The sequence below is a fragment of the Sphaerisporangium sp. TRM90804 genome, assembly GCF_029846175.1.
Taxonomy (GTDB): Bacteria; Actinomycetota; Actinomycetes; order Streptosporangiales; family Streptosporangiaceae; genus Sphaerisporangium.
Genome location: NZ_JARWAC010000018.1, coordinates 57206 through 114876, shown reverse-complemented (window position 1 = coordinate 114876; position 57671 = coordinate 57206). Strand labels below are relative to the sequence as shown.

The 57671-nt window shown below is 72.8% G+C and carries 47 protein-coding genes (2 of these 47 running past the window's edge); 24 read left to right on the top strand and 23 right to left on the bottom strand.

Going from position 1 to position 57671, the window contains the following annotated elements; translation table 11 throughout:
• Positions 1-1235: the 5' portion of a Xaa-Pro aminopeptidase gene (locus PYR91_RS24045; protein WP_279783032.1), read on the bottom strand. Its footprint begins 166 nt before the window's first position; 1235 of the gene's 1401 nt are visible here — the first part of the coding sequence; the start codon lies at positions 1233-1235; its stop codon lies beyond the left edge, outside the window.
• A 201-nt stretch (positions 1236-1436) separates the two neighbouring features.
• On the opposite strand from PYR91_RS24045, the gene PYR91_RS24040 reads away from it, so the two are divergent.
• Both PYR91_RS24040 and PYR91_RS24035 read left to right on the top strand, forming a co-directional pair.
• Positions 1437-1865: a CBS domain-containing protein gene (locus PYR91_RS24040; protein ID WP_279783031.1), complete on the top strand. Its 429-nt coding sequence runs from the start codon at positions 1437-1439 to the stop codon at positions 1863-1865.
• Complete coding sequence (locus tag PYR91_RS24035) at positions 1862-2083, top strand: hypothetical protein (protein ID WP_279783029.1); 222 nt, start codon at positions 1862-1864, stop codon at positions 2081-2083. Before PYR91_RS24040 ends, PYR91_RS24035 begins: the two co-directional genes overlap by 4 nt.
• A 76-nt stretch (positions 2084-2159) precedes the next feature.
• Here the strand turns inward: PYR91_RS24035 and PYR91_RS24030 are convergent, their stop codons facing one another.
• The gene (locus PYR91_RS24030; RefSeq protein WP_279783026.1) at positions 2160-8444 is read right to left on the bottom strand and encodes an RHS repeat-associated core domain-containing protein; all 6285 of its coding nucleotides are present in this window, start codon (positions 8442-8444) and stop codon (positions 2160-2162) included.
• Between the two features lie 404 nt (positions 8445-8848).
• Positions 8849-9217, bottom strand: a complete 369-nt coding sequence (locus PYR91_RS24025; RefSeq protein ID WP_279783025.1) for a hypothetical protein — start codon at positions 9215-9217, stop codon at positions 8849-8851.
• A gap of 66 nt (positions 9218-9283) precedes the next feature.
• Between PYR91_RS24025 and PYR91_RS24020 the strand changes: the two genes are divergently transcribed.
• Positions 9284-10618, top strand: a complete 1335-nt coding sequence (locus tag PYR91_RS24020) for a hypothetical protein (protein WP_279783024.1) — start codon at positions 9284-9286, stop codon at positions 10616-10618.
• Between the two features lie 461 nt (positions 10619-11079).
• Positions 11080-12534 (top strand): PQQ-binding-like beta-propeller repeat protein, encoded by a 1455-nt coding sequence (locus PYR91_RS24015; RefSeq protein WP_279783023.1) that lies wholly within the window; start codon positions 11080-11082, stop codon positions 12532-12534.
• A 40-nt stretch (positions 12535-12574) separates the two neighbouring features.
• Here the strand turns inward: PYR91_RS24015 and PYR91_RS24010 are convergent, their stop codons facing one another.
• A complete protein-coding gene (locus PYR91_RS24010) occupies positions 12575-13165 on the bottom strand; it encodes a TetR/AcrR family transcriptional regulator (RefSeq protein ID WP_279783022.1) in 591 nt (196 codons plus the stop codon).
• A gap of 156 nt (positions 13166-13321) precedes the next feature.
• Between PYR91_RS24010 and PYR91_RS24005 the strand changes: the two genes are divergently transcribed.
• Positions 13322-14341 carry an aldo/keto reductase gene (locus PYR91_RS24005; RefSeq protein WP_279783020.1) on the top strand — a complete coding sequence of 340 codons (1020 nt, stop codon included), beginning with the start codon at positions 13322-13324 and terminating at the stop codon, positions 14339-14341.
• A gap of 121 nt (positions 14342-14462) precedes the next feature.
• Here the strand turns inward: PYR91_RS24005 and PYR91_RS24000 are convergent, their stop codons facing one another.
• Positions 14463-15218: an SDR family oxidoreductase gene (locus PYR91_RS24000; RefSeq protein WP_279783018.1), complete on the bottom strand. Its 756-nt coding sequence runs from the start codon at positions 15216-15218 to the stop codon at positions 14463-14465.
• A 93-nt stretch (positions 15219-15311) separates the two neighbouring features.
• Between PYR91_RS24000 and PYR91_RS23995 the strand changes: the two genes are divergently transcribed.
• Positions 15312-15782, top strand: coding sequence for an Rrf2 family transcriptional regulator (locus PYR91_RS23995; RefSeq protein ID WP_279783016.1), 471 nt, complete (start codon positions 15312-15314; stop codon positions 15780-15782).
• Positions 15783-15961: 179 nt separating this feature from the next.
• On the opposite strand, the gene PYR91_RS23990 is transcribed toward PYR91_RS23995, so the two are convergent.
• Together PYR91_RS23990 and PYR91_RS23985 are read right to left on the bottom strand one after the other, a co-directional pair.
• Entirely contained in the window at positions 15962-16999 is a 1038-nt protein-coding gene (locus tag PYR91_RS23990) for a hypothetical protein (protein ID WP_279783014.1), read from the bottom strand.
• A gap of 20 nt (positions 17000-17019) precedes the next feature.
• Positions 17020-17643 (bottom strand): RICIN domain-containing protein, encoded by a 624-nt coding sequence (locus PYR91_RS23985; RefSeq protein WP_279783012.1) that lies wholly within the window; start codon positions 17641-17643, stop codon positions 17020-17022.
• A 200-nt stretch (positions 17644-17843) separates the two neighbouring features.
• Between PYR91_RS23985 and PYR91_RS23980 the strand changes: the two genes are divergently transcribed.
• Together PYR91_RS23980 and PYR91_RS23975 are read left to right on the top strand one after the other, a co-directional pair.
• Positions 17844-21980 (top strand): hypothetical protein, encoded by a 4137-nt coding sequence (locus tag PYR91_RS23980; protein ID WP_279783010.1) that lies wholly within the window; start codon positions 17844-17846, stop codon positions 21978-21980.
• A 368-nt stretch (positions 21981-22348) separates the two neighbouring features.
• A complete protein-coding gene (locus tag PYR91_RS23975) occupies positions 22349-22816 on the top strand; it encodes a hypothetical protein (protein ID WP_279783009.1) in 468 nt (155 codons plus the stop codon).
• Here the strand turns inward: PYR91_RS23975 and PYR91_RS23970 are convergent.
• The 3 genes from PYR91_RS23970 to PYR91_RS23960 all read right to left on the bottom strand — a co-directional run bounded on the left by PYR91_RS23970 (position 22762) and on the right by PYR91_RS23960 (position 28215).
• The gene (locus tag PYR91_RS23970) at positions 22762-24021 is read right to left on the bottom strand and encodes a hypothetical protein (protein ID WP_279783007.1); all 1260 of its coding nucleotides are present in this window, start codon (positions 24019-24021) and stop codon (positions 22762-22764) included. The genes PYR91_RS23975 and PYR91_RS23970 overlap by 55 nt on opposite strands.
• Before the next feature lie 306 nt (positions 24022-24327).
• Positions 24328-24729, bottom strand: coding sequence for an NUDIX domain-containing protein (locus PYR91_RS23965; protein WP_279783005.1), 402 nt, complete (start codon positions 24727-24729; stop codon positions 24328-24330).
• A gap of 186 nt (positions 24730-24915) precedes the next feature.
• Positions 24916-28215 carry a S8 family serine peptidase gene (locus PYR91_RS23960; RefSeq protein ID WP_279783003.1) on the bottom strand — a complete coding sequence of 1100 codons (3300 nt, stop codon included), beginning with the start codon at positions 28213-28215 and terminating at the stop codon, positions 24916-24918.
• A 362-nt stretch (positions 28216-28577) separates the two neighbouring features.
• Here PYR91_RS23960 and PYR91_RS23955 point away from each other — a divergent pair, with 362 nt between their 5' ends.
• Together PYR91_RS23955 and PYR91_RS23950 are read left to right on the top strand one after the other, a co-directional pair.
• Positions 28578-28832: a Smr/MutS family protein gene (locus PYR91_RS23955; protein WP_279783001.1), complete on the top strand. Its 255-nt coding sequence runs from the start codon at positions 28578-28580 to the stop codon at positions 28830-28832.
• A gap of 96 nt (positions 28833-28928) precedes the next feature.
• Positions 28929-29561 (top strand): pyridoxamine 5'-phosphate oxidase family protein, encoded by a 633-nt coding sequence (locus PYR91_RS23950; RefSeq protein WP_279783000.1) that lies wholly within the window; start codon positions 28929-28931, stop codon positions 29559-29561.
• A 165-nt stretch (positions 29562-29726) separates the two neighbouring features.
• Here the strand turns inward: PYR91_RS23950 and PYR91_RS23945 are convergent, their stop codons facing one another.
• The 3 genes from PYR91_RS23945 to dhaK are packed head-to-tail and all read right to left on the bottom strand — an operon-like array spanning position 29727 to position 31767.
• Positions 29727-30116 carry a phosphoenolpyruvate--protein phosphotransferase gene (locus PYR91_RS23945; protein WP_279782998.1) on the bottom strand — a complete coding sequence of 130 codons (390 nt, stop codon included), beginning with the start codon at positions 30114-30116 and terminating at the stop codon, positions 29727-29729.
• Entirely contained in the window at positions 30113-30739 is a 627-nt protein-coding gene (dhaL, locus tag PYR91_RS23940) for a dihydroxyacetone kinase subunit DhaL (protein ID WP_279782996.1), read from the bottom strand. The genes PYR91_RS23945 and dhaL overlap by 4 nt, the downstream gene beginning before the upstream one ends.
• A gap of 35 nt (positions 30740-30774) precedes the next feature.
• The gene (dhaK, locus tag PYR91_RS23935; RefSeq protein ID WP_279782995.1) at positions 30775-31767 is read right to left on the bottom strand and encodes a dihydroxyacetone kinase subunit DhaK; all 993 of its coding nucleotides are present in this window, start codon (positions 31765-31767) and stop codon (positions 30775-30777) included.
• A gap of 169 nt (positions 31768-31936) precedes the next feature.
• On the opposite strand from dhaK, the gene PYR91_RS23930 reads away from it, so the two are divergent.
• From PYR91_RS23930 to PYR91_RS23890, 9 genes are all read left to right on the top strand, one after another.
• A complete protein-coding gene (locus tag PYR91_RS23930) occupies positions 31937-32710 on the top strand; it encodes a cyclase family protein (RefSeq protein ID WP_279782993.1) in 774 nt (257 codons plus the stop codon).
• A complete protein-coding gene (locus PYR91_RS23925) occupies positions 32707-34407 on the top strand; it encodes a thiamine pyrophosphate-binding protein (RefSeq protein ID WP_279782991.1) in 1701 nt (566 codons plus the stop codon). The genes PYR91_RS23930 and PYR91_RS23925 overlap by 4 nt, the downstream gene beginning before the upstream one ends.
• A gap of 38 nt (positions 34408-34445) precedes the next feature.
• The gene (locus PYR91_RS23920) at positions 34446-35228 is read left to right on the top strand and encodes a lysophospholipid acyltransferase family protein (protein WP_279782989.1); all 783 of its coding nucleotides are present in this window, start codon (positions 34446-34448) and stop codon (positions 35226-35228) included.
• 220 nt (positions 35229-35448) lie between these two features.
• Entirely contained in the window at positions 35449-35808 is a 360-nt protein-coding gene (locus PYR91_RS23915; RefSeq protein WP_279782988.1) for a hypothetical protein, read from the top strand.
• A gap of 105 nt (positions 35809-35913) precedes the next feature.
• On the top strand, positions 35914-36147 hold the full coding sequence (locus PYR91_RS23910; RefSeq protein ID WP_279782987.1) for a zinc-ribbon domain-containing protein: 234 nt from the start codon (positions 35914-35916) through the stop codon (positions 36145-36147).
• A 159-nt stretch (positions 36148-36306) separates the two neighbouring features.
• A complete protein-coding gene (locus PYR91_RS23905; protein WP_279782986.1) occupies positions 36307-36951 on the top strand; it encodes an ATP-binding cassette domain-containing protein in 645 nt (214 codons plus the stop codon).
• Positions 36941-38167, top strand: coding sequence for a hypothetical protein (locus PYR91_RS23900; protein WP_279782984.1), 1227 nt, complete (start codon positions 36941-36943; stop codon positions 38165-38167). Before PYR91_RS23905 ends, PYR91_RS23900 begins: the two co-directional genes overlap by 11 nt.
• Positions 38168-38363: 196 nt before the next feature.
• Positions 38364-40091 (top strand): ABC transporter permease subunit, encoded by a 1728-nt coding sequence (locus PYR91_RS23895; protein ID WP_279782982.1) that lies wholly within the window; start codon positions 38364-38366, stop codon positions 40089-40091.
• Positions 40088-42343: a hypothetical protein gene (locus PYR91_RS23890; RefSeq protein ID WP_279782981.1), complete on the top strand. Its 2256-nt coding sequence runs from the start codon at positions 40088-40090 to the stop codon at positions 42341-42343. Before PYR91_RS23895 ends, PYR91_RS23890 begins: the two co-directional genes overlap by 4 nt.
• 186 nt (positions 42344-42529) lie before the next feature.
• Here PYR91_RS23890 and pruA read toward each other — a convergent pair whose 3' ends face one another.
• Both pruA and PYR91_RS23880 read right to left on the bottom strand, forming a co-directional pair.
• The gene (pruA, locus tag PYR91_RS23885) at positions 42530-44203 is read right to left on the bottom strand and encodes an L-glutamate gamma-semialdehyde dehydrogenase (RefSeq protein WP_279782979.1); all 1674 of its coding nucleotides are present in this window, start codon (positions 44201-44203) and stop codon (positions 42530-42532) included.
• Positions 44204-44211: 8 nt separating this feature from the next.
• Positions 44212-45129: a proline dehydrogenase family protein gene (locus PYR91_RS23880; protein ID WP_279782977.1), complete on the bottom strand. Its 918-nt coding sequence runs from the start codon at positions 45127-45129 to the stop codon at positions 44212-44214.
• A gap of 95 nt (positions 45130-45224) precedes the next feature.
• On the opposite strand from PYR91_RS23880, the gene PYR91_RS23875 reads away from it, so the two are divergent.
• The gene (locus PYR91_RS23875) at positions 45225-46286 is read left to right on the top strand and encodes a helix-turn-helix domain-containing protein (protein WP_279782975.1); all 1062 of its coding nucleotides are present in this window, start codon (positions 45225-45227) and stop codon (positions 46284-46286) included.
• Here PYR91_RS23875 and PYR91_RS23870 read toward each other — a convergent pair.
• Complete coding sequence (locus tag PYR91_RS23870) at positions 46264-47355, bottom strand: glycoside hydrolase family 16 protein (RefSeq protein WP_279782974.1); 1092 nt, start codon at positions 47353-47355, stop codon at positions 46264-46266. The genes PYR91_RS23875 and PYR91_RS23870 overlap by 23 nt on opposite strands.
• Before the next feature lie 111 nt (positions 47356-47466).
• Here PYR91_RS23870 and sthA point away from each other — a divergent pair, with 111 nt between their 5' ends.
• Complete coding sequence (gene sthA / locus PYR91_RS23865) at positions 47467-48873, top strand: Si-specific NAD(P)(+) transhydrogenase (protein ID WP_279782972.1); 1407 nt, start codon at positions 47467-47469, stop codon at positions 48871-48873.
• Positions 48874-49096: 223 nt separating this feature from the next.
• Here the strand turns inward: sthA and PYR91_RS23860 are convergent, their stop codons facing one another.
• Both PYR91_RS23860 and PYR91_RS23855 read right to left on the bottom strand, forming a co-directional pair.
• A complete protein-coding gene (locus PYR91_RS23860) occupies positions 49097-50284 on the bottom strand; it encodes a glycosyltransferase (RefSeq protein WP_279782970.1) in 1188 nt (395 codons plus the stop codon).
• Between the two features lie 192 nt (positions 50285-50476).
• Entirely contained in the window at positions 50477-52369 is a 1893-nt protein-coding gene (locus tag PYR91_RS23855) for a SpoIIE family protein phosphatase (RefSeq protein WP_279782969.1), read from the bottom strand.
• 141 nt (positions 52370-52510) lie between these two features.
• On the opposite strand from PYR91_RS23855, the gene PYR91_RS23850 reads away from it, so the two are divergent.
• Positions 52511-53233, top strand: a complete 723-nt coding sequence (locus PYR91_RS23850) for a GAF and ANTAR domain-containing protein (protein ID WP_279782968.1) — start codon at positions 52511-52513, stop codon at positions 53231-53233.
• Between the two features lie 45 nt (positions 53234-53278).
• On the opposite strand, the gene PYR91_RS23845 is transcribed toward PYR91_RS23850, so the two are convergent.
• Complete coding sequence (locus PYR91_RS23845) at positions 53279-53647, bottom strand: STAS domain-containing protein (RefSeq protein WP_279782967.1); 369 nt, start codon at positions 53645-53647, stop codon at positions 53279-53281.
• A 226-nt stretch (positions 53648-53873) separates the two neighbouring features.
• On the opposite strand from PYR91_RS23845, the gene PYR91_RS23840 reads away from it, so the two are divergent.
• The gene (locus tag PYR91_RS23840; RefSeq protein ID WP_279782966.1) at positions 53874-54653 is read left to right on the top strand and encodes a SigB/SigF/SigG family RNA polymerase sigma factor; all 780 of its coding nucleotides are present in this window, start codon (positions 53874-53876) and stop codon (positions 54651-54653) included.
• A 278-nt stretch (positions 54654-54931) separates the two neighbouring features.
• The gene (locus PYR91_RS23835) at positions 54932-55264 is read left to right on the top strand and encodes an ATP-binding protein (protein WP_279782964.1); all 333 of its coding nucleotides are present in this window, start codon (positions 54932-54934) and stop codon (positions 55262-55264) included.
• 268 nt (positions 55265-55532) lie between these two features.
• Here the strand turns inward: PYR91_RS23835 and PYR91_RS23830 are convergent, their stop codons facing one another.
• The 4 genes in view from PYR91_RS23830 to PYR91_RS23815 are tightly spaced (at most 32 nt apart) and all read right to left on the bottom strand, a layout consistent with a single transcriptional unit that may run on beyond the window.
• Positions 55533-55955: a CBS domain-containing protein gene (locus PYR91_RS23830; RefSeq protein ID WP_279782962.1), complete on the bottom strand. Its 423-nt coding sequence runs from the start codon at positions 55953-55955 to the stop codon at positions 55533-55535.
• A gap of 32 nt (positions 55956-55987) precedes the next feature.
• The gene (locus PYR91_RS23825; protein ID WP_279782960.1) at positions 55988-56173 is read right to left on the bottom strand and encodes a hypothetical protein; all 186 of its coding nucleotides are present in this window, start codon (positions 56171-56173) and stop codon (positions 55988-55990) included.
• 13 nt (positions 56174-56186) lie between these two features.
• Positions 56187-57155: a hypothetical protein gene (locus tag PYR91_RS23820; protein ID WP_279782958.1), complete on the bottom strand. Its 969-nt coding sequence runs from the start codon at positions 57153-57155 to the stop codon at positions 56187-56189.
• A gap of 4 nt (positions 57156-57159) precedes the next feature.
• Positions 57160-57671: the 3' portion of a hypothetical protein gene (locus tag PYR91_RS23815; RefSeq protein ID WP_279782956.1), read on the bottom strand. The gene runs 178 nt beyond the window's last position; the window shows 512 of its 690 coding nt (coding positions 179-690); the start codon falls outside the window, past its right edge — the gene reads right to left on this strand; its stop codon occupies positions 57160-57162.

The following is a 57671-nucleotide window of genomic DNA, read 5'->3' as shown; positions in this document are numbered from 1 at the left end:
AGGCCGGGCTCGACGGTGAGCACCTGGCCGGCCTCCAGCAGGCCGTCCAGGTAGGCCGACGCGCGGGCCTGGGCGCAGTCGTGCACGTCGAGGCCGAGCATGTGCCCGCTGCTGCACAGCGTGTACCGGCGGTGCAGGTCGCCGTCGGCCGACTCCAGCACGCCCCAGTCCTTGAGCCCTTCGGCGATCACCCGCATGGCGGCCCGGTGGAAGTCGCGGAACCGCGCCCCCGGCCGCAGCGCGGCGATGGCCGCGGTCTGCGCCTCGTACACCAGCTCGTACACCTGCCGCTGGACGGGGCTGAACCGCCCAGAAAGCGGCAGGGTGCGGGTGACGTCGGCGGTGTACAGGCGGTCGGTCTCCACTCCGGCGTCCAGAAGCAGCAGGTCGTCCCGGTTCAGCCCGCCGTCGTTGCGGATCCAGTGCAGGACGCAGGCGTGCGCGCCGGACGCGGCGATGCTGTCGTACCCGACCGCGTTGCCCTCCAGCCGGGCCCGCAGCCCGAAGACGCCCTCGACGTACCGCTCGCCCCGGGGGTGGGCCAGGGCCTGGGGCAGCGCGCGCACGACGTCCTCGAAGCCGCGCGCCGTCGCGTCGACGGCGTTCCGCAGCTCGGCGACCTCCCACTCGTCCTTGACCAGCCGCATCTCCGACAGGAACGACGTCAGCTCGGCGTCGCCGTCGTGCGGCGCCACCCGCGCGTCAACCGAGGCGTCGACGCCGCGCAGCACGCGGGCCGGGCCGGTGAGCGCCTCGGGGAGCCGGTCGACGGGCGCGCACTCGATCTGGTGCAGCGCCTCGGCCTCCTCCAGGGTCGGCCGGGCGCCCACCCAGAACTCGCCGTAGCGGCGGTCGCGGTAGAACTCCTGCCCGGCCGCGCCCTCGGCGGCGCGCGGCGACCGGGGCCGGGTGAACAGCGTGGCCGCGCCCGAGGGGGCGATCACCAGCACGTCGCCGGGATCACCGGCCCCGGTGAGGTAGGCGAAGGCGCTGTGCGTGCGGAACGGGTAGTCCCAGTCGTTGCTGCGCACCTTCAGCGCCCCGGACGGGATGACCAGCCGCTCCCCGGGGAACCGCTGGGCGAGCGCGGCCCGGCGCTTGGCGGTGTAGGCGGTGGACGGCGCGGGCGGCGGGGCCTCGGCTCGGGGGGCGGGCGCCCAGCCGGTGGTCATGAACGCGGCCAGGGCGTCGGATATGGGCAGGTCGTGGCTGCCGGTGTTCAGCTCGTCGGTCACGGAGATCCCCCCGGGAGAGAAAGTGGCGTGTGGCATGGTACTGACACCGGCCGGTGGTACGAATGCGGCCCTTTCCCGGCTGCGGGCCCAATTTCAGGTTTAATCAGGGCGCTTTACCGGCTCGCGCGGTTGGCGAGGCGGTGAGGTGGGGAAGTCAGAGTTACCCTGCCCAGCTCTACAGCGTGTACCGAGGTGGTGCCGATGCTCATCAGCTCGATCCTGCGACGCAAGGGAAGCACGGTGGCGACGGTCCCACCGGAGGCGACGGTCACCGAGCTGCTCGCGGTGCTCGCGGAACACAACATCGGCGCGGTCGTCGTGTCGGAGGACGGCGTGAGCATCGCCGGCATCGTCTCCGAGCGCGACGTCGTGCGGCAGCTCCACGCGAAGGGGCCCGCCGTGCTCGCCGAGCCGGTCTCCGCGATCATGACCACCCAGGTGCGCACCTGCGCGCCCGAGACCGACCTGGACGACCTACGGGCGACGATGACCGACCACCGCATCCGGCACGTCCCGGTGATGCACGACGGCCGGCTGCTCGGCATCGTCAGCATCGGAGACGTGGTCAAGAGCGCCATCGAGGAGCTCGAGGCCGAGAAGGCCCACCTGGTGGGCTACCTGCACGGGTGAAGGCGGCCTACATCGTCCGCATCTCGGTGCCGGCGCGGGAGTTCCGCGCCGCCCTGGCCGGTGTGCCCGGCGCGGCTCTGGTGCGGGAGCTGCCGCGCGACCAGGTCGTCGTGGTGCTCGAACGGGCGGCGGCCCGGGCGCTGGCGTGCCTGCCGGGCGTCGTCGCCGTCCGCGAGGACCGCCCCGAACACCTCCTGGAGCGGCCCGGGGACGCGTAGACCGCGGATCGTGTCCCCGGGGCCGCCGGTCACCGCCCGGTCGTGAGCCGGGCGGCGGAGTCAGGCGTGGCGGTCGCTAGCAGTACCACCCCCACCACGACTTGCATATGGGGTCCTGCCAGCTCGGCGGCACCGGGCTCGGTACCGAGGACAAGCCGTCCTCCTTGCTCCACGAGGCGATGGTGTGGTCGCCGCCCACCTCCAGCCCGGCGCCGGCGGCCACGCCGAAGCCCCCTTGGACGCCGGTCCACTCGCCCTTGTCGTCCACCTTCGGGCCGCCGGTGATACACGGGCCGACGGGGGCGGGCGCGATGACTCCGCAGCCGCCGACGGACCATGGACCGCCCTCTTCGGGCCCCGTCGTCATCCACTGCGCGGAGCCGAGAGGGCCGACGCCGGCGCCGCCGGCGGACATCTGGACGACCCCCTGCTGGTAGCTGAGGGAGACGCAGGGGCCGGAGCAGAAGCCGATCTGAAGCTTCACGTGCTTGTGGATCGTCGAGTCGATCTCTTTAAGGTGCTCCACGCACCGGGCCGGGTCGGGGAAGGAGGAACAGCCGAAGGGCTGGCCGAGGCCGCTCTTGTCCACCGGTCGTTTGGGGTCACAGTTGTCGAACAGCAGCCGGCAGTTGCGCGCGATGCCCTGCTTCGCCTTCTGCGCCGCTCGGCGTGCGCGCTCCCGTGCCTGTTCTGCCTTCCTGCGAGCCTCCTCGGCCTTCCTGCGCATCTCCTCGGCCTTTCTGCGGGCCTCCTCGGCGGCCCTGCGCAGGCGCTCGCGCATCTCCTCGTAGAGACGCCTGGCGCGCGCGACGTGGTCGCGCCAGATGTCGCGCGCCCTCTCCTTGGCCTGCGACCACAGGTGCTTCGCGGCCCAGCAGGCCGGGCAGAACCAGTCGCGCCCATCGGGATCCACCACGCTCACCGGGTTGTTGTTGGCGTAGGCGTACCCCTGGAGCTTCTGCGGCTCGCTGGGGTCGAAGACCGAGTCCACCGACAGGAACCGGCCTTCGGACGGCAGGTACTCCCGGGCGCCCAGGTGGACCATGCCGGTCGAGGGGTCCGCGGTCCCGCCGACGAAGGCCCGTTCCGAGGGCCACGACGCCGGGGCGGTTCCCCGCTGGTTGCCGAACGGGTCCATGCGCCGCCGGGTCACCTCCAGCGACAGGGCGTCCACAGCGAGCTGGCTGGTGTTGTGGTGGTCGGTGACGAGCCAGGTGAGCCGGCCGTTGTCGGACCTGACCGCCACCGGCCTGTCGCCGTGCTCGTAGTAGCGGGTGGCCTGCGGGGCCGTCGCCCCGGTGTTCAGCCGCACCTCCATGGAGCCGAGGTACAGCACCGTCCCCGCGGGATCGCGGCGGATCAGCCGGTTCCCCTCGCTGTCGTACACGAAGGACGTGGTCTTGCCGCCCTCGACCACCTTCTCCAGGTGCCCCTCGGCGTCCCACTCCAGCCGTTGCTCGGTGGACCCCAGCTTGCGGACGATCGTGTTGCCGCTCTCGTCGTAGGCGTAGGTGTCCAGCCGATCGCCGCCGGGCCCCTCGGTGCTCACCTGCTTCAGGGCGTGCGGGCGCGGCTGCCCGGGCTCGGGGTAGGAGTAGGTGCTGACGGTGTCGGCCTGCCCGGCGGTCAGCGCGTGCCGGGTCTCGCTCTTCCGCCCGCCGGTCAGGTCATGGGTGTAGGAGGTCCAGTACGGCGTGGCGCCGCCCACCGTGCCCGTGGCCGGCGCGTCGGCGCACCCGTTCGCCTGGGTCCACGCCTGCGACAGACGCTGCAGGTAGTCGTAGGCGAAGCACTGCGTGTCCGACGCCGCGTTGGCCGCCGGAGGGGTGTCGGCGATCCGCTCGATGTTCCCCGACTCGTCGTAGGCGTAGTTGAGGTCGGCCTGGCGCACCTCGGACTCGGACTGCCGGTCGACGATCGTGCGGATCAGCCGCCGGGTGCCCTCCTCGTAGGTGTTGTCGTGCAGGACGTGGGCGCCCTCCTGCCCCCAGCGCTCCTGCAGCACCTCGCCGTGCTTGGTGTGCCAGGTGTTGTCCACGTACATCTGGAGGGTGCTGCGGGTCTGGCGCGGCGCCGCCATGTCGGTGTAGGTCGTCCGTACCGTCTCGGCGGCGAGGCCGCCGGCCGCCGGGTACGTCACCGAGTCCCGCGTGCCGTCCATGTTGTAACGCGAGCCGAACGTGTACGTCCCGGCGAGCTCGCCCTCCGACTGCGGGATGACGTGGCTGGAGGACGTGGCCCGGTACGCGGCGTCGAAGGCGTCGACCCGCGTCGTGTAGGCCTCGCCGTCGTGGTAGCGCGAGGAGGAGGTGAGCATGCCCTTGGCGGGCGTGCCGTCGGCCAGCGTGTCGTACGTCCACGACGCGAGCTTGGGCCCCGTCGGGGAGTCCTTGTGAACGGCCGTCCGCCGCCCCATGGCGTCGTAGACGAAGGCCAGGGTGCGGCCGCGGGCGTCCGTGGTGGTCTTGGGCCGGTCGAGGTCGTCGAAGGTGTAGGTGGTCGTCCCCTTGTCGGGGTCCTGCACCCTGACGGCCCGCTGGCGCTGGTCGAAGAAGGTGCGCCAGACGTTGCCGGCCGCGTCGGTGACCGACTCCTGCGACCCGTTGGCGTGGAAGCCGTACCGGGTGAGGTCGAAGTCGCCGGTCGGCGCGGAGCCCTTGTACTGGCGCAGTCCCACCGTGCGGCCGCGCGCGTCGATGAGGGCGGTCGTCGGCGTGGTGCCCTCGGGCGGGTCCACGTCCACGCGGTCGGGGAAGGTCGTGGTCGTGGTGCGCCACTTCTCGGTGCCCATCACCTTGAGGATCTCGGCGGTGGCGCGGCCGAGCCCGTCGTACTCGGTGACCGACTGGGCGGGCACCGCGCTATCGGCGACGCCGAGCAGCGTGGCGGACGGCGACTCGGCGTTGGCGTAGGAGTCGTTGGTCTTGGCGACCTGTCCCAGCGTGTTGTAGACGGTGTCGCTGAGGAGCCGGCCGCCCTCGTGGGCGGGCCGCTGCTCCTGCCTCAGCCGCATCAGCCCGTCGTAGATCTGGTAGGAGACGCTGTAGGTGCCGTCGTTGCGCAGCGTCTTGGTCGCCACCGCCGACGGGGTGTTCTTCTGGATCTGGTAGGAGAACTCCTGGTTCGGGCTCTGGCTCGTCGGGCGGCCCGGCAGCCACACCTTCGCCAGCCGGCCCAGCGGGTCGTAGGCGAGTTCCGTGCGCCGGCCGTTGACGTCCACGTCGGCCGCCGCCGAGCCCCACTCGGGCCTGATGACGGTGGTCTCGGTGTGGCCGAGCGGGTTGGTGACGGTCATCTGGGCCGCCGGGGCGTCGGCGGCGGGCAGGTAGGCGGTGGTGGTCTTCGAGCCGGCCCCGTCGTAGCCCTCGATCTTGCGGCCGTAGGCGTCGTACACGCTGCGCGCCGACACCGTGTACTCGGGCCGGCCGTCCGTGTAGTCCTTCAGGTCCTCGTTGAGCGTCACGTCGCCCCTGACCGGCGGGTCGCCGTAGGCCCCGCCGTCGAAGGACATCCTGTGGTCGGTCAGCACGTCGGCCGGCCGCCGCGGGGTCGTGGCGCAGTCGACCGAGACCGTCTCGGTCCTGCTCACCGTATTCATGATCATGGCGGTGGGGTTGCGGTTGTAGGTGTTGCGGACGCACCGGTCGTCGGCGTCGGTGGCGGTGTCGCCCAGGTCGTCGGTCCGCGACAGCGAGCCGTGGGCGTCGTAGGTGTGCCGGCTCTCGGTCCGGCGGATCGCGCCGGTGCTGAGCGTCATCCGGGTGCGCACCGCGCCGATGTCCACGCGGTACGACTGGTCGCCGGGGTCGGTGGCGTTGGGCCCCTGGAGCCAGGGGTCGTTGACCGTTCCGGACGACTCGGTGCCGCCCGGGCCGCTGAGCTGGATCGTCTCGCGTTCGAACCCCTGCAGCCGCCAGTGGTCGTCGATCTTCACGCCCTCGGAGTCGGTGACCTGGACGTCACGGGTGCCCGACGGCTGCTTGTCCCCGTCCATGCCGCGGAAGAAGAGGTGCTCGGTGGCCGAGCGGCTGTCCTGCGCCTCGCCCTTCACGACCCGCACCCGCTCGTAGCCGCGCCACTGCGACCAGGTGCGGCGGTTCGCCGGCGCCAGCTCCGCGTCGTCGTAGGCCCACGCGGGGCTATCCAGGTGCTGGTAGTCGGTGCGGACGGTCGGCGACCCGCCGGTGAGGTCGCTCTCCAGCACCCGCACCGTGAGGTACTTGTGGAACCAGTCGCGGGTGGGGCTGGTCGCCCCTTCCGGCGACCAGTACATCGGGTAGCAGCGCCTGCCGTTGGCGTGCGGCTCCGGGAGCGCGGAGCGGGTGCAGTCCGGCTTGGAGTAGTCGACGGTGAGCCGCCCGCCGCCCTCGTTGTTCACGCTGCGGACGCGCCACTTCATCATCGGGGCGACGCCTTCGAGCCCGTCGACCCGGTTGGGCATCTCCACGCCGTCGAAGTCGACGGCGGGGGTGGTCAGCGAGCCGCCCACCCTGCCGGTGTGCTGGACGCTCTCCAGCCAGAGGGCGGGGCTCATGTCGTCACCCGGCCGGGGGAAGGTCTGGGTCAGGGTCCAGGTGTCGACGGGGGTGTGCGCGCCGTCCTTGAGCACCTCGGTGGTGACGGTGGTGAGCCGCTTGCGGGTGAAGAACGCCGCACCGTGGTTGGCGCAGGTGCCGCTCGCGCCGCACAGCATGTCGGCCGGCACGTCCGGCCAGTGGGCGGCGTTGGCCTTGGTCAGCTTGGCCGGCGCGCAGTCGAAGGTGGAGGTGCGCAGGCATCGTTCGTCCACGCCGAACAGCACCCGCCCGGCGGCGGGCTTGGAGTACACCTGCCCGGCCCGCTGGCCGTACTCGATGCGCTGCAGGTAGCCGCTCGCGGTGTAGGGCGTCACGTCGGCGGGCTTCATGTTGCGCCCGTAGTGGTTGACCTCCTTGAGGTAGAAGTAGCTCATCGTGCCGCCGTGCGGGTCGATCACGTGGTCGAGGTTCCAGCGGTAGGCCTGCTGGCACCAGGACGCGGCGTAGGTGCTCGCGTGGCACGGCTCGCCGGCGTCGTCGCCGTACACCGGGGCCGTCCAGGTGGACGCGGTCTCCTGCTTGCCCGTGCTCCATCCGGGCAGGCGGTTGTAGCCCAGGAGGTACTGGGTGCCGTCGGTCTGGGTGACCTTCCAGTACTCCCCGTCGTCGTCGCCGTTGGCCGCACCGGTCAGCTTCTCCACGCGCGAGCCGTCGTCGTTCTTCGGCTTCCACTGCTTGGTCGCGGTGTCCAGGACCAGCTCGGTCGCCTTGCCGCCGAGCACCATGACGGCGTTGTCCCCGGCCCAGCACCGCTCGCCGTTCTTGGGGGTGACGCCGTCGTCGGCGCACGACTTGTACCGGCGTTCGATGTAGCCGCCCGGGCTGAGGTCGAAGCCCTCGCCCGCCCAGCCCGGCTGGTTGTTGGTCGAGGCGGTCCGCCCGTCGACGCCGCCGGCCGAGTAGGCCAGGGTGAGCTGGGGGGAGGGGTCGCCGATCGACGGCGGCGTCCGTAGCTCCTGTGACCAGGTGAAGTCCCCCGACTGGGCGCCGACCTGCCACTCGGCGCTGGGGGAGAGCGGGGTGGCGGCGTAGTCGCCGGTGCTGCCCGACGGGCCCGCGGCCAGCGCGTAGAGCCCGGTGCCGGCGACCGCCGCCGCGGCGGCGCCGGTGGAGGCCGCAGCGGTGACGTCGGCGGTCAGCACGCCTCGCCCGGCGTCGTTCCCGGCCGGGACGGGCCTGGCCGCCGGGCACTGACCGGTGCCCGGCACCTGGGTCGCGGCGCAGCCGGGGAGCTCCAGGAGGCGCAGCCGGGCCGCCCAGTCGCCGCCGAAGGCGTGCCGGAACGCCGAGTAGTCGATCTCCACGCCCACCTCCCCGGCCCGGGTGGAGCCGTCCGCGCGGGTCACCCTCAGCCGCACCTCGGCGGCTTCTCGTGCGGCGGCCGGGTCCAGCACCTCGACCCGGACCCGCCGCGGGGCGTCCGCGGCCTGGCGGGCCGGCGCGTCCTGGGCGGTTGCGCCGGGCTCGCCCGCGGCGCCCACGCGTACCGGCAGGCCGGGCAGCGCGACCATGGCGGGCCGTCGGTCCGGCGCCCTCGCGCCGTCCGCGGCCGGGGCGGCGGGGGCCGGCACGTCGGCCGTCGCGCTTCCCGGCCGGGGCCATCTGACCGCGGCGGGCCCCGCCAGCGCCGCTTCCTGGGCGGGATCGGCAGGCCTGCCCTCGACGGGGACGGCCGTGCCCTCGACCAGGTGGTCCTGCTGCGGGGTGGGCGGATCCCAGCGGTCGGCCGTGGCCGTCGCCGGCGGCACGAACAGGCCCTCGGCGAGGATGAACGTGGTCAGCAACGACAGGGCCCATCGCAGCCGGCGGCGTCGTGACCGTGGAGTCGGGGGAGAACCGATGATGACCTCCGGTGCCCGGCGGTGGCGCGTCGCGCTCCGCTTTCAGACAGGGCGGGATCACCTGCTCACCCGGCCGAGGCAGCGTGAGCGGGTGTCTCGTGGACGTCGACCCCGACCCCGGACAGCGTCCGACGCTGTCGCGAGGAACGTAGAGGGGCCTGGTATCACCGGGGTTTCACGTCCGCGGGGTGGGCGACCAGGGCCGCCACGCGGCTTCCCGCCCGCGGGAGCCCGTTCGCGTCCAGGGCCTGAGACGCCTCGCGATGAATCCCCTCGGTTGTCGTTCATGAACCTGTAGGGTTCGGGGCGTTCTGTAACTCGTGGGGCAACGTGGGGCAAGAGTGACGTCAGAACAGTTCCATCAACCCGGCCCGTCTCATCCTCAGCACCAGCCGGCGTGGCCGGACGCCGACGACGGGCGGCGGAACCCGCAGGGGTGGCGGGCGGCTCAGGGGGAGCCTTCGCACCCGCGGTTCTCCCCGCCGGGACAGCCGTTCCCGCAGGGGCACCCGCCGTCCGGCCCGGGGCAGCCGCCCCCGCCGGGACAGCAGGGCTTCCCGCCGGGTGGGCAGGGCCTCGCGCCGGAGCAGCGGGGGTTCCCGCCGGGGCAGCAGGGCTTCCCGCCGGGGCAGGCGCTCCCGCCGGGGCAGCGGGGGTTCCCGCCGGGGCAGGCGCTCCCGCCGGGTGGGCAGGGTTTCGCGCCGGGGCCTCAGCACCCGCAGTGGGGGCAGCCGGCGCCGGTAGCGCCGCGACGCCGCGGCACCGCGATCCTGATCACGTTCATGGCCGTCGCGTCGGTGGTGACGATGATCGGCGGGGCCGTGGCCGGGGTCACGATCCGGGGGAACAAGGCCTCGTACGACCCGTACGAGGCGGGGCCCGCCGCCGGCGCCGTCGTCGTCACCACCAAGGACCTGGACGCGCTGCTCGCCCGCCACACCAAGGCGCTGAACGACGGCGACGCCAAGGCCTACACCTCGATCTTCGACCAGAAGAACGCCGCCCTCGTCCAGCGGCAGGCCACGACCTTCGCCAACCTGCGCAAGCTGCCGCTGACCGAGATGTCCTACCAGACCATGCAGCAGCGGGGGCCCACGCAGGACAGCTTCGGGCGGGCCGTGACGTTCACGCTGGACGTGGCCTTCGTCCACCGGTTCGAGGGCATCGACCTCGGCCCCGTCTCGGAGTGGTACCGCTGGACCGTCACCAAGAGCGGGGCCAAGGCCCCGCTCACGGTCACCAAGGTGGGCGGGGCTCCCGCGCCGATCGGCGAGTCCGAGACCGTCTACTACCCCGGCCCCTGGGACATCTGGCCCGACATCGCCTTCACCAAGACCGAACACGCGATCGTGATGGCCCATCCCAGCCTCGCCGCCCAGGCCAGAAGGCTGGCGCCGGTCGCCGAGCGGACCGCCGTCGACAACCTGGCCTACCTCGGCGAGCACGGGCCGCCGGCGACGGCGGTGCCCAAGGGCTTCGTCGTCGCGCTGGTCAAGGGCGCGACCCAGCTCGGCAACCTGTTCCGCAAGGCCAAGGCCACCGAGTCCGGCGTCTCCATCCCCATGCCGGTCTGGAAGAAGGACGGCAACGGGGGCAAGGACGAGCTGGCGATCGGCGGCAGCAGGGTCGTGCTGGACCTCACCGCGCCCTTCTTCACGACCACCGCGGGTTCGCAGGAGATCTTCCGGCACGAGTTCGCCCACTCGATGGTCGCCAGCCTGGAGAAGGGCAGGATGGTGTCGTTCCTGGGGCTGGACAACTGGATCGTCGAGGGCTTCGCCGAGTACGTGGCCAACCGGGGCAGGCCGATCAGCGCCAACGTCCGCTACGACTCGGGCCGCGCCTACCTCGCCGGGCGGCTGCCGTTCCAGTTCCGGGACGACATCCCGAGCAACTTCGACTGGGAAGCCGAAGGCATGGGCAGCGTCAACTACCTGATGGGCCATCTCGCCATCCGGATGATCGCCGAGAAGTACGGCGAACGGAAGATGCTCGCGTTCGTCGTCGCGCACTACCAGGGCGAGTCCAGCGCCGACGCGCTGCGTAAGGAGGTCGGCGTCGACATGGCGGATTTCCGCCCGAAGTGGGCCGACTACGTCCGCCGGCAGCTCGGCTGATCGGGAAGAGGACAGCGATGACCGACCCAAGCGACGCCCCGCCGCCCGGCTACCCCGGCTCCTGGCAGCACGGCCCTCTGCAGGGCGCCCGCCACCGGCCGCCGCAGGACCCGCCCGCTCCCGGAGCACCGCAAGGGCCCCCTGCGCAGGCCTACCCGCCGCCCGGGGCGCCGCAGGGTCACCCTGATCCCGGAGCGCCGCAGGGCCCCCCTGCGCGGGGTTACCCGCCGCCCGGGACGCCGCAGGGCTACCCGGTTCCCGGGGCGCCGCAGGGGCCTCCGGCGCGGGGTTACCCACCGCCCGGGGGGGAGCCGCGAGGTTACCCGCAGCCCGGGGGGCCGCAGGGGCCGCCCCCGGGGATGCCGCCACAGGGCATCCCGCCACAGGGCATGCCGCGGGACCGGCCCCCGGGAGGGCCGCCGCAGGGCCCGTTTGGGGCTGCTCAGGGCCCGCCCTCCGGCATGCCGCCGCAGGGTCCGCCGTGGCAGGTCCCGCCGCCCGGGGCGTCCGCGCACCCGCCCTATCCCGGCCACCAGCAGGGGACGCCGCCCGGGGCGCCGCCGGATCCTCCCAGCGCGCAGGCCGACCCGCGGCACGCCGCTACGGCGAAGAAGGCGGGCCCGCTGAAGATCGTCCTGGTCGCCGCGCTCTGCGTCACCTGGCTGCTGAGCCTGGGCACCGGCACGGCGTACGTCGTGGCGGGCGGCTTCGGCGACGACTCCGGTACGGGCGGCGCGGGCCTGTGGCAGGTGCCGTTCACCGTCCCCGGCTTCGAGCTCGCGGACCGGAACGACTCGATCGCGTTCGGCGCCTGGATGAGCGGCACCGCCGTCATCCGGGCGCAGGAGGACGGGATGCACGCCTACGACCTGGCGACCGGCAAGCGGGTCTGGGGCACGCCCTCGCCGGGCGGGCAGCTGTGCTCGGCGACCCCCGACCTCGCCGGCACCCGGGGCGCGATCGCCTACGGCACCGCCGAGCGCTGCGACCGGGTGGCCGGCGTCGACGCCGCGACCGGCAAGATCCTCTGGCGGGTCAGGGTCCCGGAGTCGAAGGAGAGGCCGGGCCTCGCGCGCAGGGGGGACGAGAACCTGTACGCCCCGGGCCTGTGGATCGCCGGTGACGTGCTGCTCGTGCGCACCTGGGGGCAGGTCTCCGGCCACCGGCTGTCCGACGGCGGGAAGGTGTGGACCAGGGCGATCGGGGAGTCGTGCAAGGCCGTGAACATGGTGGTCGCCGCCTCCGGGCGGGCGGCGGTCAGCGTGCAGTGCACCCAGGGCGGTGACAGCGTCCTGCTGCTCGACGGGAAGACGGGCGCGGTCGCCGGCGAGCACCGCTTCAAGCTGCTCGGCGGCCCCGACCGCCTGATCTCCGCCGATCCCGCCGTGGTCGCGTGGGACGACCCGAGGGACACCTCCTTCCTCGTCATGGACGGCGCGGGCAAGGCCGTCAGGCAGTTCGGCGCCGGGGCGCGGATCGAGTTCGCCTGGGCGAACAGGCTGACCTATCTCAAGGGCGGCTACGAGGAGCTGCGCGCCCAGGTGCGCGGCGACACCCTGTACGTCGCCTCCTCCCCGGCGGTGCGCGGCGACGTCCTGATGGCCTACGATCTCACCACCGGCAAGCGGCTGTGGCAGTCCGCGAAGCCGAGCCCCACCCGGCTCACCTTCGTCCGTGCCGAGGACAAGGGCCTGCTCGTGATGGAGGAGGGCGGCGCGTACAGATCCGTCCCGCGCCTGCTCAGGGTGGACGCCGCGACCGGCGGAACGGCCGTGGTCGCCGAGCTGCCCCAGCGGGCAGGCGGCGAGAGCGCCGCCGCCCGTGTCTACTACCGTGACGGCGCCCTGGCCATCATGCCCTTCCGCAAGGCCGACGCCAGGCACGCCCTGACCGTCGTACGCGTCGAGGCCGGCTAGCGCGGCGGACGCGCACCGCGCCACCGGGCGACCACAGGAGTCAGCCCGGCCGGTGCAGCCCCGCGACGAGGTATCCGACCAGCCGGCGTGCGTCGTAGCGGGGATCGTCGGGCGCGCCTATGCAGAGGTTCCCGACGCCGCGCATGAGCTCGTAGGCGTCCACGCCGGGCCGGATCTCCCCGGAGGCGACCGCGGCGTCGAGGAGCCGGGCGCACACGGGCACGAGCCGGTCGAGGAAGTGGGCGTGCAGCGTCTCGAAGCCGGCGTTGTCGGACTGCAGGACGGCGGCGAGGCCGTGCTTGGTGACCAGGAAGTCGACGAAGAGGTCGATCCAGCGCCCCAGCGCGGCGTGCGGGGTCGCGCTGGTCTCCAGCAGGGCCGGGCCCGCCTCGGCGCAGGCCTCGATCTGGTGACGGTAGACGGCGATGATGAGATCCGCCCGGGTCGGGAAGTGGCGGTAGATCGTGCCCATCCCGACGCCGGCCTTGGCCGCGATGTCGCGCACCGGCGCCTCCACGCCTGAGGTGACGAAGACGGCGGCGGCCGCGTCGAGCAGGGTCTCCTCGTTGCGCCGCGCGTCGGCCCGCTTGGACCGGGCCGCGCGCCCCGCGCACTCGTCGCTGCCCTTCACCGTGCCCGCTCCCTCCGATGACCGTTTGCCAAGCGGAACAGCGCTCCGTATATTGTTACCGGAGCGAGGTTCCGCTTTTCATGATGCCAGAACGGGACCCTGCCGCCAAACCACGCAGCGCCACCACGCTTCACCCCGCAATGGAGGACGACGTTCATGCAGTACCGCACCTTGGGCCGCACCGGTGTGCAGGTCAGCTCCCTCGCGCTCGGCGCGATGAACTTCGGCAGGATCGGGAACACGGCACAGGACGAGGCCACCGCCATCGTCGACGCCGCTCTCGAGGCCGGGATCAACCTCATCGACACCGCCGACATGTACAGCACCGGCCAGTCGGAGGAGATGGTCGGCAAGGCCATCGCCGGCCGCCGCGACGACATCGTGCTGGCCACGAAGGCGAGCATGCCCATGGGCGACGAGCGCAACCATCAGGGCGCTTCGCGCCGCTGGCTGGTCACCGAGCTGGACAACAGTCTGCGCCGTCTCGGTGTGGACCACGTCGATCTCTACCAGATCCACCGGTGGGACCCGAACACCGACGACGAGGAGACGCTGTCGGCGTTGACCGACCTGCAGCGCGCGGGCAAGATCCGGTACTTCGGATCCTCGACCTTCCCCGCGTACCGCATCGTGCAGGCCCAGTGGGCCGCCCGCGAGCATCACCTCAGCCGGTACGTCACCGAACAGCCCGGTTACTCGATCATGCAGCGCGGGATCGAGGCCCACGTGCTGCCCGTGACCGAGCAGTACGGCATGGGGGTGCTGGTGTGGAGCCCGCTGGATTCGGGCTGGCTGTCGGGCGCGATCCGCGAGGGCCGGGAGATCACCACCAGCCGCTCGACGTTCATGCCGCAACGCTTCGACCCCGCCATCCCCGCCAACCGGGCCAAGCTCGACGCCGTCGAGCGGCTGGCCGAGGTCGCCGCCGAGGCCGACCTGACCATGATCCAGCTCGCGCTCGGCTTCGTGACCGCGCATCCGGGCGTGACCAGCGCGATCATCGGCCCCCGGACGCTGGACCACCTGCGCTCGAACCTCGCCGCCGCCGACACCGTGCTCTCCGCCGATGTGCTCGACGCCATCGACACGATCGTCGCTCCCGGGGTCGACCTGTCCCCGGAGCTGAAGTACGACACCCCGCCCGCGCTGCTCGACCCGGCACTGCGGCGCCGCTGATCATCCCTGGGCGGCCACTCCCGCGGCTCCCGAGTCCGGGGGAACGCGGGGTGCCCGAGTCGGGGGAACGCGGGGTGCCCGAGTCGGGGGAACGCGGGGTGCCCGGCGAGAAGCCGTTCCGCTAGCCGCGGGGCTTGGCTCCGGCGAGCCAGTCGGCGAACCGGGTCGGGCCGACGCGGGGCGCGTCACCGGGGGTGAGGGAGTGGTCGTCGACCTTCGTGCCGAAGTAGCCGGCCTCGGCGTCGGTGACGACCTCGCGCGCGTCGTGGCCGGCGTCCAGGACCCTGCGGGCCAGCTCGTCCATGGGCAGCGCGTCGGGGCCGGCCAGCTCGACGGTGGCGTTCACCGGCGCGCCGGTGGCGACCTCGGCCAGCGTGGCGGCGACGTCGTCGGCCGCCACCGGGCGCATCAGGACGGGCGGCAGCCGGACGGTGCCGTCCTGGGTGCCGGCGTCGGCGATGGCGCCGACGAACTCGTAGAACTGGGTGGCGCGGACGATCGTGAAGGGCACCGCGGCGGCCTTGATCAGCTCCTCCTGCGCGATCTTCGCGCGGAAGTAGCCGACGCCGGTCGTGCGGTCGGCGCCGACCACCGACAGGGCGACGTGGTGGGTCACGCCGGCCTCCGCCTCCGCGGCCTGGATGTTGCGGCCCGCGGTCTGGAAGAACTCCAGCGCCGCCGCGGCCTCGAAGGACGGCGAGTTCGCCACGTCGACGACCACCTGGGCGCCCGCCATCGCTTCGCCCAGTCCCTCTCCGGTGAGGATGTCGACGCCCGTGGACGGCGACGCCGCCACGGCCTCATGGCCCTGCTCGCGGAGCCTGTCGACGACCCTCGTCCCGATGAGCCCGGTACCTCCAATGACCACGATCTTCATAGCTCAGCCTCTCGTTCGCCGTCCACAACTCGGATGTTCGTTGTCCGAGATGATACTCGGACAACTTCTGTCCGAGTCAACTAGGATGGGCCGATGAGGATGTCCGGCGGCGTCGAGTGGGCGCTGCACTGCTGTGTGGTGCTGACCGCCGCCGACCGTCCGGTGCCGGCCGCGCGCCTGGCCGAGCTGCACGACGTCTCAGCCAGCTACCTGGCCAAACAGCTGCAGAGCCTGTCGCGCGCCGGCCTGGTGCGATCGGTCCAGGGGCAGGCGGGCGGTTACGTCCTCACCCGCGCCCCGGAGCTGGTCACGGTGCTGCAGGTGGTCGAGGCCGTCGACGGCCCGGAGCCCGCTTTCGCGTGTACCGAGATCCGGCAGCGGGGCCCCCTGGCGACCCCGCCGGAGGCCTGCCTCGTGCCGTGCGCGGTCTCCCGGGCCATGGCCGCCGCCGACGAAGCCTGGCGCGCCGCCCTGCGCGCCGTCACCATCGCCGACCTGGCCCGCGACGTGACCGGCGACTACGGCCCCGGCGCCCTCGCCGGAATCCGCGCCTGGCTCCGGTAGTCGGCGTCCGGCGAGGCTTGCGTCCGACGCGGCCGGTGTCCGACGAGGCGTTTCTCCAGCGCCGTGCCGCCGGAGATCACCGCTCCGGATCGGCGCGGACGAGTCGGGCGCGGGCGCATCTCGCGCCCGCGCCCGGTGGGTCAGCCCGGTGGGTCACCCCGGTGGGTCAGCCCGGTAGGTCACTCGGCGGCGATGGTGCGTTTCGCGTTGGCGAGCCAGGTGTCGAAGATCTTCCCGGACTCGATCAGCGGCTGCCGCAGCCGCTCGACCGTCGCCTTCTGGTAGGCGACCACCAGGGCCTCGTAGGTGCCCTGCAGGTTGACCCGCTGCCGGCAGGTCGCGTCGGCCGCGGCCACCTTCCTCTCCTCGGCCCCCGCCGCAGTCGACGCCTCACGCCGGTTCCACCGGGAGTCGTTGCCGGCGTCGAAGGGGGTCCCGTACCGCAGGCCGCTCTCGGCCATGCACGCGCTCCACTTCCCGAACGCCTGCTTCATGCGGCTGTCGCGCAACGCGGAGAACTTCGCGTCGGTCGCCAGCAGGCGGGAGTCGGCCGGCAGCTCGACGACGTCTCCGGCGGCGGCGAGGCTCCGCACCTTCTTGTCGCCTTCGCTGAGACAGCCGCCCTTGGGGACGGCCTTGCCGTTCTCCAGGCGCGCGCCCGTGCCCAGCAGGGCTGCGGTGGTGTCGGCGGACCGCTTCCCGGCCGCCGCCTGCCCCCGGGGAGCCGGCCGGGCCTTCATTCCCTGGTAGCCGGCGGCGGCCTCGGAGGGTTCCACGTACTCCAGGGGATCGGCTTCCTTGAACGAGGAGGTCGAGGTGGCGAGGCTGCCGTTCGTCCAGCCGGTGAACCCGAGGGAGCGCATGCACCCCACGGTCGCCAGATCGCGGCCCTTCGCCAGGAGTTCCAGCTCGCTCGCCGGCGGGGTGTACGGGTCGAGCGGCCGGGGCGTGCGTTGCCGGGCCCGTACCTGGGAGACGGTTCCGAGCGGCGGCTCCACGACGGGGGTGACGGCTGGTGTGGACGGGGCGGGAGCCTGGCTCGCGTTCATGGACGGGCCTCCGGCGCTGACCGTGGGTGCGGGCTCCGTCCCCGCAGGACCGTTGGAGGCCGCCGCGACCGCCACTACGACGCCGCTCAGGAGAAGGACGGAGGTTCCGGTGGTGAAAGCGAGGGCGGCGATCCTTCCGGGGCCCCGTCCTCCGCTGCGTTCTGTCATGCGAGCACCTTCCGTGAATCTCAGCCCTGGACGAATACGTCCCAGTTGCAGTAGTCGGCGATCGTCTGGAGGCCCGGCTTAAGAAGGCATCCCTTTTCGTACGCGGGAACGCCCGAATGATAAAGGTAGACCTGGAAGGCTCCGGGACTGTCGTGGCTCTGGGAGACCACGTCGTGGTAGATGTCGCCGTCACATCCCGTGCGGCTGATGAGCTGCCACCGGCCCTCGACGAAGATGGTGCGGAAGTCGCTGTTGTTGTACGCCGTGTCCGTCTGGTAAAGGCCCCTGTAGCACTGCTGGGCGGCGTATAGCTTCCGTCCGCTGTTCATATTCGTGTAGTGGTTGTAGGAGGAGTTCGACGACGACTCCCACCACTGCTGGTTCGGGCCTCCGTTCCAGGCCCACGTCCCGACGGTGGCGCCCTCGCCGGTCTGGGAGAACCACACCTCCAGAAACCTCTCGGTGGCCCGGTTCTTCCAGAAGGTGACCTCGTCCGCCGAGGCCGCGGTCGCGGGAAGGACTCCGAATACGGCGCTGGTTATGAGGAGAGCCAACGCGGCTTTTCCGCCGGTGCTCCTCATCCGCCGTGCGGTGAATCTCAATGCTTCCCTTTCTTCCTGCCGGTGATGCGCTTCGAATTTCATGGACGGCGGGTGCGTGGAATGTCCCGCCTGACAGGATCTTGTGACGCGAGTGTCGCCCGGCGCAAGGGACGGCGGAAGAGATCGCAGGTGAAATCGAGATGATGGCGAGAAGTCGCCACAATGCTTGTTGGGCGTCCGGGGCGTGTGCTACCTCTTGCGAAGATCGGGTGTCTGCCGGTCTTTCCCAACTTGGAGTGCGCATGCCGTTTCGAAGCGCTCGTAAGGTAGTGACGGCGGGCCTGGTGGTGGTCGTCTCCCTGGCCACCGTGATCGCGGGTGAGATCGGCGCGGCGGCGTCCGTGACGGAGCCCGCCCGGCCGCAGACGCGGGTCGTCTCCCCTTCCCCCGGCTCGGCGGCGCCGTTGGGCGACCCCGCCGGACGGTCGTCCGTCGAGGCGGCCCAGCGCGACAGGCTGCTCTCCAAGGAGTGGCGGGCGTCCAAGGACACCGCCGTCGCGGCGGCCGGTGACGCCACGGGCTTCCACGTGCTCGCCGCCGAGGAGAGCACGGGCTACCAGTGGCGCACGGTCGCGACGCTCAGCGAGCCGGGCATGGACACCGACCAGTGGGTCGGCAACGCGTGCCTGACCGGCTCCGGGCGGAGCATCGTGGCGGTGTACGCGCCCCGCCACTTCACCAACCGGCCCTGGCTGTTCAGCCGCGGCGGCTTCGCCGCCGTCATCGACGTCGCGTCCGGCGCGGTGACCAAGCTCCGGGAACAGGTGACGCTCGCGTACTTCAACCCCGGGTGCGGCGCGGGTGACACCGCCGCGCTGACCCAGGGCACCATCGACGGGCAGGAGTCGAGCGGGCTGCTGCTCGTCGACACGGCGGCGAAGCGGGTCGCCTGGAAGGCCAGGGTGACCGGGCAGGTCACCTCCGCGGTACCGGTCGCGGACGGCATGGCGGCGGCCGCGGGCAACCGGCTGGTCGCGGTGTCGCCCGCGGGGAAGCTCACCTCGCTGGCCGAGACCGGCTCCGTCCCGTTCGACCTGCGCGCGACCGCCGGCGGCGGTGTGGCCTTCGCCGAGGCGGCCGGTGAGCAGGTACGGGTCAGATACCACGACAAGGGGGCGACCCGGGAGCTGGCGACCGGGCGCCTGGGGGAGCTGTCGGTCCGCTCCGGAGCGGGTGGCCGCGTGTTCCTCACCGGCAGCACCCGCAGCAGGGAGGCGCTGCCGGCGGGGGTCACCGTGAAGGCCGCCCCGCCCGGCGCCGAGGTCTCCTCGCACGGCGGCCTGCTCGTGAAGTCCGCGGCACGCTGGGGCCTGCGCGAGGGACGGCGGGCAGACCCGAAGGACACCGCGATCTCCGGCTCCACCGGCGGCGGCCCCGACACCGAGCCCATCGAGGTGGTCACGGAGATCGCGGCGAGCCGGACGCCGGTCGCCTTCCAGGTCGAGCCCGACGCCCTGGTGGCGCCCAAGGCGGCGACCGGCCACTCGGCCAACCCCCGGCTGGCCGGGCTCACGACGACCACGGCCGCGCCGGCCACCGGCGTCGGCACCGTGGACGAGGGGTACACCTGCTCGATCCCGCGCAACGACCCGCTGACCCAGGTCTACCAGCCGCACTGGCGGCAGGTGGAGTGGGCCGTGGACCAGCTCGTCTTCAAGAACCGGCTGGCGGTCACCCGGGCTGCCACCTGGAAGGGCGTGAACATCCCGGCGTGGAACCCCCAGACGCTGTTCCCCGTGCCCGATCTGGTGGGCGGCGGGCGGATCCCGACGTCCGTCGTCCTGGGCATCCTGGCGCAGGAGTCGAACCTCTGGCAGGCCCAGCGCAACGTGGCCGAGGGGGAGACCGGCAACCCGCTCGTGGGCAACTACTACGGGCTCAAGATCTACGACACCAACCCCGCGAACGACTGGGAGGTCGACTTCACCGACGCCGACTGTGGTTACGGCGTCTCCCAGCAGACCGACGGCATGCGGAAGCAGGGTTTCCCGAGGGCCGGGGAGACCCTGTACGACCCCGCGGTGCAGCGCGCCATCGCCCTGGACTACGTGACCAACATCGCGGTCGGGATCCAGACCCTGGGCAAGAAGTGGAACGAGATCCTCACCGACACCGGCGGCCAGATGAAGGCCAACAACGGTGACCCGGCGCGCATCGAGAACTGGTACTTCGCGACGTGGGCCTACAACTCCGGCTGGCACGCCAAGGCGGACGCCGGCGGCACCTACCAGGGCACCCCGAACAACGGGGCCTGGGGCGTCGGCTGGGCCAACAACCCCTCCAACCCGCAGTACCGGTTCGACCGGCACCCGTTCCTGGACGGGAACGCCTACGCCGACGCCGCCCGCCCGCAGGACTGGCCGTACCAGGAGAAGGTGCTGGGCTGGGCGGCGTGGCCCATCAGCAAGCTCTACTTCGACCCCGCCCAGCAGAAGTGGGTGGGTCAGGCCGGCTACAACGCCGCCTGGTGGAACACCTCGGCCTACCGTTCCGCGATCGTGCCGTCGTTCACGACGGCGGGGTCGAGGGTCGTGGTGGACGTGAACGCCTTCTGCGCGCCGGCGTCGACCGGCGGGACCGCCCACAACAACTGCTCGCCCGGCTCCGCCTCACCCGGAGGGCTCCCTCCGCTGGGCAGGTGCCAGGAGCCGAACTCCAAATGCTGGTGGCACACGTCCAAGTCGTGGAAGTCGTGCCAGGCCGACTGCGGGACCGAGGGCACGATCCGCTACTCGGAGGCCAAGTACGCCTCCACCGAGCGCGAGGAGCCGACGGACTCCTGGACGACCTGCCTGACGCCGGGCCTGCCGGCCAAGACCGGGGGGACCACCGACGTGCTGATCGTCGACGACGTCCCGTCCTCGGCTCCGCCGATCCGCGGGGGGTGCGACAACAGGGGGTGGACCAACTCCGGCACGCTGAGCTTCCAGTTCGGCAAGGACGCCGCCGGGAAGGTGCCGGCCAGGGCCGACTTCCAGCAGCTCGGCAACGGGTTCGGCGGGCACGAGTGGTTCGCCTACCCGCGAAGGTCGTCGAGCAACGGCACCGTCATGCAGGTGACCGGCACCTGGGCACTGAACACGAGTAATCCGATCAACGGATGGGCGCGGGTGCTGGTCCACGTCCCCAAACGGCGCGCCGAGACGCAGCAGGCGCCCTACACCGTCCACCTGGGCAACGGGCGCACCGCGATCCGCTACCTGTCCCAGCGCCGTGAGGAGAACTCCTGGCAGAGCCTCGGCACGTTCGAGTTCGCCGGCAATCCCAAGGTCAGCCTGACCACGCTGAACAACGAGGGTGACGGCACCGTCCCGATGGCCTGGGACGCGGTCGCCTTCCAGGTCCTGCAGAAGAAGCCCAAGCACTTCGTGGTCGCGATGGGCGACTCCTACACCTCCGGCGAGGGTGCGCCGGAGTACCTCAAGGAGACCGACTTCGACTACGACACCTTGAAGTGGAACGCCTGCCGGCGAAGCCGCAACGCCTGGATCAGGAAGACCGTCCTGCCCGGTGAGACGCAGACGGTCGGCGAGCTGGCCGACGCCTTCTCCCCGCAGCTGGACTTCGCCTTCGTGGCGTGCTCGGGCGCGACGACGACCTCCATGACGGACCCGTCGCCCGCCTTCTGGGCCAAACCCTTCTCCGACGAGTACTCCGGCGAGGCCGAGGGGAGGTTCCGGGAGGCCGCCCAGTTGTCCTCCGGATACGTCGACCAGAACACGACGCTGGTCGCCGTCTCGATCGGGGGCAACGACGCGGGCTTCGCCTCCGGTGTGCAGAAGTGCGCCCAGTCACTCTGCGAGGACGCCGCCTTCGAGAACAACCGCAAGGCGTGGATCGACGCCGTCGTGGACCCGCCGGTCGGGACGAGCGGCAGCGTGAAGGGCGTCCTGAACAACATCAACTTCTATGCGGGCAACGCCGGCAGGACGAAGAAGGCGCGCATCGTGCTCATGGGCTACCCGGAGCTGATGGCGCCCGGCGAGGCCTGCGAGCACGCCGTGTGGCAGTTCACCGCCAACGAGGTGGCGGTGCTCAGCAGGCTGGCCCACTATGCGGCGAACGCCGAGAAGAACGTCGTCGCGGGCCTGGCCGCGGGCGGGACGCCGGTGTCGTTCGCGGACGCGATACCGGCCTTCGCCGGCAAGGGGGTGTGCAGCGGGTCGGGCAGGCTGCCGGACGCGGACGCCGACTCGATCCACGGAGTGCTGGGCGCCTCGACCGGCGGTGGGGACTTCCCCTCGGGGATCGACTGCGTCGTCGACAGCCTGAGGTGCGCGAGCAGGTCGAGCATGCATCCCAACGGCCGTGGGACGAGCGTGTACGCCGCCCTGTTCCAGCAGCACCTTCAGGCGATCGGCTACACGGGCATTCCGTGACCGAACGGCGCGCCCGGGCCTCGCGGGGGCCCCGGGCGCCTGGCCGTACGGCCCCGGCGTCCGGGGCCGGTCGGCGCGGGCGCGATCCCAGGCGTGCCCGCGCCGGCCGGGCCGCTCGTGGCGCCCGCGGGCGATCGATCACCACGTACCACCGCCGCCCCGCCGCATGCCGTCTCACCTGCCACGACGGTGTTCGGAACAAAGCCGAACACCTCGCCCCCTTGCCCCGGCGCCGTCCCGCGGACAGATCATGACCCGTGCGACCGGCCGATTTCGGCCAGGCCGCGGCGCACCGGATGACCGGAACGGAGACCGCCGAACGGGCTGCCGTCTCCGTCACGAAGCCGGAGACGGTCATGGGGGAAGAGATGAGCAGAGAAGACAGCGGATCGGGCATCACCGAACACACACGCTCGGCCGGGCTCCGGATACGGAACCCGGACGCCGGCGACCCATGGCGCCTGCCGGCGTACCTGCTGCCGGTTCTGGAGGAGCTGGCCATGGGCACGCCGGACGCCACCGCGTGCCGCAACCTGCACATGTCGGCACGCACGTTCAGCCGCCGCGTGGCCGCCCTTCTGGACGCGCTAGGCGCCAAGACCCGGTTCCAGGGCGGCATGGCCGTCGTCCACCGGGGAATCCTGCCCGCGGACCCGCGGCTGGTCACCCGTCGCGGCGAGCTGATCTGGGACGCGGGCGGCCCGCGGGACCCCGCGCGCCCGCCCCCGTCAGGCGCTCTCTGGGCGGCGGGCGCCCTTGCGGCCGACCTGAACCCGGCCTCTCACCTGCGGGCGAGATCCGGGTCCGCCCACCGTGGTTCGAGCAGGATCACCTGATCGAGCGCGGCGGGGTCGCAGGGCGACTGCCAGACGGGGTCGCCCACCTTGCGCGAGCCTCCGGGTACGCCGAAGCAGAGCTTGTTGTGCGCCGGGCGGATCCGGAACCCGCGCACCGGGGCGGTGACGGCCTCGACGCGGAAACGCTCGCCGCCCGAGTTGGTGCTCTCGCAGAAGTCGTCGTAGACGAAGGGGCCGGGCGCCTTGTTCGCGTACCGGATGCCCATGCAGCCCGGCCCCTCGCTGGGATGGACGGTGGTGACGCGGTAGGTGCCGTCCGCCTCCGCGCGAAGCGTCATCGGCGGGTAGGCCTGATCGCACGGCATCTGCAGGATCCTGCCCTTGGAGTCCTCCCGCTCGGACAGGCAGTGACGCGAATGGGCGAGCCGCAGGCGGTACGCCCCGGGCAGGACGGCGGGCTTCGACGCGGCGGGCACCTGGCTTCCGGTCGCGGGGGAGGTCGTCGTCCCGGGAACGGCCGAGCCGGGTGAGCGCTCGAAGGGCCACCGGTCGGTGAGGGCGGCGATCACCATCCCGCCCGAGAGGAGCAGAGTGGTCACTCCTACGAACCTGGCGGACCGCGTCCGCCCCCACCCCGGACGCGGCTTGAGCGGTTCCGGCCGGGAACCCGCTCCTGGCACGCCATCCCCCGGCTCCTGCTCCGCCCGGACCGGCGCGGTCACACCGTTCACCGAGTCACCGGCCTCTGGCCCGATGGGCACCGCCTCACCGGGCCCCGGCCCACCGGACACGGCCTCATGGGGCTTCGACCCACCGGGCACGGCTTCATCGGGCCTCGGCCCACCGGGCACGGCTTCATCGGGCTTGAGCTCACCGGGCGCCGTCTGGAGCGGCGCCGTCTCACCGGTCAGCGGCTCACCGGGTACCGGGGCCGGGTCGGCCTCGGAGAGCGCCCGCATCGCGAGGGTCTGGCGGACGCCGACCCACGCGGCGGCGGTCTTCGTGTCGCAGCCGCAGGCCAGGACGAAGGCGCGGAGCAGCTCCTCCCGGGGCAACTGGTTGCGGGAGAGCGCGCCGGCGAGAGTGCTGTACGACAGGTGCTCGCCGTGCCGGCTCGCGTTCCGCTCCAGCTGACGGTACGAGCGGCCCGACCACGCTTTCAGCTCGCGCATGCGGTCGACGAACTGGACGATCGTCTTCGCGTCGCCGGGGTCTGGAGGCGGCGCGCCGAAACCCGTCTGCAAGTACGACTCCCTGAGCTCGATGGGAAACGACCGCCGGACACCCGCCTAGCCGGACGGTCCCTGGCATGAGTCCGTGGCGCTCCGGTACGTGGCGAAAGATCGTCACTTTACTATCGTATTTCCCCCCGAACCCCCGCATATCGCTATCAGTCAACCTCCACCTGCGCGGCGCGGGGAGAGCCGATGCCTACGCACTGCTCCCGCCGGCCCGTCACTCAGTGGAGCCGATGCCCGCCCGCCGCCCCGGCGTCCGGTGTCAGCGGAGCCGATGCCTGGGCGTCGGCCCCGGTATCCCGGTATCCGGCGTCAGCGGAGCTGCCCGGCCTGGTGCAGGTCGTCGAAGATGATCTGGTCCACCGGGGACACCCGATCGCGGTCGGTGTACGACAGCCAGACGACCTCCTCGATCTCACTGCTGGGCGCCGGTGTCCCGTCGAAGTCGGCGGTGTAGCAGGCCATCCGCACGATGATCCCGTCAGCGTGCCCGTGCGCCTGAGCCTGGTAGGTGCCGACGTGCCGGGCCGTGCCCGCGATGATCGTGACGGCCAGCTCTTCGTCGATCTCCCGGGCCAGCGTCTCCAGGTCACTCTCCCCGGCCTCCCGCTTCCCGCCGGGAATGTAGTAGACCTCCTTGCCCCGCGACCGGGTACTGAGAATCCGCCCCTCCGCCAGCTGAATCCAGGCGACCTTGTCGATGGTCTTGGTCATCACCGCTCCTGTCGACGCGCACAGACGGCCGGATCACCGTCCCGCCCGAGCAGTATTCCGCCTCCCAAGCCGCCCTCCGCGTCGGGCTCCATGGTTCCCCGAGCCGCAGACGACAGAGGGGCCCGGTGATTGCTCACCGGGCCCCTTCTTCGTCTCAGATGGTTGCCGTCTCGGGGACGGGTCGGGTTACTGGACGGTGATCTTGTCTACCTCGATGGTGATGCCCTTCACCTCGGGGGTCGAGGTGGCCGTGGTGACCGAGCCGACTCCGGAGGTGACGCCCTTGATCTTCATGGTGTAGGTCAGCTTGCCGCCCGGGGCGCCGGGGGTGCTGGTGACGCGGTAGTCCTCGGTCGGCGGGCCGGAGATCTGCTCGCCGGCCGTGCCCTCGGCGTTCTCGGCGCCCACGGTCAGGCCGTAGGTCGCGCCGGGGTCGCCGGGGAGGTTGTCCGGGTCGTAGGTGTAGGTGATGTCCTCGGCCCCGTTGAGGCCGATCCACTGCTGGAACACCTTCACCGAGGACGTGCCGTACAGGCGCAGGCGCCATTCGACGACCAGCCAGTCGGAGACGCCGTCGGTGAGGCTTCCGACGTAGACGCCGGGCGAGCCCGTGCCGTCCAGGTCGGTCCAGTACGGCGCCAGGACGTTGTTCGGCGGGGTCGGGTCCGGCAGGGTCTGCGGCGCGAACTCGATGTCGGCGGACCCGGAGGTGCCGCCGGCCACGGTGTACCCGTTGGAGGTGATGCCGATCCGGGTGTAGGTCTTACCGGCGTAGACGTAGCCGGGGACGGTGAAGTTGAGCGCCTCCTCGTCGCCGATCGGCGTCGGCGCGATGCCGAAGGCGTCCAGCGGCAGGTAGCCGGCGGGGCTGGTCCCCGGGGCGATGCTCGGCCGGTCGGGCTCGCGCCCGGGCAGGTCGGCCTTGGCGGTCGCGATCTGGGAGCCGATCTTGGTGGCGCCGGTCACGCTGTTGAGCCGGAGCTTGGAGTCCAGCGTGCTGAGCGCGGTGATCTCGGTGTCGGTCAGGGTGGTGTTCTCGACCGTCACCGTGCAGGTGGACTCGCCGGTGTTCTTCGCGATGGTGCTCGGGGCGCAGGTCTGGTCGACCGGCACCACGCCCTCCTGACGGAAGAACGCGACCGGCAGGTGCAGGTTGCGGCTGCCGCCGATCTGCTTGAGGTTCACCTGGCCGAAGTACTGCCCGTCGGCCAGCTCGGGAGCCGTGATGACGACGGTCAGCTTGACGCTCTTGCCGGGCTTCACCGAGAACAGCGGCGGCAGCACCGTGATGTTGGCGCCGCTGGGCGCGGAGCCGGTCGCGGTGTAGTTCAGCGTCTGGTTGGTGACGTTGGTGACCGTGCGCTTGGCGGTGATGATGCCCGGCATGGTCGGCGCGTTCACCGACGGCAGGTTCAGGTCGATCCGGCCCAGCGGGTCGGTGGCCGAGGCGGCGTAGTTCGCGGCCGTCTCGTCCAGGGTCAGGCCGGGGTCGCCGGCCTTGGTGAGGTCGATCCGCCCGCCGCCGAAGTCGAACGGGTCGGCCGGGGTGGTGCGGTCCTGCTTGGTGACCGTGGTCTTGGCCGTGGTCTCCAGCGCGGACTTCACCTGGCCGGGAGTCCAGGTCGGGTGCAGCGCGAACAGCAGGGCCGCGGCGCCGGCGACGTGCGGCGCCGACATCGAGGTGCCCGCGATGGCCTGGTACAGGTTGCCGGGCGGGCCTTCGAGCGGCGACTCCGGCGTCGGCGTGGTGCCGGCGAGGATGTGCAGGCCCGGCGCGGTGACGTCCGGCTTGAGGAAGTCGCCACCCGGTCCCCGCGAGGAGAAGTAGGTGATCGCGTCGCCCTGCCAGGTGGTCTTGGCGCCCGGCGGGAACTTGGCGGTCGCGCCGGGGTTGGCGGCCAGGAAGTTCAGCAGGGTGGTGGAGTCCGGCTGGTCGATGTGGACCGTCGGGATCCAGTGGTTGTCGGTCATGACGTCGAGCGGCGTCGAGTTGTACAGGATCATCCCGACCGCGCCGCCGGCCCGGACGTTGTAGCCCTTCAGGACGCGGTTCGGCCCGCGCTCACAGGCGACGATCTTGCCGGTGAACAGGCCGGCCGGCGCCGGGGTGGTGCACAGCGCGTTGGAGTACGGCGGTGCCGCGGCCGACACGATCGGAACCGGCGAGGTGACGCCGCCGGTGATCGAGGCGCCCGAGACCGTGGCCGTGGCGCCGCCGGCGCCGGTGAGCGTCACGGTGGACCGGAAGGTGCGGGTCTGCGTGGACGCGGCGACGGTGGTCACCCACGGGCTGCGGTGGTCCGTGGTGCTCGCGCCCGGGCCGGAGTTGCCGGCGGAGGCCGACACGAAGACGCCGGCGGCGTAGGCGTCCAGGAACGCCAGCTCCACCGGGTCGCTGTAGGGGTCGCTGCCGCCGGAGATCGAGAAGTTGATCACCCGGACGCCGTCGAGGATGGCGCGCGCGACCGCGGCGGCCGAGTCGGACGGGAAGCATCCCTCGGCGCCGCAGACCTTGTAGACCGACACGGCGGCGGCGGGCGCGATGCCGTTGATCGGGCCACGGCTGATGCCGAGCGGGTTGGCGTCGGCCACGCGGGCGCCGGCGCTGGTGGTGGCGGTGTGCGTGCCGTGGCCGTTGGAGTCACGGGCGCTGTCGGGGTACACCTCGCCGCCGAAGACGGCGTTGTAGGTGTCCAGGAACGGCGCGCCGCCGATCAGCTTGTTGTTGCAGACGAACACGTCGGCTGCCGGGGTCAGCGGGTTGTCGCCGAAGTCGCAGACGCGGGGCGTGCCGTCGGTGGTGGGCGGCGGCGCGGGCAGCCCGCCGGGGTCCTTGAACGACGGGTGCTCGGGCCAGGCGCCGGAGTCCAGGCTGCCGAAGATGACACCCTTGCCCGAGGACGCGCTGCCCCCGAGCTTGCTGTAGATGGTCGGCGCGCCGATGAAGGCGGGGCTGGAGTCGGTGAGCGGCTTCTGGAGCCTGTCCTCCTGGACCGCCGCCACGCCGGGCAGGCGCAGCAGCTCGGCGGCCTTGTTGGCCGGCAGGGTCACCGCGACGCCGCCGTAGACGGTGCGCAGCTTCTGGCCCGCCCGGGCGCCGGGGACGCGCTTGCCGAGCTCGCCGAGGAAGGTGTTCTCGACGCCCTCGATGTGCTTGGTGTACTCCTTGGCCGCCGAGCTCTTGACGTCCAGTTTCTTGCCGGTGACCTGCGGGCTGGTGCCCGGAAGTCCCTTCAGTCCGCCCTTGTAGGCCGCGAGCGAGTCGTAGTCCAGCTTGACGACCACGCTGACCGGTGCGGCCGAGGTGGCCTTGAACAGCGCGGTGTCACTCTTGGCCAGCTTTCCGCTGGGGGACTTGGCGCCCTGGACACGGTCGGCCGGGGTGAGCGCCGTCGCGGTCCATTTGGCGGTGGAACCCGCCGATGGGGTCGGTTCCGCGAACGCGGGAACGGCCGGGCTCATCACGCCGGCGACCGCGAGACTCACGCCCACGGCCGTGACACGGCGTGCTCGACGTAAGAAAGAGGGCAGGGGCTTGCTTGGCACGACACCTCCTGGTGAGCCGCTAGGACTCGCCGCCCTCGGGCATGGAGGAGCCACGTCGCCCGCCGCAGGGCACGACAAACGAGGACCCCACCCTCCCCGTTGGGCGACAAGAGCTTGACCGCCCCTTGAAGCCGGGGCGACCAAACACAGACGGAGTCTAGATGCCGGAAAAGTCAGCGCCTAGATCGCTCCACAAACGGACTTGCAGCAATATCTGCCTAAATCCGTAGGCATTCCGGTTGATAGCTGTGATAGACGCAGTTGGAAGAACGTTCCAAAGCGCACACCGTAGAATCGCGGGCGTGAAGCTGAAGCTGGATCTCCACGACATCTACAACCGGGGCGGCGAGATCGACCGCGCCCTGCGCGGCATCATCGACGAGGCCCTGCGGAAGAAGGCCACCGAGGTCGAGATCATCCCGGGCAAGGGGTCGGGGCAGCTCAAGAAGAAGGTGCTGCGCTTCCTCGACCAGAAGGAGATCAAGGCCCTCTACCACCGCATCGACAAGGACTCCAAGAACCACGGGCGCCTGTTCGTCTACTTCAAGCACAAGTAGCATGATCTCGGGCGTGTCGCGGCCGCGCGCCCGCCGCCCCCGGGTCGTCCGCGCCCGTGCCGGGCGGTTCCGGCCGCCTGACCGTGAGGAGACGCGGTGCCGGGGGATTCGGGGTACGTCGAGGTCACGTCACGGGCCGAGCTTCGCGAGCTGGTCGGCGAGCCGATGCCGAGGGCACTGGCCAAGGAGCGCGCGGTCCTGCACGAGATGGACAGGAGATGGCTCGCGACATCGCCGTTCTGCCTGGTGGCGACCGCCGGCCCCGACGGCTGCGACGTCTCGCCCAAGGGCGATCCGCCCGGGTTCACCCACGTCCTGGACGACAGCACGATCGCCATCCCCGACCGCCCCGGCAACCGCCGCGTGGACGGGTTCGCCAACGTCCTGGACAACCCGCACGTCGGCCTGCTGTACATGATCCCCGGCCGCGGCGAGACCCTGCGCGTCAACGGCAGGGGCCGGCTGGTGCGTGAGGCGCCGTTCTTCGACGCGATGGTCGTCAAGGGGCACCGGCCCAGGCTGGCCCTGCTCGTCGAGATCGACCAGATCTTCTTCCACTGCGCCAAGGCGTTCATGCGCTCGTCCCTGTGGAGCCCGGAGACCTGGAACCCCGGCGCGCTCCCGTCGCACGCCACCATCGTCAAGGCCGTCCAGGCCACCCAGGAGTCCCTGGAGGAGCTGGAGCGTTACTACGGCGCCCAGTACGCCGCCAAGCTGTACGCCGGATGACACGGCCCGCGGGACGCTGAAGACCCCCGCCCGCACAGAGCGAGGAAGCGGTCGGCCATGCGCAGAGCCGGGCCCGGACACCGTGAGGTGGACGGCGCGGCCGAAGGCGTACAGGCGTACGATCGCTTCCTCGCACCCAGGATACCCGGGCGACGGTCGGCGGCCTCAGAGCTTGCGGTACACGCGGGCGTCCTCGGCGGCGTCGAGCACGGCTCGCAGGGACGCCCCGGTGCCGGCCGCGACGGCCGCCCCGATGGCGCCCTCCACGAAGGGGACGTCCGCGATGACCACCGAACCGGGCTCCTCCAGCAGGCGGGCGGTCAGCACCGAGCTGCCGAGGTCGGGGATGAGCACCACCCCGGCTCCCTGGTCGACCCGCACGATTGCCGCGGCCACCTTGTCGACGCTCGTGCCGAGCAGGCCGTCGTCGGTGCCGCCGGCCGGGGCCACCGCGACACCGTCCCCGGCGATCCCCACGACCAGCGCCACCGCCTCCCTCGCCAGCGCGTCGCTGTGCGAGATCAGGACGATGCCCACCCGGGGGCCGGCGCTCATCGCGTGGCCGTCGTGTGCAGGGCGGTGAGGATGAGGACGGTGGAGGCGGCGCCGGGATCCTCGTGGCCGGCACTGCGCTCGCCGAGGTAGCTGGCGCGCCCCTTCCTGGCCTGGAGCGGCACCGCCGTCCGGGCGCCCTCCTCGGCCGCGGCGCGGGCGGCGGCGAGGGCCTCCCCGTCCTTCAGCCCGCCGGCCACGGCCGCGGTGAGCGCGCGGGCGGCGGGGGCGAGGGCGTCGACCATCGTCTTGTCGCCCTCCTCGGCGCCGCCGAGCTTGCGCACGCCCGCGACCCCCGCCTCCAGGGCGGCCGCCAGCTCGCCGGCCGTCACCTCCGGAGCCGAGCCCAGGGCGGCGCCCATCTGGCGCAACGCCGTGCCGTACAGGGGGCCGGAGGCGCCGCCGACCTTGCGGATCAGCGTCGTGCCGGCGAGCGTCAGCACGGCCCCCGGCGTCGCCGGGGGCTTGGCGGCCAGCGCCTCGCGGACGGCCGTGAAGCCGCGGTCGAGGTTGGCGCCGTGGTCGGCGTCCCCGATCGCGGCGTCCAGGCGCGTCAGGCGCTCGCGCCCGGCGGTGACGGCCCGGGCGATCTCGTCGATCCAGGCGGTGAAGAACGCGGCGTCCATGCTGCTCGGGGCTCCTCCGGAAGGGCGGGCGGGGTTCAGCGGCCCCAGCGTAGGGCGGGGGTCTCCACGGGGGCGTCCCACAGGCGGGTGAGCTCGTCGGTCAGCCGGCACACGGTGACCGAGAAGCCCTGCATGTCGAGGCTGGTGATGTAGTTGCCGACCAGGCTGCGCGCCGGCGTCGCGCCCTTCTCACGCAGCCGGGCGGCGACCTCCGCGTAGACGACGTACAGCTCGATCAGCGGGGTGCCGCCCATGCCGTTCACCATCACCAGCGTGTCGCCCGACAGCGGCATGTCGTCGTGCAGGGCGTCGACGGCGGCCCGCGCGAGGTCGCGGGCCGGGGCGGCGGGCGCCCGGGTGCGGCCCGGCTCGCCGTGGATGCCGATGCCCAGCTCGATCTCCGACTCCTCCAGCTCGAACGTCGGCTTGCCCGCCGCCGGGACCGTGCACGAGGTGAGGGCCACGCCGAACGACCTGCTGCGCGCGTTGACCTCCTCGCCCACCTTGGCCACCTCGGCGAGCGACGCCCCGGCCTCGGCCAGCGCGCCGGCTATCTTCTCCACGAAGACGGTGGCGCCGGTGCCGCGCCGCCCGGCGGTGTAGAGGGAGTCCTTGACGGCCACGTCGTCGTTCACCAGGACGGTGGCCACCTCCAGCCTCTCCTCGGCGCACAGCTCCGCGGCCATCTCGAAGTTCAGCACGTCCCCGGTGTAGTTCTTGACTATGTGCAGCACCCCGGCGCCGCCGTCGACGCCCTTGGTCGCCTCGATCACCTGGTCGGGCACCGGCGAGGTGAAGACCTCCCCGGGGCAGGCCGCGTCGAGCATGCCGTACCCGACGAAGCCGCCGTGCAGCGGTTCGTGGCCCGAGCCGCCGCCCGAGACCAGCCCGACCTTGCCGCGCTCCGGCGCGGAACGGCGGTACACGACGCGGTTCCCGGCGTCGACCCGGAGGCCGGGATGGGCCGCGGCCATCCCGGCGAGCGCGTCGGTCACCATCGATTCGGCGGTGTTGATGAGCTTCTTCATGAGCTGGTCCCCAACTGGTCTCGGCGCTCCCCGGCCAATCTCTGCCCGTTCCCGCCGCCTGGCAAGCGTTCGCCCCCGCCGGGGCCAGGACATCCTGAAACCCGGTGGTGACGCGGAGCGGCCCGGCAGGGCAGGATCTGTGCCGACGGCCACGAGCAGGGAGCGTTAGATGTCGGTGCTGAGCAGTCTCGTCGAGGGCATCAGGAACGGCGCGATCGAGGTGATCGACCTGACCGCGCCGCTCAGCTCCGAGACGCCGATCCTGCGGCTGCCCGAGCCGTTCGGCAACACGGTCCCGTTCCTGCTCACCGAGATCAGCCGGTACGACGACCGCGGCCCGGCCTGGTACTGGAACGACATCACCACCGGCGAGCACACCGGCACCCACTTCGACGCGCCCGTCCACTGGGTGACCGGCCGCGACGGCGAGGACGTCTCCCAGGTGCCCCCCGCGCGCCTGATCGGCCCGGCCGTGGTGCTCGACTTCGCCGCCCAGGCGGCCGAGGACCCCGACTTCCTGCTGCAGATCGAGCACGTCAGGCAGTGGGAGAAGGTCAACGGCCCGCTGCCCGAGGGCGGCTGGCTGCTCTACCGCACCGGCTGGGACGCCCTCGCCAACGACCAGGAGGACTTCCTGAACGCCGACGACACCGGGCCGCACACCCCCGGGATCTCCGCCGAGTGCGCCCGGTGGCTGGCCGAGGAGACGCCGATCGCCGGGCTCGGCGTGGAGACCGTCGGCACCGACGCCGGGGCCGCGCACTCCTTCGACCCCGCCTTCCCCTGCCACTCCTTCCTGCTCGGGGCCGGCAAGTACGGCCTGACCCAGCTCCGCAACCTCGACCGGCTTCCGGTCACCGGGGCGGTCGTCGTCGCGCCCCCGCTGCCCATCGTGGGCGGCTCCGGCAGCCCGGTCCGCGTGCTGGCGCTCGTCGAACGATGATCGTCGCCCAGGCGGTGGGGGAGGCCCTGGCCCAGCTCGGCCCACGGGTCGTGTTCGGCGTGGTCGGCAGCGGCAACTTCCACGTCACCACGACCCTGGTCGAGCACGGCGCGCGGTTCGTCGCCGCCCGCCACGAGGGCGGCGCGGCCACCATGGCCGACGCCTACGCCCGCATGAGCGGCACGGTCGGCGTGCTCAGCGTCCACCAGGGGCCCGGCCTGACCCACGCGATGACCGGCGTCACCGAGGCGGCCAAGAGCCGCACCCCGCTCCTGGTGCTGGCGGCCGAGGCGGTGGAGCCCCGGTCGAACTTCCACGTCGACCAGAGCGCCCTGGCCCGGGCGGTCGGCGCGGTGCCCGCGCGCGTGGAGTCGGCGGCCACCGCGGTCGACGACACCGTGCGCGCCTACCGCCTGGCCGAGCGCGAGCGCCGCACCGTCCTGCTCAACCTGCCGCTGGGCGTGCAGCGCGAGCTGTTCGAGGGCCCGGTGCGGGTGCCGGGGGAGGGCGGTTACGGCGCCCTGACCGGCATGCGCGATCGCACGTCGGGGGCCGCGGGAACGCCCTTCGAGGCGGACGGCGAGTGCCCGCCGTCGCCGGAGGCGGTGGCCGAGCTGGCCGAGGTGCTGAGCTCCGCGCGGCGTCCGGTGTTCGTCGCCGGGCGCGGGGCCAGGCACGCGCGGCGCGAGCTGGAGGCGCTCGCCGACCGCGCCGGCGCCCTGCTCGCCACCTCCGCCGTCGCCCGGGGCCTGTTCAACGGCTCGCCGTGGAACCTGGACGTCAGCGGCGGCTTCGCCTCGCCGGCCGCGGCCGAGCTCATCTCCGGCGCCGACGTGATCGTCGGGTGGGGCTGCGCCCTCAACATGTGGACCACGCGGCACGGCGCGCTGGTCGGCCCGTCCGCCACCGTCGTCCAGGTGGACGCCGACCCCGAAGCGCTGGGCGCGCACCGCCACGTCGACCTCGGCGTGTTCGGCGGCGCCGCCGCCACCGCCCGCGCGGTGGCCGAACTGCTCGGCGACGGCGACCCGGCGCTGCCCGGCCGGCGCACCGCGGAGCTGGCGGAGCGCGTCGCCCGCGAGGTGCCCTGGCGCGGCGTCCCGTACACCGACGCCTCCGGCGGCGGCCGCATCGACCCGCGCACGCTCTCGATCGCCCTGGACGACCTGCTGCCCGCCGAGCGGATCGTCAGCGTCGACTCCGGCAACTTCATGGGCTACCCGTCCATGTTCCTGTCGGTGCCCGACGAGAACGGCTTCTGCTTCACGCAGGCGTTCCAGTCGGTGGGCCTGGGGCTGGCGACCGCGATCGGCGCCGCGCTAGCCAGGCCCGGCAGGCTGCCGGTCGCGGCCCTGGGCGACGGCGGGGCGCTCATGGGCGTCGCCGAGCTGGAGACCGTGGTGCGGCTGGGCCTGCCCATGGTGCTCGTCGTCTACGACGACGAGGCGTACGGCGCCGAGGTGCACCACTTCGGGCCCGGCGGCCACCCGCTCGACCTGGTGAGGTTCCCGCCCGTCGACTTCGCGGCCATCGCGCGCGGCTTCGGCTGCGCGGCGGTGACCGTCCGCGAGCGCGCCGACCTCGGCGCGGTGTCCGCGTGGCTGGACGGCCCCCGCGACCGGCCGCTCCTCATCCACGCGAAGGTCACCGCCGGCCATCCGTCGTGGTGGCTGGAGGAGGCGTTCCGCGGTCACTGACCCCCGCATGTTACTCATCCGTAGGTTACGGTGCAGGCATGCCTGAGATCGTCTATCCCCTCGTGATCGGCACGGCTCGCGGCCTCTACAAGGCGCTTGGCCTCAAGATCGACGTACGCGGCGCGGAACGGGTGCCGAAGACCGGCGGCGCCGTGCTCGTCAGCAACCACGTGAGCTACCTCGACTTCCTGTTCGTCGGCTACGGCGCGGTGCCCGCCAGGCGCATGGTGCGCTTCATGGCCAAGAGCGAGGTGTTCGCCCACCCCGTCTCCGGGCCGCTGATGCGCGGGATGCGCCACATCCCCGTCGACCGCTCGGCCGGCGCCGGGGCCTACGACCGCGCCGTGGCCGACCTGCGCAAGGGCGAGCTGGTGGGAGTGTTCGCCGAGGCGACGATCAGCCGGTCGTTCACCGTCAAGGACATCAAGAACGGCGCCGTGCGCATGGCGTCCCAGGCCGAGGTGCCGCTGATCCCGGTCGCCGTCTGGGGGACGCAGCGCATGTGGACCAAGGGCGGGCCCAGGCGGCTCGTCCAGCGGGGCCTGCCGATCACCGTCGCCCTCGGCGAGCCGATGTACCCCAAGCCCGGCGACGACGTCGCGAAGGTGACGGCCGACCTTCGGGCCCGGATGGCCGAGCAGCTGGACCACGTGCAGCGGGACTATCCCGGCACCCCGCCCGGCGTGTGGTGGCAGCCCGCCCACCTCGGCGGCACGGCCCCCACCCCCGAGCAGGCCGCCGCCCTGGACGCCGCCGAGCTGGAGGCCCGCCGCCGCGCCCGCCCGGGGTCCGGCGACGGCGACCCCGCGGCGGGGATCTGAGGGGACGGAGCACCCCGTCTGGGGGGACGACCACGGGCGACCGCGCCGGCTTCGGGCTCCGCTTCGGGCATGACGAATTGCCTCATCTGTGGACGAACACCCGGCACCCATCCGGGGGAGGAACACCCACGGAGCGCGCCGTGGTGCTGGACGCCGACACGACGAACCTCCAGGAGGTTCATCACTTCCGCTCGCGCCGGCCGCGCGTGAGGCTTGCTCCATGCGCGAGGCCTTCGTTCAGGAAGCGATTCTGGTCGTGGACGCCGGTGCCGACGAGCGCGCCCCGGGGGCGGCCGTGACCGTGGCGCTGTGCGGCCACTGGGACCACCCGCCGCCGTGCCCGCTGGCGCCGCACCACACCCGTGCCGAGCGCGTCGGCGCCGAGCTCCGCCTTCGTGTCCTGTTCGCCACCGATCCCCGAGACGAGCCCGAGGTGCGGCGGCGCATCGAGCAGGCCCTGCGCGGCGGCTCGTCGACAGGCCCGGACGGTGTGGAGACGCGGTGGCGGCTGCGTACGACCCGCCCCGGCCGCGTCACCCCGTCCGAGGCGCGCCACGCCGCCCGCCTGATCCAGACCTGACCTCCGGCAGCCGCCCCGGCCCCGAAGGTCGTCAGAACGCCGGGACGTGTGCCCCTCGGCCGGGCGTGGAGGTGACGGGCGGCCCGGAGCGGGTAGGTGGGGGCGATGTTCCTTCTCTTCGGATTCCGTACGGTCATCCACCAGCTCGGCCACATGATGCGCGCCTGCCCCGCCTGCGGGAACACGGCGGCCCAGGTGATCGCCAAGCGGGTCACGAAGTTCACCCTGTTCTTCATCCCGCTGTTTCCGGTACGCACCAGGTACGGGACGCAGTGCACCTACTGCGGCGCCTCCTACGCGGTATCGAGGAACGAGGCCACCAGCCTGGCCGCCCGCTGAGCACGGCGCACGGGCCGGCGGCCACGCCGGCCCGTGGCACGCCCGATCGACGCGGCGGGCGTCCGCCCCCGCCATAACGATCTCGGGCAAGGGGTTCTCGGCCGCGATCGCGACCCGATATAAACGAGGAACCCCCCACTCGCCGGAGCTGATGAATCCGTGTCGGGACTGCGACTCCAGCTCGACCGCCTCTCCTGGGAGCACGGCGGGGAACTGCGGGCGCTGAAGCCCGACGAGCTGGTCGCCGAGGCGGGAGAGCCCGCGGTGGTGCTCGCGGGCGACGCCGCCGACGCCGACGCCTTCACCGACGTCCTCCTGGGGCGGGCCTGGCCGCTCAAGGGCAAGATACGCATCGCCGGGCGCGAGGTCACCTCCCTGCCCAGCGGCGACCGCGGCATCGCCCTGGTCCCCGCGGGAGGCGGCCTGTTCCCGCATCTTACGGTCGAGCAGAACATCGGCTTCGGGATGCGCGGTCACCGCGGGGCCGCGTTCCGCCGCGGGCACGTGAACTACGTGGCCGGACGGCTGAACCTGCACGGGCTGCTCGCCTGGCGCCCCTACGAGCTGTCGCCCGACGAGAGGCTGCGGGTGGCGCTCGCCCGGGCGATGTGCCGCTGGCAGGCCGCCCGGGCCGTGGTGGTGGAGGACCGCGGCGGATACCCGCCGTGCCACGCGGCGGTGAGCGAGACCCTCAACGCCTACCCCGACCTTCCGATCCTGGTGGTGGGCGACGACGGCCGCCGCGTCGCCACACTGCGCACCCCCGCCGGCTCGTGGGAGGTCGTGGACGTCGATGGACCGTAGAAGCGCCCTGGGCCTGCTGTCGGGCCTCGCCGTGGCCGGGGTCGCCGGGTGCGGCGGGGAGCCGCCCCTGCGGATCGCGGTGGTGTGGAGCGGCTGGGAGCTGAGCCGCTTCCACGAGGTCCTCGACCAGCGCGGCGCCGTCGTGTACTCGGCCGGGGACAACATCGCCGCCCTGCTCGTCAACCCGGTGGCGCCGGCGGCGACCCCCGACATGGCGATCGTGCCCCGGCCGGGCCTGGTGACCGACGACGAGATCTCCTCCAGGCTGCTGACCGTCCAGTCCAAGGACCCGCCCGCCTGGCGCGACCTGCTGCGCGCGCGGTCCGACGGGCTGGTCAAGGGCGTCTGGTTCAAGGTCGCCCACAAGTCCCTGGTCTGGTACCGGCCCGGTGCCGTGCCCGGGCCGCCCGCCGACTGGGAGGCGTGGGTGGGCATGTGCGAGGGACGGCTGTGCCGCCCCCTGAGGCTCTCCGTCGCGGCGGCCGACGGCTGGGTGCTCACCGACTGGTTCGAGAACGTCCTGGTCGGGCTCGACCGGGAGACCTACCGCACCCTGCACGCGGACCCCGCCAACTGGTCACGCCCCGCGGTCAGGGAGGCGCTCACGCTGCTGGCCCGGCTGTGGTCCATCGAGGGCCTTATGCCAGGCGGCGGGCGGCGCGCGCTGATCACCCAGTTCCACGACGCGATCCTGGACGTCTTCCTGTACGGCCGGGCGGACATGGTGGCCGCGCCCGACTTCGCCTGGCCGATCATCGCCCGCTACGCCCCCGGCCGGGCGGCGGCGTGGTTCACCTTCCCCGGGCCGCGCGGCCGTGCGGCGCCGCCCGTCGTGGCGGGCGGGGACGCGGTCGTCGCGCTCACGCCCGGCGGCCACGAGGGCATGAAGCGCCTCATGGCGGAGGGCGGCGGCGACGAGGGCGTCCGGCGTCTGGAGAGGTGGGCGGGCCGGGGCGGCTTCCTGTCGCTCGACCAGCGGGTAGAGGGCTACCCGCCCGCGCTCCGGGGCCTGGCCCTCCGGATGCGCGGCGACTTCGAGTTCGACCTCTCCGACCGGCTCACCGGCCGCCTGGCCGGCGGCGCCGGGCGTGGCCTGTGGCGCGTCCTGACCGACCTGTTCGCCGCTGCGGCCCTCGACGGGCAGCGTCCCGACGACGCCGCGGGCAGGGCGGTGGCCGCGCTGGTGGCGCTCGCCGAGGAGACGGCGACCTCATGACGGGCGGAGGCGTGCCGCAGACGGGGGACTCGACGGGCGGGGGCGTGCTGGAGACGGGGGACCCGACGGGCGGCGACACGCGCGGGAGGGGGCCTCGCGGCCGGCGGCGAGGCGTCCGGGGCGGTGACCTCGTGGCGGGCCGTCACGCGGGCGTGGCGGGACCGCCGGATGCACGGCGCGCGGGAACGGGGACGTCGTGAACGGCGGGGACTCGTTCCTGTTCGACGTCGCGCCGCGCCACGACACGCGGGCGCCGGCGCGCTGGCACGGTCACGGCCGGTACGGCGCCTGGGGCTACCTGCTGCCCGCGGTGCTGCTGGTGTCGCTCGTCCTGCTCGCGCCCCTGGGCGCGACCGTCGTGGCAAGCGTGACCGGCCCCGACGGCGTAAGCGCCTACGGGGAGGTGCTGACCGACCGGGACGTCTGGCTCGCCCTGCGCCACAACGCCGTCTGGCTCGCGCTCGCGCTCGTCGTCTGCGGCCTCGGCTTCGGGCTGGCCTGGCTCGCCCGCGACGCCGGGCCGCGCACGCGCGCGCTCCTGCTCGCCGTGCCGGCGCTGCCCGCCGTGACCTCGCCGCTGACGGCCGGGATGGCGTTCCGCCTGATCTTCGACGCCAACCCCAGCCGCGGGGTCGTGAGCGCCCTGGTGCCGGGTGACGTGCTGTTCCTCGGACCGGGCTGGATCTGGCTGGTGCTCGGCCTCGCGTTCGCCTGGCAGTGGACCGGCCTGGCCTGCCTCGTCTTCCACGTGGCCCTTGCCGGCATGCCCGCCGACCTGATGCGCGTGGCCCGGGTGTTCGGCGCCGGGAGGCTGCGCCGGCTGCGGGTGGTCGTGTTCCCCGCCCTGTTCCCCACCGCGGCGCTGGTGCTGCTGCTCGTGCTCACCGCCGCGGTCCGCGTGTTCGACCTCGTGCTGATCGGCGCGCCGGGATCGATGCACGCGCAGGTCGACGTGGCCGGCCTCTTCTGGTGGCGCCACCGCGACGACCTGGGCGAGGGCCGGGCGTCGGCCCTGGCGATCCTGCTGTCCACGATGGCCGTCGCCGTCGCGACGCTGGTGCTGGGGCGGCTTCGCCGCGACTGGCCAGAAGCCGGAGGCCCGCCGCGCGACCGGCCCGCGCCCGCGCCCGGGCTCGCGCGGCGGGCCCGCACGGCCGCGGCCGCGGTCGTGGCCGTCGTGTGGACCTTCCCCTTCGCCACCCTGCTGCTCACCTCGTTCCGGTCCCCGGACGCCGCCGCGACCTCCGGGTGGTGGACCGGGGGCTACGGCCTCGGCTCCTACGGCGAGGCGTTCGAGGACGGCGCCTTCGCCGGCGCGCTCGGCGCCACGGCGCAACGGGCGCTGCTCGTCGCCGTCCTGGTCGTGCTGCTGGCCGTCCCCGCCGCCTACGCCCTCACCCCCGGGCAGCTCCCGCTGCGCACGCGGCGCGTCGTCGCCGGTGTGGCGGTGGTGCTCGCCGTCCTGCCTCCCCAGGTGCTCGCCCGGCCGCTGGGGGAGGCCCTCGGCACGCTGCTGGGCGGCACCGTGATCCTCAGCTTCGTGCACACCGCCCTGGTGTTGCCGCTCGGCGTGCTGTTGCTGCGCAACGCGTTCCGTTCGGTCCCCCGCCCGGTGGTCCTGCGCCCGCTGGCCGAAGGGCGCTCGGCGATGATCCGCATGACGCTCGAGAGCGGGCCCGCCGTGCTGGCCGTGGCGGTGCTGGCCTTCGTGCTCGCGTGGAACGATCTCGTGGTCGGCCTGCTGCTGAACTGGCCGGCGGCCGACCAGGCGCCGCTGGTCGTGCTGCAGCAGGCACGCCATTTCTCGACGTCGGCCGGGGCGCTCGCGGTCCAGGCGGTCGTGCTGACCGCGGTGCCCGTGCTGCTGACCCTGGCGACCGGCCGGTGGCTGCGCCGCGGCCTGACGCAGGGGGTGCGCGGATGAGCCCCGGCGAGCGCAGGGGAGGGGCACGCCTCGCCCGGCTGCGCACGCTGCTGCCGAGGGACCGCGGGGAACTGCTGGCCCTGGCCGCCACCTTCGGCCCGTCGCTGGGCGCGGCGATCATCCTGGAGGTGGCGTTCGCCCGCATCCTGCCGCTGATCCCCGCCGGGCTCGTCATCGGCTGTGCCCTGTTCCTGCTCTCCACCCGCTGGTTGCGCACCCGCAGGAAGCCGCCCCCGCCGCCCCGCGCGGCGCCCCTGCACCTCCCCCTGCGGGTCGACCCGCTGATCGGCAGGGACGCCGAGGTGCGCGAGGTGATCGGCCGCGCACGTGAGAGGGGGCTGGTCGTCGTCCGCGGGCCGGCGGGCATCGGCACCTCGGCGGTGGCCGTCGCCGCCGGATGGGCCCTGACGCCGGACACCGCCGCGCAGTGCTACGCCGACCTGCGCGGCCAGGACCGCGAGGAGCCCGAGGACACCGGCAGCGTCGTGGACCGGGTACTGCGGACCCTCGGCCGGCCGCTCGGGTCCGCGGGCGGCCCGGAGGGCGCGGCGGGTGAGGTCGTCGCCGCGCTCGGCGACACCGGCCGCGTCCTGCTGCTCGACAACGTCGACCGATGGAGCCAGGTGGCGTGGCTGCCCCGTCACGTCCCCGGAAGCTGGATCGTCGTCGCCGGCGACCCGCGCGGGCCGGTGCCGGGGGACGTCGCGGTCGTCCAGGTAGGTCCACTGCGCGCTCAGGACGGCGTGGAGCTGCTGCGCTCCCAGATCCCCGCCGAGCGCGTCGAGGCCGACCCCGGCGCCACCGCCAGGCTGGCGGACCTGTTCCTGCGCAGGCCCGCCATCGCGGTCGGCATCGCCCGCTGGCTGGCCGAGAACCCCCGGGTCCCCATCGCGGCCCTGGTCAAGGATCTCGAACAGGGGTCGCACGACCACACCCTGCAGGTACTGCTCGCCATGCAGCTCCGCCGGGTACGACCGGCGGCCCGGCGCCTGCTGGCGCTGCTCGCCCGCTCGCCGCTGGCCGAGCTCGGCACCGACACGGCCGCCGCCCTGGCCGGCGGGGCCGGCCGCGACGTCGAGCGGATGATGGAGGAGTTGGGCCGGCACGGCCTGGTCGAGAGGGTCCGCGAGTCCCGGGTCCGCGTCGTCGAGGCCGCCCGTGCCCTCGTCACGCCGCCGGACGACTGGGAGGCGGCCTGGCAGCGCCTGCTGGAGCGCTTCGCCGACCGGGCCGACTTCTTCGCCGAGCGGCTCCCCGCGGAGGAGGCGCGGGCCTGGTTCGGCGTCGAGGACACGGCGCTGCTGCAGATCCTCAAGGCGCGCGGGCCCGCCGCGAGAGCGGCCGGCCCCCTCTGGCGGATCGCCGACGCCCTGGAGGTCTGGTTCCTGCTGGAGCAGCGGCACAAGGAACGGGGCGAGGCCGCCCGCGCGCTGGGGCACGCCGCCAAGGCGCTGGGCGAACCGGACGTCCAGGCGACCGCCGAGCTGCGGCTGTGCCTGGTCGCCCACGCCCTCGGCCAGCCGCGCATGGCCCAGGAGCACCTCGACGGCGCCGCGGGCTCGCGCGACGGGGCCGAGTCCTGGCCCGCGCAGATCCACCTCGCGCGGGCCACGACGCTGCTCGCGACCGGCGACGAGTTCACCGCCGTGGAGGCGTCGCTGGTGCGGTACGGGCAGGCCCTGCCCGGCGGCGACGCCACGGGGCAGGCCACCCGCTGGATCAACATGGCCGTCCTGCAGATACGCCGTGGCCAGGTGCGCGGCTTCGAGGGCACGACCGACGGGGCCCACCGCCTGTACGCCGACGCGCTGGGCACGCTGGTGCAGGCGCTCGGCATCGCCCGTCAGGCCGGCGACGCGCACGCCGAGGCGCACGCCCGGGAGCTGATGGCGGTCGTCTACTGGTATCTGGGCCGCGCGCGCGACGCCCTCGCCGGCTGGGAGACGGCCGTCCTGCTGTACACGCGCGCCGGGGACACCATCGGCCTGGCCCGCTGCCAGGTGCACCAGGCCGGGGCCCTGCCCGCCGACCGCCGCCGGGAGGCCGCCAGGCTGCTGCGGTCGGCCCTGACCCGCCTGCCGCCGACCGGCGTGAGCACGGCGCTGGCCCGGTTGCGCCTTGCCTCGGCCGAGCCGCGCAACGCCCGCGCACACCGCGAGAAGGGCCTGGCCGCCCTCGCCCCCTGGGACGGCATCGCCGAGCCCGCCCAGGTGACCGAGATCCGCCGCCGCCTGACCGACCCGCTCGCCTGACCCGGGACGGCGGCTCGCCTTGCCCTGGCCGGCGGGCGGCCGGCGCGGTGATCCCTCAGCCGCGGGCGGGTGGCACTCCTGCTCACCGACGACGCCGAGTCCGCCGGCTCCGCAGGCCACCGCGCGGAGATCCACCGCTACGGGCCGAAGGTTCGGTCATCAGCATCATCCGCGAGCGGAGGGGCGTCAGAAGCCGAGGGAGTTCAGGCCGGGCTGGTGCCAGCCGGTCTGGGGGACGTCGCCGCGGTACGGGCCGGTGATGACCGGCGGGGTGAAGGTCTCCTTGATGACGCGGGGGTTGACCCAGCGGATCAGGTTGTAGAGCGAGCCCGCCTTGTCGTTGGTGCCCGAGGCGCGGGCGCCGCCGAAGGGCTGCTGGCCGACGACCGCGCCGGTGGGCTTGTCGTTGATGTACAGGTTGCCCGCGGCGAAGCGGAGGCGCTCGGTGGCGGCGGCGATGGCGTACCGGTCCTGGGCGATGATCGAACCGGTCAGGGCGTAGGGGGACACGCCCTCCATCTGGTCCAGGACGGCGTCGTACCGGCTGTCGTCGTACACGTGCACGGCCAGCACGGGGCCGAAGTACTCCTTGACGAAGATCTCGTCGGCCGGGTCGGGGCCCTCCAGGATGGTGGGCCGGACGAAGTAACCGGTCGAGTCGTCGTAGGAACCGGTCAGCACGTCGATCGAGTCGGAGGCGCGCGCCCGGTCGATGGCCGCCTTGTTCTTGGCGAACGCCCGCTCGTCGATGACGGCGCCCATGAACGCCGACAGGTCGGCGGACACGTCGCCCACGCTCAGCGACTCGGCCGTGGCCACCAGCTCGTCGCGGACGGTGTTCCAGACCGAGCGCGGCACGTAGGCGCGGGACGCCGCCGAGCACTTCTGGCCCTGGTACTCGAAGGCGCCGCGGATCAGCGCCGTCGTCAGCGCGGCCGGGTCGGCGGAGGGGTGGGCCAGCACGAAGTCCTTGCCGCCGGTCTCGCCCACCAGGCGCGGGTAGGAGCGGTAGCCGGCGATGTTGGCCCCGACGGTGCCCCACAGGTGCTGGAAGGTGGCGGTCGAGCCGGTGAAGTGGATGCCGGCCAGGTCGGGGTGGCGCAGCGCCACCTCCGAGACCGCGGCGCCGTTGCCGGTCACCATGTTGATCACACCCGGCGGGAGCCCGGCCTCCTCCAGCAGGCGCATGGTGAAGTGCGCCGCGAACTGCTGTGTCGGGGACGGCTTCCAGACCACGACGTTCCCCATCAGCGCGGCCGAGGCCGGCAGGTTCCCGGCGATGGCGGTGAAGTTGAACGGCGTGATCGCCAGCACGAAGCCCTCAAGCGGCCGGTACTCCATGCGGTTCCACACCCCGGCCGAGGAGACCGGCTGCTCGGTGAGCAGGTGCCGGGCGAAGGCCACGTTGAAGCGCAGGAAGTCGATCAGCTCGCAGGCCGCGTCGATCTCGGCCTGGTGGGCCGACTTCGACTGGCCGAGGATCGTGGCGGCGTTCAGCGTCGCCCGGTACGGGCCGGCCAGCAGGTCGGCCGCCTTCAGGAAGACCGCCGCGCGCTCGTCGAACGGCAGCGCCCGCCACGCCGGAGCGGCCTTCAGCGCCGCGTCGACGGCCGTACGCACGTCGGCGGCCGAGGCGTCGCCGGTGTGGCCGAGCACGTGGGCGTGGTTGTGCGGCTGCACGACCGCGATCGGGTCGCCGGAGGCCATGCGGCGCTCGCCGCCGATCGTCATCGTCAGGTCGATCGCGCTGCTGGAGAGCTCCTTGACGCGGCTCTCCAGGGCGGACCGCTCGGCGGTGCCGGGGGCGTAGCCGCGCACCGGCTCGTTGGCCGGGGCCGGGACGTTGGTGACGGCATCCATGGAAGACCTCACTGGGAGCGGAGTGAACGCAGGAAGAAGGCGACGTTGGCCGGGCGCTCGGCGAGGCGGCGCATGAAGTAGCCGTACCAGTCGTCGCCGTAGGGCACGTAGACGCGGACCGTCGAACCGGCGCCGGCGAGCGCCTCCTGCTTGGCGGTCCTGATGCCGTAGAGCATCTGGTACTCGAAGCTGTCGCGCCCGCGCCCGGTCTGGTCGGCCAGCAGCTCGGTGATGGAGATGAGCCGGTCGTCGTGGGTGGCCACCATGGGGTACCCCTGCCCCTCCATCAGGATGCGCAGGCATCGCACGTAGGCCTTGTCGACCTCGTGCCTGCGCTGGAAGGCCACGCTCGCCGGTTCGGCGTAGGCGCCCTTGACCAGGCGCACGCGCGAGCCCTCGTGCGACAGGCCGCGCAGGTCGTCCTCGCTGCGCCGCAGGTAGGCCTGGATCGCGACGCCGGTCGCGGGGAAGTCGGCGCGAAGCGCGCGCAGCACGGCCAGCGTGGAGTCGACCGTGGTGTGGTCCTCCATGTCGAGGGTCACGGTCGTGCCGGCGTCGCGCGCGGCGGCGCAGATCTCCCGGGCGTGATCCAGGGCCAGGGCCTCGTCCAGCCGCTGGCCGACGGCCGACAGCTTGACCGAGACCTCCGCGCGCCCGCCCAGGCCGAGGGGGCGCAGCGCGTCGAGCATGGTGACGTAGGCCTTGACGGTCTCGGCCGCGGCCTTGACGTCGGTGGTCTCCTCGCCGAGGTGGTCGAGGGTGACCGTGAGACGGGCGTCGGTGAGGCGCTGGACGGCCGACAGCGCGTCGCCGGCGTCCTCTCCGGCGACGAACCGGTCGACGACGTGCCGGGTCACCGGGAAGGCCGAGACGGCGCGGCGGGCCAACGGGCTGCGCGACACCGCGAGAAGTACCGAACCGAGCATGTCCACCACCCTAAATCCGCAGTTCACGTGGCTTCCATGGACATCCGCCACGGGCGACGACTACCCCGCTCATACAGATGTATGACAATGGGCGGGTGGACCTGCAGGAAGTCGTGGACGAGACCGCCCGCGTGCTGGACGCCTCCGCCACGCTGGAGGACCGCGCCTTCCAGCTCCTGGCCTACGCCGCGCAGAGCGGCGACCTCGACACCGTGCGGCGCGAGTCGATCCTGCGCCGCCGCGCCTCCGACGAGGTGCGCGCCTACTTCGAGGGCTTCGGCATCGCCTCCGCGCGCGGCCCGGTGCGCATCCCCGCCGACGAGGGCCTCGGCGTGCTGGCCCGGGTCTGCGTCCCGCTGCGTCACCGCGAGGTCACCTACGGGTACCTGTGGCTGCTGGACTCCGGGGCGCTGGACGACCGGCGGCTGGCCGAGGCGGCGCCGCTGGTGGAGCGGGCCGCGACCGCGCTCGCCCGCGAGGCGCGCGCCCGGCAGGACCTCGGCTCCGGGCTGCGCGACCTGCTGTCGGCCGACCCGGAGGTCCGCGCCTCGGCCGAGCTCGACGTCGAGGGCCCGGTCGCCGCGATCGCCGTGTGGTCCGCCGGCGGCCGGGTGGTGCCGCTGTGGACGCTGCCGCGCGGCGTGCTCGCCGACGCCGGCGACCCGCTCACCGCCGTGCTGGCCCCCGCCGCGCAGGCGGGGGACGCCGCGGCCAGGGTGCAGGCCATGTACGGCACGCCGACGGGCGTCGGCGCCCCCCGCGACGACCCCGGGGAGGCCTGGCGGAGCTGGCGCGAGGCGACGCTCGCCCTGCGCGTGGCAGAGCGCGTGCCGAGGTTCGCCCCGGTCGCCGTCTGGGCGGCCCTCGGCGTGCACCGCCTGCTGGCACGCCTGCCGGCGGCCGAGCTGGCCGGCCTGGCGGCCGAGGCCGCGCCGCTCGAAGGCGAGCTGGCCCACACCGTCGCCGTCTACCTCGACCGGGGCGGGCGGGCCCGCGAGACCGCCCAGGAGCTGGGCGTGCACCGCCAGACGCTGTACTACCGGCTGGCCAAGGCCGAGCGCCTCACCGGGCTCGACCTCGCCGACGGCGAGAGCCGCCTGACGCTGCACCTCGGCCTGAAGGCGGCCGAGCTGCTCAGGGGGCCCGGAAGATCCTGACCCAGTCGACGTACATCGACACCGTGGCCGGCGTCGTGGAGTCGCGGCACGGCGACCACTGGTTGCAGACGACGTCGTTCTGCAGGGTCAGGTGCATCGGCCCCTCGGGCACCAGCGGCCCGGTGTAGGACCACGTCTGCCTGCCGTCGAGCCAGAACGTCAGCCGCCCGGGCAGCCAGTCGACCGCGACGGTGTGCCACTTGGTGAAGTCGGCCCGCACCTGGCTCTGCGCCTGCGGCGCCTCGCCGCGGTGGACGTAGATGCCGCCGGTGCGCCGGGTGGGGTCGATGACCTCGGAGAAGTCGATCTCGGCGTACTCGCCGCCGCTCGACCACAGCAGCGTCACCAGCGAGTACCCCCGCCCAACCTCGCCGCGGAAACGGACCTCCCAGCGGCCGTGCGTCTGGCTCAGCGTGCTGGCGACGCCGCCGGAGAGATCCTTGCCGCCGTAGAAGCCGCCCTTCATGTGCAGCATGCCGTCGTGCACGGTCGTGGCCTGCCCGGTGCGCGGGTTCACCCGCGCCTCGGGGGAGTGGTAGACCTCCCACCTGCGCCGGTCGAGCGGCCCGGCGAACGACTCCACGAACACCGGCTTGCCCCAGCGCGGATCGGCCCGCTCCAGCCCCCCGGCGGAGGGGACCGGAACCGGCGAGGCGGCGGGCGGCGCCGACCGCGACGGCCGCGCCGTGGCCCCCGCGGGCGGCCCCGGCCGCGACGGCGTCGCGCGGGGCTCGCCCGTCGGGGCGCCGCCGGGCGGCCCGGGCCGCCGGAACACCGGGGGAGGGGGAGTGCCGGGGGTCAGAAGGCGGTCCTCGCGCGAGGGAAGGCGCCACCATCCGTACCGCCGGTCGTACACCGGGGGCGCGTGCGGCGGGTACCGGGGGTCGCCGGCCCCGGCGAGGCTCGCGGCGGAGGCGCCCGCCCGCGCGGCGGGGAACGCGCCCGGGGCGCCGGCGTGGACGGCGGAGGCGTCGCCGGCGGGCCGCGCGCCCGGGCCGGAGTCCCCGGGGGCGGGGCAGAGGGTCAACGTCGTCGCCGCCGCGATCAGGTAAGCGCTACGAATCGACATGCGCCCATGAAACCAAGCGTCATCGTCTGATCACAGGGGTATGGCGATACCGCGTGCGGCCGCGGAACGCACTGCTTCACGTTTCCCACGGTTAGCCGCACACTTGGCGATGTGTACGACTTCGATGTTCTCGTTCTCGGCTCCGGGCCCGGCGGGCAGAAGGCGGCCATCGCGGCGGCGAAGCTGGAGCGCCGGGTGGCCGTCATCGAGCGGCGCAACATGATCGGCGGGGTGTGCATCAACACCGGCACGATCCCCTCCAAGACCATGCGCGAGGCCGTCCTCTATCTCACCGGCCTCAACCAGCGGGAGATGTACGGCCAGAGCTACCGGCTGAAGGAGGACGTCGAGGTCGCCGACCTCACCATGCGCACCTCCCACGTGGTGGGGCGCGAGGTCGACGTGATCAGGAGCCAGCTCGTCCGCAACCGGGTCACCACGCTGATCGGCACCGGGCGGTTCCTCGACCCGCACACGATCGGCGTGGTCGACGATCGCGGCAAGGAGACCAAGGTCACCGCCGACAAGGTCGTCATCGCGACCGGGACGCGACCGGCCCGCCCCGACAGCGTGCAGTTCGACGACCGCACGGTCATCGACTCCGACGGCATGCTCCAGCTCGAGAAGGTGCCCGGGTCGATGGTGATCGTGGGCGCCGGGGTGATCGGCATCGAGTACGCCTCGATGTTCGCCGCCCTCGGCACCAAGGTGACGGTGGTCGAGCAGCGCGAGCGGATGCTGGACTTCTGCGACCTGGAGGTCGTCGAGGCGCTCAAGTACCACCTGCGCGACCTGGCGGTCACCTTCCGGTTCGGCGAGACGGTCGCCTCCGTCGAGCGCCGGGCACGCGGCTCGGTCACCGTCCTGGCCAGCGGAAAGAAGATCCCGGCCGACACCGTCATGTACTCCGCCGGGCGGCACGGCGTGACCGACGGGCTGGAGCTGGAGGCGGCGGGGCTCACCGCCGACGCCCGGGGCCGCATCCAGGTGGACGAGCACTACCGGACGACGGTGTCGCACATCTACGCGGTGGGCGACGTCATCGGCTTCCCCTCGCTCGCCGCGACCTCGATGGAGCAGGGGCGGATCGCCGCGCACCACGCCTGCGACGAGCCGCTGAAGGCGATGTCGGCCGACCTGCAGCCGATCGGGATCTACACCATCCCCGAGATCAGCTTCATCGGGAAGACCGAGGACGAGCTGACCAAGTCGCACATCCCCTTCGAGGTCGGGGTGTCGCGCTACCGCGAGCTGGCCCGCGGGCAGATCATCGGCGACACCTACGGGATGCTGAAGCTGCTGGTGTCGCCGGACGACCACGCGCTGCTCGGCGTGCACGTCTTCGGCACCGGCGCCACCGAGCTGCTGCACATCGGCCAGGCGGTGATGGGCTGCGGCGGCACCGTCGACTACCTGATGAACGCGGTGTTCAACTACCCGACGCTCTCTGAGTCCTACAAGGTCGCGGCCCTGGACGCGATGAACAAGATCAGGAGGATGGCCCGCTACGCCGAATGAGCGGCCCGCGCGGAACGCTCACCGGCCCGTGCGGCCCCCGACCGCCTCGACCCGGTTGAAGCGAGACCGCGCGGCGCGGCCGTCACCCGCGCCGTCCCCGTCCGGACGGCCGGCACCGGCACCGGCACCGCGATCCACCCGGACGCGCGAGAGCCCGTGCCACGGGGGGCGGCACGGGCTCTCGGGGGGTGGCGGGGCGCCGGGGCGCGTCCCGCCGGGGTCGTCAGGCGGCCTCGGCCTCGGCCTCTTCCAGGCCGTCGGCCGACGTGATCTGGGCGCGGCCGGTGACCTGGTCGTACACGCGGCCCAGCTCGCGGGCGATGCGCTCCAGCGCGTACCGGGACCGGGCGCGGTCGGCGCCGGCGAAGCCGAGCGCGGTGCGGCGGGTCAGGTCGCCGAGGAGCTGGCGGGTGCGGCGGGCCAGCCCGTGGGAGTCGCCCGGACGGACCAGCATGCCGGTCACACCCTCCACCACCGAGTCGAGGTGGGCCCCGGTGGCCGTCGCGACGACCGGGACGCCGCAGGCCATGGCCTCCAGCACCACCTTGCCGTTGGGCGCCGAGTTCGGCAGGGACAGCACGACGTCGGCGCTGCGCATCAGCTTCGGCATGGCCGAGTGCGGGACGTGGCCCAGCACGGTGACGCGGTCCTCGACGCCCATCTCCTTGGCCAGCAGGCGCAGGCGCTCCAGGTCGTGCTCGGCGCCCGGGGCGTCCGCGACCGGGCCGCCGGCGATCAGCAGCTCGGCGCCGGGGATCTGGTCGAGGGCGTGGATCGCGACGTCCGCGCCGCCGCCGGGCTGGATGTGGCCGACGTGCAGCAGGCGGGGACGGTCGCCGCGCGCCGTGGCCGGGCCCTGCCGGCGGAACCGCTCGACGTCGACGCCGTGCGGGACGACCGCGACCTTCGAACGCGGCACCCCGAGGACGATCAGGTCGCTCGCCTCGTCGGAGCAGAAGGCGATGACCGCCTCCGCGCGGCGGCCGATCGCCCTCTCCACGCGGATGCGGGCCGCGTGGGTGCGATCGGCCGCCTGCCGGGAGGCCGTCGAGCCGAGCCGGTGGAACGTCTGCACGATCGGCACCTCGACGCCCTCGGCCGCGGCGACCGCCGCCAGGCCGCTCGTCCACGAGTGGGCGTGCACGACGTCGGGGTGATCACGGTTCCAGCGCTCCGCGAGCTGGGCGGCGAACTCGGAGATGTGCGGCAGGCAGTCGTTCTCGGACAGGTCGTGCAGCGGGCCGGCCGTGAGGTACTCGATGTTCACGCCGGACCCCAGCTTGGTGCGCGGCTTGCGCTCCGCCGCGTTGCGGCGGGTGTAAACCGTGACGCGGTGGGCACCACCAAGTTCACGGGCGATGGCCGTCAGATCGGCGGGAAGTTCGTGCAGCGAGACGATGGCAACGTTCATGGCACACCTCAGGAAGGTCGGGCCGCATGAGTCAAAGGGGCCCAGAAGACGTACTGAGTTGTGCCTGCGTCTTAGGCACTGAATCTGTGACTCAGTGTACCGGTGTCCTGAAGCGGGGAAACCCCTCCGGCGGAAAAATCTGAGAAAGACCTGGGGCGGGGTGCCCCTACGGAGCCGCCCCGCCGGTCCCGGTCAGCGGGTGCGCCGCAGGGCGAGGATCGTCGTCTCGTCGAGCACCTGGCCGCCGCCGAACGCCTGGTGGTCCTCCTCGACGGCCTTGACCACGCCGGTGGCGGGCTGGCCGGTGCAGCGCATGAGCACCTCGGTCAGGCGCCCCTCGCCGTAGGCCAGCTCGGCCTGGCCCGATCTGCCGCGCGAGCTGGCCAGCCCGTCGGAGTACAGCACCAGGGTCTCGCCCTGCGTCACGGCGACCTCCTCGACCGGGAAGTCGGCGCTGTTCTCGATGCCCAGCGGCATGCCGCCGCCCGAGGTGTAGCGCACCCCGCCGTCGGGCCTGACCACGGCCGGGGGGTGGTTGCCCGCCGACACCAGCCGCACCCGCCCGCGCCTGCCGGTGCGGACGAAGCCCGCCGCGACCATGACGAACATGCCGCTGTCCTGCGCCACCAGCGCGTCGTTGAGCCTGGCGATCACCGCGCCGGGGTCGTCGTCCCAGATGCTGAGCGTGCGCAGCCCGCCGCGGACCATCGCGGTGACCGAGGCGGCGTCGTCGCCCTGGCCGACCACGCCGCCGACGGCGAAGCCCCAGCCGTCCTTGACGCGGAACACGTCGTAGAACTCCCCGCCGATCGCCCTCGGCCCGGCGCCGGTGTGGTACGCCGCCGCGATCTCGAACCCCGGCACGTCGGGCAGGGTGCGGGGCAGCACGCCGGTCTGCAGCGTGTCGGCCGCCTGCGACCTGCCCTGGAAGATGCGCTGGGCGTGCAGGGCCAGCCCGATGTGGGCCCCGGCGTCCTCCATCACCGCGAGGTCGGCGAGCCCGAACGGGGGCCGCTCGCGCGGCCGCACCAGCGTGATCACGCCGTGGGCGTCGTCCCCGACGCTGATCGGGATGCTCAGCAGCGAACCGGCGCGCATCGCCTGCAGGACCGGCGCGCCGTCGGGCAGGACGCCGAGCAGGGAGTCGTCCTCCACCATCTCGTGCACGACGCCCGTCTGGCCGGCCAGCACGTGCGCGACCAGCGGGGCCGACGCGGGGTCCATGCGCTCCAGCGCCTGCACCAGGCGGCCCACGGGCTGGTTGGTCGGGCCGATGACCAGCGACCGTCGCACCGCGCCGTTGCGTACGACGTCCGCGAAGACCCAGTCGGCGGCGTGCGCGGCGAACAGGCGCCCGGCGCGGATCAGCGCGACCGGCTCGCTCAGGCTCTCCTCGTCCAGCAGCAGCCGGGAGAGCTGGGACAGCATGTCCCGACGCCGCGCGGCGGCGAGCACGGCCGACTGGTCGGGCGCCTGCTCGGCCGTCATGCCGGCGGCCGACTCCGGAAGCGCGACCTCGACGGGGAGCGCCACCGCGGCGATCATGTCCTGCGGCTCGCCGGGCATGTGCAGCTGCGTCAGCACCAGGCGCACGTTGTGCGCGCGGCCCTGGTGCGCCAGCCGCGTGGGGAAGGCGGCCGTCTCGCCCGTGCGCAGCACCGCCGTCAGATGCGACCGGAACGCCGCGCGGCGCGAGCCGTCGACGAGCAGCGGGAAGGCGCGGCCGGTCAGGTAGCCGTCCGGGCTGCCCAGCAGGCGGGACGCCTCGGCGTTCACCCGCCGCACCATGCCCGAGGTGTCCAGGATGATCACCGGGACCGGCATCATGCGGTAGATCGCCCGCAGCAGCTTCAGCTCCCGGTTGGCGCTGCTCTCCTTGGAGTTCGGCTTGCGGCGTGACTTGCCGAGCTCGCCGATCGACGCCCGCAGCAGGTCACGGGCGGTATCGAGCTCGGCGAGCGCCGCGTCCAGCGTCGGACCGGGATCGCCCGGGTACGCCGCTCTGGCGTCGCGCAGCGACGATATGCGGGCCGTGAGGCCGCTCAGCGCCTGTTCGAGCGCCGGAACATCGGTCAGGTCGGTCAATTGACGTCCTTCGTAAGCCAGCGTGGGAGCGTAGGTTCCCCTGCTAGAAGGTACGTCAAGGATGAGGTCCAGTTCGATGAGCATCCGATGGTCGCAACTAATCTGACTCCTGAGAGAAACGGAACTTTTCGAATGGAAACGATGCGGACGTTCAGTCCGGCTCTCGCCCGCGACCTCGCCGCTCTGGGGCGCGTCAACGAGGGCACCTCGATCGAGAGCGTGCTGCGGTCCGTCACCGCCGCCGTCGCGGTCGGCGTGCCCGGGTGCGCGGGCGGCACGGTGGAGCTCCGCCGCGAGGACCGGCTGACGTTGTCGGCGTCCCACAGCGACCTCATCGCGCTGGTCGACCGCGAGCAGGTTCTGGGGGAGGGGCCCTCGGTGGAGGCGCTGGCCACCGGCAGGAACGTCCTGGTGCGCGACGTACTGCTGGACGGCCGCTGGCCGCGCTACGCCGCGACCGCCGTGCGGCACGGGGTGCGCTCGGCGCTGATGCTGCCGATCACGATCGAGGGGTCGACCCTGCTCCTGGGCCTGTACGCGGTGCGGCCGGGCGCCTTCGCCGGCGGCTCGAGCGACGCGCTGGCCTCCCTGCTCGGCGAGCACCTGGCGGTCGCCCTGGCCAACATCTCCGACTACGACGACGTGCTGACCGACGCCGCCCAGATGCAGGAGGCGCTCGCCGGCAGGTCGGTGATCGACCAGGCCAAGGGCATCATCATGCACGCGAGCGGCTGCTCGGCCGAGGCGGCGTTCGACGAGCTGCGCCGCCTGTCGCAGCACCACCAGGTGAAGGTGGCCGACCTGGCGCGCCGGCTGGTCAGCGAGCACCAGGCCAAGCACGGCGGCGCCGTGCCCTCTCCCTGAAAGTTTCCCCCGCCAGGGAGGGCGGGAAGCCGGCGCGGTCGCCCGTCAGGCCTTGAACGAGGCCAGCGCCTCCTCCAGCGTGTCGTACAGCGGCAGCCGCTGGGCCAGGCCGGTGACCCACATCACCCGGGAGTTGGAGTACTTGACCCCCACGAGCGCGAAGTGCCCGTCGGAGGCCATGGTGCGCTGCCAGTGATGCACGATCAAACCCAGCGCCCGCGAGTCCATGAAGGTCACACCGGCCAGGTCGAGCACGAGATCGGCGCCGTGCTCGTCGGCGATCTCCGCGAGCCGGTCGGTGAACTGCTGACGCGTCGTCGCGTCCAGGATGCCGCTCACCCAGACGACGGGCACGCCCTCTTCGACCCTCGATGTCAAGGTCAGGACCTCATCCGCCCTATCCGGAACGGTCACCACGCGCCTCCTCGCCGCTTCCCTGGCGCATGGCGCCAACCCCCTCGGGGGGATCATTCGCAACATTACTGTTGCCTGAGGGGTAGCAATACTCTTGATTTCTGGGGAATACTGGGGCCGAGGTCCAGCAGAGGGCCTCGTCTCGACAGTAGTACGCGAGGCGATGCCTGCTCTGCTTGGGCTGATGCCGGTTCCGCCTCGCTGCAAGGCATAAGAGGGAGCAGCAATGGCTGCTGAGGACCGCACCTACCCCCAGACCGACATCACCGCCGAAGACCTCCTGCGGGAGCTCGTCGAGCCGGAGGCCACCGAGGCCCGCAGGGCCCGGCTGCGCGAGATGATCGTCGAGATGCATCTCCCCATGGCGAGGGAGATCGCCCGCCGGTACCTTCACCGGGGCGAGCCCATGGAAGATCTCCTCCAGGCCGCGTACGTCGGGCTCATGAAGGCGATCAACGGGTTCGACGCCGAGCTGGGACACAGCTTCAGAGGCTATGCCATGGTGACCATGACCGGTGAAGTGAAGCGTCACTTCCGTGACCGCACCTGGGCCGTGCGCGTGCCGCGGCTGTACCAGGAGCGCCGCTCCGAGCTCAACCGGCTCGTCGCGGACTTCACCCAGGAGCTGGGCCGATTCCCGACCGTGGCCGAGCTGGCCCAGAAGATGGGAATCTCCGAGGAGGACATGCTCCTCACGATGGACGCCTCCGCGGCGTACAGCACCCTGTCGCTGGACGCGCCCATGGGCGCGGACGACGACGCCGCCGCGCTCGGGGACGTCATCCCCGACGAGGACGACGAGCTGGCCACGCTGGTGGACCGCGAGGCCATCAAGCCGCTCATCGACGACCTGCCCGAGCGGGAGCGCAACATCCTGCTTCTGCGCTTCTACGGCAACATGACCCAGGCGGAGATCGCGGCGGAGTTCGGCATCTCCCAGATGCACGTCTCCCGCATCCTTCGCAAGGTGCTCGACCAGCTCCGTTCGCAGCTTGTCGCCGCGTAGCGATTAAGCCGCGGTTCCTGGGGCAATCAACGCGAGCAGAGGTTACGCGGAGGGGTACCTAACCTAACGTCCTGGTATCCCGGGGTATCTTCGTCGATGTATTGCGACGCCCCGGGTGCCGGGGACCTTCCATACTGATCGCTTATGGAGGCGGTTATCGGGTGAACGAGGACGAAGTCCCACCTCCCCGATTCCTCATGGACGGGGGCGGTGCCTGGCCGCCCCCGGCCGGCGTGGCGGTCAGGGAGATGTCATTCTCCATAGGAGACCTTCCTGACGTGCGTGACTTCGCCGCTCTCCAGGCGCGACGGGCGGGGATGCCCGAGGAGGAGATCGGCGACTACCTCGTCGCCGTCAACGAGGTCGCGACCAACGCCGTGACGCACGGGGCGGCCAAGGCGCGGCTGCGCGTGTGGTGCGAAGGCCGCGACCTCGTGATCGACATCCACGACGACGGCCACTGGATCCCGGCGTTCCAGCCGGGAATGGTGGCCCCGCACGACTACTCCACCAGCGGCATGGGGCTGTGGGTGGCCCGGCGGCTGGCGAAGGACGTCGTCCTGATCACCGGCCAGACGGGGACCACGCTGATGATGCGCTTCGAGGTGTGACGACGCTTCTGTGGTCGTTGTTGGTGGTACGTCCGTTCTGTAGCCGGACGTACCTTTTTTAATGCCCGGACCGCGCCGGCGGATGCCCGGACCGCCCCGGCGGCCGCCTGCCTCGGGCCGCGACGATCGGTCCGCCCCCGCCGGTCCCCTTCCCTCGTCAGCACCACGACCCAGCCGGCCCCGGGCATGGGAAAGGGCGCCGTCCTTGGGGACGGCGCCCTTTCTCCCCGTGGGACCCGAGGCCCGGGGGGGTCCGCACGGAGTCTGTTCAGCCGTTGGGCGGTGCCGCGCTGATGATCGACAGCGCCGAGGACGGGTCGCGTTCCAGCGCCATGTCACCCAGCGAGACGATCCCGACCGGCCGCCCGTCGTACTCGACGACGGGCACCCGCCGCACGGCCTTCTCCCGCATCAGGCGCACGACCTCGTCGGCGTCCTCGTCGGGCCGTACCGTGAACAGGTCGTTGGTGCACAGGGCACCCAGGGGTGTCGACTCGGGGTCCCTGGCCTCCGCGACGGCGCGCACGACGATGTCCCGGTCGGTGACGACCCCGCACAGCAGGTCGTCCTTGGTGACCAGTACGTCACCGATGGCCTGGTCGCGCATCAGCCGGGCCGCCTTGGAGACCGTCGCGTCGGCCGGCAGGCACACCGGCCGGTGAGTCATGACGTCCCGTACGGTCTGGTTCATCACTCACGACACCCCATCTCGTGGTCGCTCGGTCAGCGGCGGGCGTTGCGCCGGCCGCGGAAGCTGCTCATGCTGGCCGTGCCGACCCCGGCCTGGTGGAGGGCGAGCAGGCACAGCCCGAGCGCGACCAGCGCCGTGATCGAGATGCCGATGCTGGCGTTGAGCAGGTCGAGCAGGAACGCGATGCCGAAGATGATGGCGGCCACGATGGCAAGCATCTGATACCTCGCTTTAGTGTCGAACCGGGGAGGTCGCCCGCCCGGTGTTGGTGGTGGATGAGAGCCCCACGAGCTCCTGGAGCAGGGAGCGATAGTCACGCAGAGCCAGCCGGAGCTGCTCGGTGTCCTTCTCGTCGCCGTTCTTCCAGCGGTCGGCGAGAGCCTGCCGGCGCTTGGCCAGCGCCGCCACGGCCTCCTCGACAAGCTGGTCGGCCTGCCGGACGGCGTCCTGCGGGTCGTCCACGAACCCCGCCTGAACCTCGCGCCAGCGCTGCTGGAAGTCCACGTCCGAGTCCTCGCCGGCGCCGGTGACGGAGGTCTCGGCGTCCGTCGCCGGGTGGTCGTTCGTCACACCCGCCGGGAGGGAGTCCTCGTCCGTCACCGGAGACGGGTGGTCGTTCGTCACGCCCGTCCGGGAGAAGTCGTCGTCCGTCGCCGGGGCCGGGTGGTCGTTGGTCACACCGGTCCGGAATTCGTCGTTCAGCCCCTCGTCGCGGAAGCGGCCGTCGTCGGTCGTCCCGGCGGGGGAGGAGTGGTCGTTGGTCGTCACGACCGGGGACAGGCCGTCACCGGTCGTCCTGGACGCGGAGTCGTGGTCGTCGACATCCGTCACGGGAGCCGCGGGGGCCGAGACGTCGCCCGGGGCCGGGGTGTCGGCCTCGTCCGGGTAGACGATCAGGTCCGCGGGCTTGTCGGGGTCGTTCGCGGTGTCCGTCGCCGGGTCGGTCCCGACCGGCCCGGACCCGTGGCGGTCGCCGTTCCTGTCGGTCTGCCCGGCTCCCCACGTCTCGTCGACCCGTCCCGCGACGAGCCGGTCACCGGTTCCCCCGGCCACCAGCCGGTCGTCGTCGGTCCGGTCGTCCGTGACGCGGGCCTGGGCGTCGTCGGAGCCGTTGCCGCGCCCGTGCGCGGTGTCGTCCCACTGGCTCTCCCCGGGCTCCCTGCCCAGGTCGTCCTTGGCGTCTCGGCGGTACGGTTCCATGCGGTCAGCCTCTCTGGGTGTTGCGGGGTGAGGTGTGCTCGACCGGCCGCGTCCCGGCGCCGGTGTCCCCGTCCGGCTCCTCACGGAGGGGGGTGCGGTCCGTGGCGACCTCCGGGTCCGCCGTGGGGACGCCGTCGCGGCCCTCGCTGCGGGCGGCTCCGGTGGTGTCCTCCAGCAGCTCCTCGAACAGGGCGCGGTAGTGCACCATGGCCTGCCGCAGGTCCTCGGTCGACGCCTCCTCGCGGCCCGCTCGCCGGCTGATGTCCTGAGCCTTGCGGTAACGGTCGAGCGTCGCCCCGTGGGCGACCGACAGATCGGCCACCTGCTGCTCGAACCCCTCGGTCGGGTAGCCGCGCTCCGCCATGACGGCGGTCACCAGGTGATCCGCCTCGGTGACGGCGGCCGTGGGAGCGTCGACGAACCGCTCCTGCACCTCGAGCCACTTCTTGCTGTAAGCCGCCCTGGCCTCCGGGGCCAGCGGCTGGATGTTCAGTTCGGCGTGCCGCTGCTCCCTCT

Excerpts from the sequence above, each read along its gene's own strand:
- PYR91_RS24040 (WP_279783031.1), top strand. The coding sequence starts at position 1,437 with ATGCTCATCAGCTCGATCCTGCGACGCAAGGGAAGCACGGTGGCGACG.
- PYR91_RS24020 (WP_279783024.1), top strand. The coding sequence starts at position 9,284 with ATGGCCGTCGCGTCGGTGGTGACGATGATCGGCGGGGCCGTGGCCGGG.
- PYR91_RS24015 (WP_279783023.1), top strand. The coding sequence starts at position 11,080 with ATGCCGCCGCAGGGTCCGCCGTGGCAGGTCCCGCCGCCCGGGGCGTCC.
- PYR91_RS24005 (WP_279783020.1), top strand. The coding sequence starts at position 13,322 with ATGCAGTACCGCACCTTGGGCCGCACCGGTGTGCAGGTCAGCTCCCTC.
- PYR91_RS24000 (WP_279783018.1), bottom strand. The coding sequence starts at position 15,218 with ATGAAGATCGTGGTCATTGGAGGTACCGGGCTCATCGGGACGAGGGTC.
- PYR91_RS23995 (WP_279783016.1), top strand. The coding sequence starts at position 15,312 with ATGAGGATGTCCGGCGGCGTCGAGTGGGCGCTGCACTGCTGTGTGGTG.
- PYR91_RS23990 (WP_279783014.1), bottom strand. The coding sequence starts at position 16,999 with ATGACAGAACGCAGCGGAGGACGGGGCCCCGGAAGGATCGCCGCCCTC.
- PYR91_RS23985 (WP_279783012.1), bottom strand. The coding sequence starts at position 17,643 with ATGAAATTCGAAGCGCATCACCGGCAGGAAGAAAGGGAAGCATTGAGA.
- PYR91_RS23980 (WP_279783010.1), top strand. The coding sequence starts at position 17,844 with ATGCCGTTTCGAAGCGCTCGTAAGGTAGTGACGGCGGGCCTGGTGGTG.
- PYR91_RS23975 (WP_279783009.1), top strand. The coding sequence starts at position 22,349 with ATGAGCAGAGAAGACAGCGGATCGGGCATCACCGAACACACACGCTCG.
- PYR91_RS23965 (WP_279783005.1), bottom strand. The coding sequence starts at position 24,729 with ATGACCAAGACCATCGACAAGGTCGCCTGGATTCAGCTGGCGGAGGGG.
- PYR91_RS23945 (WP_279782998.1), bottom strand. The coding sequence starts at position 30,116 with ATGAGCGCCGGCCCCCGGGTGGGCATCGTCCTGATCTCGCACAGCGAC.
- dhaL (WP_279782996.1), bottom strand. The coding sequence starts at position 30,739 with ATGGACGCCGCGTTCTTCACCGCCTGGATCGACGAGATCGCCCGGGCC.
- dhaK (WP_279782995.1), bottom strand. The coding sequence starts at position 31,767 with ATGAAGAAGCTCATCAACACCGCCGAATCGATGGTGACCGACGCGCTC.
- PYR91_RS23930 (WP_279782993.1), top strand. The coding sequence starts at position 31,937 with ATGTCGGTGCTGAGCAGTCTCGTCGAGGGCATCAGGAACGGCGCGATC.
- PYR91_RS23925 (WP_279782991.1), top strand. The coding sequence starts at position 32,707 with ATGATCGTCGCCCAGGCGGTGGGGGAGGCCCTGGCCCAGCTCGGCCCA.
- PYR91_RS23920 (WP_279782989.1), top strand. The coding sequence starts at position 34,446 with ATGCCTGAGATCGTCTATCCCCTCGTGATCGGCACGGCTCGCGGCCTC.
- PYR91_RS23915 (WP_279782988.1), top strand. The coding sequence starts at position 35,449 with ATGCGCGAGGCCTTCGTTCAGGAAGCGATTCTGGTCGTGGACGCCGGT.
- PYR91_RS23910 (WP_279782987.1), top strand. The coding sequence starts at position 35,914 with ATGTTCCTTCTCTTCGGATTCCGTACGGTCATCCACCAGCTCGGCCAC.
- PYR91_RS23900 (WP_279782984.1), top strand. The coding sequence starts at position 36,941 with ATGGACCGTAGAAGCGCCCTGGGCCTGCTGTCGGGCCTCGCCGTGGCC.
- PYR91_RS23890 (WP_279782981.1), top strand. The coding sequence starts at position 40,088 with ATGAGCCCCGGCGAGCGCAGGGGAGGGGCACGCCTCGCCCGGCTGCGC.
- pruA (WP_279782979.1), bottom strand. The coding sequence starts at position 44,203 with ATGGATGCCGTCACCAACGTCCCGGCCCCGGCCAACGAGCCGGTGCGC.
- PYR91_RS23880 (WP_279782977.1), bottom strand. The coding sequence starts at position 45,129 with ATGCTCGGTTCGGTACTTCTCGCGGTGTCGCGCAGCCCGTTGGCCCGC.
- PYR91_RS23870 (WP_279782974.1), bottom strand. The coding sequence starts at position 47,355 with ATGTCGATTCGTAGCGCTTACCTGATCGCGGCGGCGACGACGTTGACC.
- PYR91_RS23860 (WP_279782970.1), bottom strand. The coding sequence starts at position 50,284 with ATGAACGTTGCCATCGTCTCGCTGCACGAACTTCCCGCCGATCTGACG.
- PYR91_RS23850 (WP_279782968.1), top strand. The coding sequence starts at position 52,511 with ATGCGGACGTTCAGTCCGGCTCTCGCCCGCGACCTCGCCGCTCTGGGG.
- PYR91_RS23840 (WP_279782966.1), top strand. The coding sequence starts at position 53,874 with ATGGCTGCTGAGGACCGCACCTACCCCCAGACCGACATCACCGCCGAA.
- PYR91_RS23830 (WP_279782962.1), bottom strand. The coding sequence starts at position 55,955 with ATGAACCAGACCGTACGGGACGTCATGACTCACCGGCCGGTGTGCCTG.
- PYR91_RS23825 (WP_279782960.1), bottom strand. The coding sequence starts at position 56,173 with ATGCTTGCCATCGTGGCCGCCATCATCTTCGGCATCGCGTTCCTGCTC.
- PYR91_RS23820 (WP_279782958.1), bottom strand. The coding sequence starts at position 57,155 with ATGGAACCGTACCGCCGAGACGCCAAGGACGACCTGGGCAGGGAGCCC.